Source organism: Gordonia sp. X0973 (genome assembly GCF_013348785.1).
GTDB lineage: Bacteria > Actinomycetota > Actinomycetes > Mycobacteriales > Mycobacteriaceae > Gordonia.
Map to the genome: position 1 here is coordinate 1,988,659 of NZ_CP054691.1, position 56,151 is coordinate 2,044,809.

57 protein-coding genes (1 of these 57 only partly in view) are annotated in these 56,151 nt (G+C 70.0%); 22 read left to right on the forward strand and 35 right to left on the reverse strand.

All coding sequences use genetic code 11. The features are described from left to right. Both arc and HUN08_RS09700 read right to left on the reverse strand, forming a co-directional pair. Window positions 1-379: the 5' end (the start) of a proteasome ATPase gene (gene arc / locus HUN08_RS09695; RefSeq protein ID WP_301546985.1), read on the reverse strand. The gene continues 1,307 nt to the left of window position 1, outside the view; only the first 379 of its 1,686 coding nucleotides appear in the window; its start codon is at window positions 377-379; the stop codon falls past the left edge of the window. Window positions 380-432: 53 nt separating this feature from the next. After that, complete coding sequence (locus tag HUN08_RS09700; RefSeq protein ID WP_124246514.1) at window positions 433-1,314, reverse strand: tRNA (adenine-N1)-methyltransferase; 882 nt, start codon at window positions 1,312-1,314, stop codon at window positions 433-435. Between the two features lie 70 nt (window positions 1,315-1,384). Here HUN08_RS09700 and HUN08_RS09705 point away from each other — a divergent pair, with 70 nt between their 5' ends. After that, window positions 1,385-2,278, forward strand: a complete 894-nt coding sequence (locus HUN08_RS09705; protein WP_301546657.1) for a thioesterase family protein — start codon at window positions 1,385-1,387, stop codon at window positions 2,276-2,278. A gap of 13 nt (window positions 2,279-2,291) precedes the next feature. Here HUN08_RS09705 and hisG read toward each other — a convergent pair whose 3' ends face one another. The 7 genes from hisG to metH form a co-directional block, all read right to left on the reverse strand. Then, the gene (gene hisG, locus HUN08_RS09710) at window positions 2,292-3,137 is read right to left on the reverse strand and encodes an ATP phosphoribosyltransferase (protein WP_124246516.1); all 846 of its coding nucleotides are present in this window, start codon (window positions 3,135-3,137) and stop codon (window positions 2,292-2,294) included. Window positions 3,138-3,198: 61 nt separating this feature from the next. After that, a complete protein-coding gene (locus HUN08_RS09715; RefSeq protein WP_124246517.1) occupies window positions 3,199-3,462 on the reverse strand; it encodes a phosphoribosyl-ATP diphosphatase in 264 nt (87 codons plus the stop codon). 59 nt (window positions 3,463-3,521) lie between these two features. Next, window positions 3,522-4,565: an esterase-like activity of phytase family protein gene (locus tag HUN08_RS09720; protein ID WP_124246518.1), complete on the reverse strand. Its 1,044-nt coding sequence runs from the start codon at window positions 4,563-4,565 to the stop codon at window positions 3,522-3,524. Between the two features lie 48 nt (window positions 4,566-4,613). Then, window positions 4,614-5,231, reverse strand: a complete 618-nt coding sequence (locus tag HUN08_RS09725) for a DedA family protein (protein ID WP_124246519.1) — start codon at window positions 5,229-5,231, stop codon at window positions 4,614-4,616. A 78-nt stretch (window positions 5,232-5,309) separates the two neighbouring features. After that, complete coding sequence (locus tag HUN08_RS09730) at window positions 5,310-5,987, reverse strand: HAD family phosphatase (RefSeq protein ID WP_301546658.1); 678 nt, start codon at window positions 5,985-5,987, stop codon at window positions 5,310-5,312. A 165-nt stretch (window positions 5,988-6,152) separates the two neighbouring features. Beyond that, a complete protein-coding gene (locus tag HUN08_RS09735; RefSeq protein WP_129624323.1) occupies window positions 6,153-7,352 on the reverse strand; it encodes a threonine/serine exporter family protein in 1,200 nt (399 codons plus the stop codon). 88 nt (window positions 7,353-7,440) lie between these two features. Continuing rightward, a complete protein-coding gene (gene metH, locus HUN08_RS09740; protein ID WP_174900905.1) occupies window positions 7,441-11,034 on the reverse strand; it encodes a methionine synthase in 3,594 nt (1,197 codons plus the stop codon). A 51-nt stretch (window positions 11,035-11,085) separates the two neighbouring features. Here metH and HUN08_RS09745 point away from each other — a divergent pair, with 51 nt between their 5' ends. Beyond that, window positions 11,086-11,964 (forward strand): PAC2 family protein, encoded by an 879-nt coding sequence (locus HUN08_RS09745; protein WP_124246520.1) that lies wholly within the window; start codon window positions 11,086-11,088, stop codon window positions 11,962-11,964. A gap of 7 nt (window positions 11,965-11,971) precedes the next feature. Here the strand turns inward: HUN08_RS09745 and HUN08_RS09750 are convergent, their stop codons facing one another. The 6 genes from HUN08_RS09750 to HUN08_RS09775 are packed head-to-tail and all read right to left on the reverse strand — an operon-like array spanning window position 11,972 to window position 16,594. Next, window positions 11,972-12,280 (reverse strand): hypothetical protein, encoded by a 309-nt coding sequence (locus HUN08_RS09750; protein ID WP_124246521.1) that lies wholly within the window; start codon window positions 12,278-12,280, stop codon window positions 11,972-11,974. An 11-nt stretch (window positions 12,281-12,291) separates the two neighbouring features. Further along, window positions 12,292-13,533, reverse strand: coding sequence for a cysteine--1-D-myo-inosityl 2-amino-2-deoxy-alpha-D-glucopyranoside ligase (mshC, locus tag HUN08_RS09755; RefSeq protein WP_124246522.1), 1,242 nt, complete (start codon window positions 13,531-13,533; stop codon window positions 12,292-12,294). Between the two features lie 29 nt (window positions 13,534-13,562). Beyond that, window positions 13,563-14,408, reverse strand: a complete 846-nt coding sequence (locus HUN08_RS09760) for an SCO1664 family protein (RefSeq protein WP_124246523.1) — start codon at window positions 14,406-14,408, stop codon at window positions 13,563-13,565. Window positions 14,409-14,413: 5 nt separating this feature from the next. Next, window positions 14,414-15,034, reverse strand: a complete 621-nt coding sequence (locus HUN08_RS09765; protein WP_124246524.1) for a DUF3090 domain-containing protein — start codon at window positions 15,032-15,034, stop codon at window positions 14,414-14,416. Then, window positions 15,034-15,723 (reverse strand): MSMEG_4193 family putative phosphomutase, encoded by a 690-nt coding sequence (locus HUN08_RS09770; RefSeq protein WP_124246525.1) that lies wholly within the window; start codon window positions 15,721-15,723, stop codon window positions 15,034-15,036. The genes HUN08_RS09765 and HUN08_RS09770 overlap by 1 nt, the downstream gene beginning before the upstream one ends. Window positions 15,724-15,748: 25 nt before the next feature. After that, entirely contained in the window at window positions 15,749-16,594 is an 846-nt protein-coding gene (locus HUN08_RS09775) for an undecaprenyl-diphosphate phosphatase (protein WP_124246644.1), read from the reverse strand. A gap of 105 nt (window positions 16,595-16,699) precedes the next feature. On the opposite strand from HUN08_RS09775, the gene HUN08_RS09780 reads away from it, so the two are divergent. From HUN08_RS09780 to HUN08_RS09790, 3 genes are read left to right on the forward strand one after another with little or no spacing between them, the layout of a single operon-like run. After that, window positions 16,700-16,903 (forward strand): hypothetical protein, encoded by a 204-nt coding sequence (locus tag HUN08_RS09780; RefSeq protein WP_174900906.1) that lies wholly within the window; start codon window positions 16,700-16,702, stop codon window positions 16,901-16,903. A 50-nt stretch (window positions 16,904-16,953) separates the two neighbouring features. After that, a complete protein-coding gene (locus HUN08_RS09785) occupies window positions 16,954-17,712 on the forward strand; it encodes a YncE family protein (RefSeq protein WP_174900907.1) in 759 nt (252 codons plus the stop codon). A 37-nt stretch (window positions 17,713-17,749) separates the two neighbouring features. After that, on the forward strand, window positions 17,750-18,007 hold the full coding sequence (locus tag HUN08_RS09790; protein WP_124246645.1) for a DUF5703 family protein: 258 nt from the start codon (window positions 17,750-17,752) through the stop codon (window positions 18,005-18,007). An 8-nt stretch (window positions 18,008-18,015) separates the two neighbouring features. Here the strand turns inward: HUN08_RS09790 and HUN08_RS09795 are convergent, their stop codons facing one another. Further along, window positions 18,016-18,315, reverse strand: a complete 300-nt coding sequence (locus HUN08_RS09795; RefSeq protein WP_124246527.1) for a DUF4193 domain-containing protein — start codon at window positions 18,313-18,315, stop codon at window positions 18,016-18,018. Window positions 18,316-18,655: 340 nt separating this feature from the next. Between HUN08_RS09795 and cei the strand changes: the two genes are divergently transcribed. Further along, the gene (gene cei / locus HUN08_RS09800; protein WP_124246528.1) at window positions 18,656-19,369 is read left to right on the forward strand and encodes an envelope integrity protein Cei; all 714 of its coding nucleotides are present in this window, start codon (window positions 18,656-18,658) and stop codon (window positions 19,367-19,369) included. Window positions 19,370-19,375: 6 nt separating this feature from the next. On the opposite strand, the gene HUN08_RS09805 is transcribed toward cei, so the two are convergent. Next, window positions 19,376-20,254, reverse strand: coding sequence for an inositol monophosphatase family protein (locus HUN08_RS09805; protein WP_174900908.1), 879 nt, complete (start codon window positions 20,252-20,254; stop codon window positions 19,376-19,378). A gap of 62 nt (window positions 20,255-20,316) precedes the next feature. On the opposite strand from HUN08_RS09805, the gene ppgK reads away from it, so the two are divergent. Together ppgK and HUN08_RS09815 are read left to right on the forward strand one after the other, a co-directional pair. Then, a complete protein-coding gene (gene ppgK, locus HUN08_RS09810; protein WP_124246530.1) occupies window positions 20,317-21,138 on the forward strand; it encodes a polyphosphate--glucose phosphotransferase in 822 nt (273 codons plus the stop codon). 208 nt (window positions 21,139-21,346) lie between these two features. Next, window positions 21,347-22,900, forward strand: a complete 1,554-nt coding sequence (locus HUN08_RS09815; RefSeq protein WP_124246531.1) for an RNA polymerase sigma factor — start codon at window positions 21,347-21,349, stop codon at window positions 22,898-22,900. Here the strand turns inward: HUN08_RS09815 and HUN08_RS09820 are convergent. Beyond that, the gene (locus HUN08_RS09820) at window positions 22,897-23,346 is read right to left on the reverse strand and encodes a hypothetical protein (RefSeq protein WP_124246532.1); all 450 of its coding nucleotides are present in this window, start codon (window positions 23,344-23,346) and stop codon (window positions 22,897-22,899) included. The two genes, HUN08_RS09815 and HUN08_RS09820, sit on opposite strands and share 4 nt — an antisense overlap. 188 nt (window positions 23,347-23,534) lie before the next feature. Here HUN08_RS09820 and HUN08_RS09825 point away from each other — a divergent pair, with 188 nt between their 5' ends. Continuing rightward, on the forward strand, window positions 23,535-23,738 hold the full coding sequence (locus HUN08_RS09825; protein ID WP_124246533.1) for a hypothetical protein: 204 nt from the start codon (window positions 23,535-23,537) through the stop codon (window positions 23,736-23,738). Between the two features lie 79 nt (window positions 23,739-23,817). On the opposite strand, the gene HUN08_RS09830 is transcribed toward HUN08_RS09825, so the two are convergent. Continuing rightward, window positions 23,818-25,500, reverse strand: coding sequence for a DEAD/DEAH box helicase (locus tag HUN08_RS09830; RefSeq protein WP_124246646.1), 1,683 nt, complete (start codon window positions 25,498-25,500; stop codon window positions 23,818-23,820). A 159-nt stretch (window positions 25,501-25,659) separates the two neighbouring features. Here HUN08_RS09830 and HUN08_RS09835 point away from each other — a divergent pair, with 159 nt between their 5' ends. Together HUN08_RS09835 and HUN08_RS09840 are read left to right on the forward strand one after the other, a co-directional pair. After that, the gene (locus HUN08_RS09835) at window positions 25,660-26,739 is read left to right on the forward strand and encodes a YihY/virulence factor BrkB family protein (protein WP_174900909.1); all 1,080 of its coding nucleotides are present in this window, start codon (window positions 25,660-25,662) and stop codon (window positions 26,737-26,739) included. Next, the gene (locus HUN08_RS09840) at window positions 26,732-27,328 is read left to right on the forward strand and encodes a hypothetical protein (RefSeq protein WP_124246534.1); all 597 of its coding nucleotides are present in this window, start codon (window positions 26,732-26,734) and stop codon (window positions 27,326-27,328) included. Before HUN08_RS09835 ends, HUN08_RS09840 begins: the two co-directional genes overlap by 8 nt. 3 nt (window positions 27,329-27,331) lie before the next feature. Here HUN08_RS09840 and HUN08_RS09845 read toward each other — a convergent pair whose 3' ends face one another. Further along, entirely contained in the window at window positions 27,332-27,565 is a 234-nt protein-coding gene (locus HUN08_RS09845) for a DUF3039 domain-containing protein (protein ID WP_124246535.1), read from the reverse strand. Between the two features lie 131 nt (window positions 27,566-27,696). Here HUN08_RS09845 and HUN08_RS09850 point away from each other — a divergent pair, with 131 nt between their 5' ends. After that, a complete protein-coding gene (locus HUN08_RS09850) occupies window positions 27,697-28,071 on the forward strand; it encodes a DUF3099 domain-containing protein (protein WP_124246536.1) in 375 nt (124 codons plus the stop codon). Between the two features lie 115 nt (window positions 28,072-28,186). Continuing rightward, window positions 28,187-29,155: a sigma-70 family RNA polymerase sigma factor gene (locus tag HUN08_RS09855; RefSeq protein WP_124246537.1), complete on the forward strand. Its 969-nt coding sequence runs from the start codon at window positions 28,187-28,189 to the stop codon at window positions 29,153-29,155. Between the two features lie 12 nt (window positions 29,156-29,167). On the opposite strand, the gene HUN08_RS09860 is transcribed toward HUN08_RS09855, so the two are convergent. Together HUN08_RS09860 and HUN08_RS09865 are read right to left on the reverse strand one after the other, a co-directional pair. Next, window positions 29,168-31,918, reverse strand: coding sequence for a GNAT family N-acetyltransferase (locus HUN08_RS09860; protein ID WP_174900910.1), 2,751 nt, complete (start codon window positions 31,916-31,918; stop codon window positions 29,168-29,170). Next, entirely contained in the window at window positions 31,911-33,167 is a 1,257-nt protein-coding gene (locus HUN08_RS09865) for an acetoin utilization protein AcuC (RefSeq protein WP_174900911.1), read from the reverse strand. The genes HUN08_RS09860 and HUN08_RS09865 overlap by 8 nt, the downstream gene beginning before the upstream one ends. A 90-nt stretch (window positions 33,168-33,257) precedes the next feature. Here HUN08_RS09865 and HUN08_RS09870 point away from each other — a divergent pair, with 90 nt between their 5' ends. Continuing rightward, window positions 33,258-33,941: a metal-dependent transcriptional regulator gene (locus tag HUN08_RS09870; RefSeq protein ID WP_124246538.1), complete on the forward strand. Its 684-nt coding sequence runs from the start codon at window positions 33,258-33,260 to the stop codon at window positions 33,939-33,941. Window positions 33,942-33,966: 25 nt separating this feature from the next. Here HUN08_RS09870 and HUN08_RS09875 read toward each other — a convergent pair whose 3' ends face one another. Further along, window positions 33,967-35,088: a DUF4192 domain-containing protein gene (locus HUN08_RS09875; protein ID WP_124246539.1), complete on the reverse strand. Its 1,122-nt coding sequence runs from the start codon at window positions 35,086-35,088 to the stop codon at window positions 33,967-33,969. Between the two features lie 55 nt (window positions 35,089-35,143). Then, the gene (locus HUN08_RS09880) at window positions 35,144-35,935 is read right to left on the reverse strand and encodes a hypothetical protein (protein WP_124246540.1); all 792 of its coding nucleotides are present in this window, start codon (window positions 35,933-35,935) and stop codon (window positions 35,144-35,146) included. A gap of 27 nt (window positions 35,936-35,962) precedes the next feature. On the opposite strand from HUN08_RS09880, the gene HUN08_RS09885 reads away from it, so the two are divergent. Together HUN08_RS09885 and HUN08_RS09890 are read left to right on the forward strand one after the other, a co-directional pair. Then, the gene (locus HUN08_RS09885; RefSeq protein WP_124246541.1) at window positions 35,963-36,961 is read left to right on the forward strand and encodes a PAC2 family protein; all 999 of its coding nucleotides are present in this window, start codon (window positions 35,963-35,965) and stop codon (window positions 36,959-36,961) included. Window positions 36,962-36,971: 10 nt separating this feature from the next. Then, window positions 36,972-39,083, forward strand: coding sequence for an RNA helicase (locus tag HUN08_RS09890; RefSeq protein WP_124246542.1), 2,112 nt, complete (start codon window positions 36,972-36,974; stop codon window positions 39,081-39,083). 21 nt (window positions 39,084-39,104) lie between these two features. On the opposite strand, the gene HUN08_RS09895 is transcribed toward HUN08_RS09890, so the two are convergent. Beyond that, on the reverse strand, window positions 39,105-39,557 hold the full coding sequence (locus HUN08_RS09895; RefSeq protein ID WP_124246543.1) for a hypothetical protein: 453 nt from the start codon (window positions 39,555-39,557) through the stop codon (window positions 39,105-39,107). 122 nt (window positions 39,558-39,679) lie between these two features. On the opposite strand from HUN08_RS09895, the gene HUN08_RS09900 reads away from it, so the two are divergent. Next, window positions 39,680-40,141 carry a nitroreductase family deazaflavin-dependent oxidoreductase gene (locus tag HUN08_RS09900; RefSeq protein WP_124246544.1) on the forward strand — a complete coding sequence of 154 codons (462 nt, stop codon included), beginning with the start codon at window positions 39,680-39,682 and terminating at the stop codon, window positions 40,139-40,141. On the opposite strand, the gene HUN08_RS09905 is transcribed toward HUN08_RS09900, so the two are convergent. Continuing rightward, window positions 40,125-41,084, reverse strand: a complete 960-nt coding sequence (locus HUN08_RS09905; protein ID WP_124246545.1) for a hydrogen peroxide-inducible genes activator — start codon at window positions 41,082-41,084, stop codon at window positions 40,125-40,127. The two genes, HUN08_RS09900 and HUN08_RS09905, sit on opposite strands and share 17 nt — an antisense overlap. Before the next feature lie 101 nt (window positions 41,085-41,185). Between HUN08_RS09905 and HUN08_RS09910 the strand changes: the two genes are divergently transcribed. Both HUN08_RS09910 and HUN08_RS09915 read left to right on the forward strand, forming a co-directional pair. Next, window positions 41,186-41,773 carry a peroxiredoxin gene (locus HUN08_RS09910; RefSeq protein ID WP_124246546.1) on the forward strand — a complete coding sequence of 196 codons (588 nt, stop codon included), beginning with the start codon at window positions 41,186-41,188 and terminating at the stop codon, window positions 41,771-41,773. Window positions 41,774-41,778: 5 nt separating this feature from the next. Continuing rightward, complete coding sequence (locus tag HUN08_RS09915; protein ID WP_007321413.1) at window positions 41,779-42,306, forward strand: carboxymuconolactone decarboxylase family protein; 528 nt, start codon at window positions 41,779-41,781, stop codon at window positions 42,304-42,306. 94 nt (window positions 42,307-42,400) lie between these two features. On the opposite strand, the gene HUN08_RS09920 is transcribed toward HUN08_RS09915, so the two are convergent. Next, on the reverse strand, window positions 42,401-43,636 hold the full coding sequence (locus HUN08_RS09920; protein WP_124246547.1) for an aspartate aminotransferase family protein: 1,236 nt from the start codon (window positions 43,634-43,636) through the stop codon (window positions 42,401-42,403). Window positions 43,637-43,700: 64 nt separating this feature from the next. Here HUN08_RS09920 and hrpA point away from each other — a divergent pair, with 64 nt between their 5' ends. Continuing rightward, window positions 43,701-47,438, forward strand: a complete 3,738-nt coding sequence (gene hrpA / locus HUN08_RS09925) for an ATP-dependent RNA helicase HrpA (RefSeq protein ID WP_124246548.1) — start codon at window positions 43,701-43,703, stop codon at window positions 47,436-47,438. Window positions 47,439-47,462: 24 nt separating this feature from the next. Here hrpA and nrdR read toward each other — a convergent pair whose 3' ends face one another. Continuing rightward, entirely contained in the window at window positions 47,463-47,912 is a 450-nt protein-coding gene (gene nrdR, locus HUN08_RS09930; protein WP_124246549.1) for a transcriptional regulator NrdR, read from the reverse strand. A 92-nt stretch (window positions 47,913-48,004) separates the two neighbouring features. Then, entirely contained in the window at window positions 48,005-48,466 is a 462-nt protein-coding gene (locus HUN08_RS18365; RefSeq protein ID WP_301546659.1) for a LysM peptidoglycan-binding domain-containing protein, read from the reverse strand. Between the two features lie 148 nt (window positions 48,467-48,614). On the opposite strand from HUN08_RS18365, the gene lexA reads away from it, so the two are divergent. Further along, a complete protein-coding gene (gene lexA / locus HUN08_RS09940) occupies window positions 48,615-49,301 on the forward strand; it encodes a transcriptional repressor LexA (protein ID WP_124246550.1) in 687 nt (228 codons plus the stop codon). Window positions 49,302-49,333: 32 nt separating this feature from the next. Here the strand turns inward: lexA and hflX are convergent, their stop codons facing one another. From hflX to HUN08_RS09960, 4 genes are read right to left on the reverse strand one after another with little or no spacing between them, the layout of a single operon-like run. Continuing rightward, window positions 49,334-50,794, reverse strand: a complete 1,461-nt coding sequence (hflX, locus tag HUN08_RS09945; protein WP_124246551.1) for a GTPase HflX — start codon at window positions 50,792-50,794, stop codon at window positions 49,334-49,336. A 55-nt stretch (window positions 50,795-50,849) separates the two neighbouring features. After that, window positions 50,850-51,743, reverse strand: coding sequence for a diaminopimelate epimerase (dapF, locus tag HUN08_RS09950; protein WP_124246552.1), 894 nt, complete (start codon window positions 51,741-51,743; stop codon window positions 50,850-50,852). 4 nt (window positions 51,744-51,747) lie between these two features. Then, window positions 51,748-52,704 carry a tRNA (adenosine(37)-N6)-dimethylallyltransferase MiaA gene (gene miaA / locus HUN08_RS09955; protein WP_124246553.1) on the reverse strand — a complete coding sequence of 319 codons (957 nt, stop codon included), beginning with the start codon at window positions 52,702-52,704 and terminating at the stop codon, window positions 51,748-51,750. Further along, window positions 52,701-53,435, reverse strand: coding sequence for a hypothetical protein (locus tag HUN08_RS09960; protein ID WP_124246554.1), 735 nt, complete (start codon window positions 53,433-53,435; stop codon window positions 52,701-52,703). The genes miaA and HUN08_RS09960 overlap by 4 nt, the downstream gene beginning before the upstream one ends. A 107-nt stretch (window positions 53,436-53,542) precedes the next feature. Here HUN08_RS09960 and HUN08_RS09965 point away from each other — a divergent pair, with 107 nt between their 5' ends. Further along, window positions 53,543-54,982, forward strand: a complete 1,440-nt coding sequence (locus HUN08_RS09965; RefSeq protein WP_124246555.1) for a DUF349 domain-containing protein — start codon at window positions 53,543-53,545, stop codon at window positions 54,980-54,982. A gap of 155 nt (window positions 54,983-55,137) precedes the next feature. On the opposite strand, the gene HUN08_RS09970 is transcribed toward HUN08_RS09965, so the two are convergent. Next, window positions 55,138-55,464 (reverse strand): antibiotic biosynthesis monooxygenase, encoded by a 327-nt coding sequence (locus HUN08_RS09970; protein ID WP_124246556.1) that lies wholly within the window; start codon window positions 55,462-55,464, stop codon window positions 55,138-55,140. Window positions 55,465-55,473: 9 nt separating this feature from the next. Further along, a complete protein-coding gene (locus HUN08_RS09975) occupies window positions 55,474-56,133 on the reverse strand; it encodes a hypothetical protein (RefSeq protein WP_124246557.1) in 660 nt (219 codons plus the stop codon). Window positions 56,134-56,151: the final 18 nt, after the last annotated feature.

A 56,151-nucleotide genomic window follows, 5' to 3' on the forward strand; every position in this document is an offset into this window, starting at 1 on the left:
CGCGCAGCGTCGCGATCTCGCCGGAGACGTCGAAATCACACTCTTCGACGACGGTGAGCGCCTCGTTGAGGCGCAGCGTCTGCCCGACCCGCATCTGCGCGACGTCCAGGTTCGGCGACACCGTCAGGCGCATCTTGCGTCCCGAGGTGAAAACGTCGACGGTCGCGTCGTCGGGGTAGAGCGCCTGCAACACGCCGTAGCCGCTCGGCGGCTGGCCGAGACGGTCCACCTCCTCGCGCAGCGCGACCAATTGCTGACGGGCCTCTTTGAGGGTGTCCAGAAGCTTCGCGTTGCGCGCCGAGAGGTTGTCCACCCGCTCCTGCAGCTGCTCGGCGGTGCCGGTCGGGGCCGACCCGCCGGTCCCCCGGTTACCACCCACGTATTCGTTCGTCACAACGACTCCTCTCGCCCTGACTCCACGCTACCCGGCGATCACTCGCCGACGCCTTCAACCTCGCCCGGGCCGGTCGCGGCGGCCTTCTTCGCCCCGCCGGTCGGACGGCGGTGCGGGCGCAGGGTGGTCTGACCGTCGGCGAGGCGGCGTGCGGTGATGAGGAAGGCGGTGTGGCCCTGCATGCGGTGCTCGGGGCGAACGGCCAGGCCGACGGCGCTCCACTCGCGCACCAGCGTCTCCCAGGCCCTGGGCTCGGTCCAGCACTCCTGGTCGCGCAGCGCTTCGATGATGCGCGACAGCTGGGTCACCGTCGCCACGTAGACGACGAGGACGCCGCCCGGCTTGAGCGTCCGCTTCACCGTCTCCAGCGGCTCCCACGGGGCCACCATGTCCAGGATGAGGCGGTCGGCCTGATCGGCGGGGTCGTGCTCGGCCAGGTCGCCGACGCGCAGTTCCCAGTTGTCCGGGGCACCGGCGAAAAAGGTCTCGACGTTCTTCTTCGCGTAGTCGGCGTGGTCGTCGCGGATCTCATAGGAGAGAACCGAGCCCTCCGAGCCGACCGCGCGCAGGAGGCCGCAGGTCAGCGCCCCGGAGCCGGCACCCGCCTCGATGACGCGGCAGCCCGGGTGGATGTCGCCCTCGGTGATGATCTGCGCCGAGTCCTTCGGGTAGATCACCTGCGCCCCGCGCGGCATGGACAGGACGAAATCGGTCAGCAGCGGCCGGAGCGCGAGATATTCGGTCCCGCTGGTCGCCGAGACGACGCAGCCCTCGGGTGATCCGATCAGGTCGTCGTGGGAGATGGCGCCGCGGTGGGTGTGGAAGAACTTGCCCGGTTCCAGCACCACCGTGAACTTGCGCGACTTCGAGTCGGTGAGTTGGACCCGGTCTCCGACCTCGAACGGTCCGGTGGTCGGCATGGCGGTTCTCCTTGACATCGGTCGGGCAGTGCTCGGGGCGTCGGTCGCGTCACTCGATATCGTGGGCAGGGTGAACCAGCACATCGCGGACGAGCCCTATTATCTCCCGATCGCCGCCGACGACCCGCAAGCGGGTGGCGGCTGGGAATACTTCACCCCGACTCGCTCGACGGCCTCGGTGTGGACGTCGACGATCCAGCACGGCGGGCCGCCCGCGGGCCTGCTGACCCGCGCGCTGCGCCGCGCGGCCGGTGCCGGGAGCGGACCGAATCAAGCCACGAGCGAGGTCGCCTTCTCGCGGATCACCACCGACATCCTCGGCCCGGTCGGATTCGGCACCAATCGGGTGCGGGCATCGGTCATCCGTCCGGGGCGCCAGATCAGCCTGCTGGAGGCGCAGCTGCAGACCAAGCAGGAGGACGGCGACTATCGCACCGCCGCGACGGCCCGGGCCTGGCAGCTGCACGGCGAATCCTCGTCGGCGATCGCACATCCGCCGCAGCCGCCGATGACGCCCGGGCCCGCCGAGTTGGAGATCGTCCGCGGGGTGACTCCGCAGACCACCGCCGGGGTGGACTGGGGCACCATCGGATTCATCGGCAGCACCGAGACGGCGTGGGTCGACGGCCGCAACGGGACGACCGGTGCCGTGTGGATCCGTCCGCTGGTGCCGTTGGTCGCCGGCGAGGAGACCGACGCGCTCGATTCGCTGGCGATCGTCGCGGATGTCGCGAACGGTGTCGGCACCACCTTGGACCCGCGGCAGTGGACGTGGATGAACACCGACACGACGATCCACCTGTTGCGACGCCCGGTCGGGTCGTGGATCGCCATCGACTCCGACCTCGCGATCGGGCCGGAGGGGTTCGGCGCCACCCTCGGCGACCTGTACGACGAGCAGGGCTATGTCGCCCGCACCGCGCAAACGGTACTGATCAGCCCACCGATGTTCGGTCGGGGCTGATCGGCGGCGGCGTTCAGAACCGGCAGGACCGGATATCGGTGGCGAGAATCGCCTTGGCGCCCAACTCGGCGAGCTCGTCCATGAGGTTCTGGTGGTCGCGACGCGGCACCATCGCGCGCACCGCCACCCAGTCCGGGTCGGCCATCGGGGCGACCGTCGGCGACTCCAGGCCCGGCGTGAGCTGGGAGGCCCGGTCGAGCAGCGCCTTCGGGCAGTCGTAGTCGATCATCACGTACTGCTGGCCGAACACCACGCCCTGCACACGCGCGACGAACTGCCGCGCCGGCTTGTCCAGTTCCGCCCCCGACCGCGACACCAGCACGCCCTCCGAGTCGCAGAGCGAGTCGCCGAAGGCGACCAGGTTGTGCTGCCGCAGCGTGCGACCCGATCCGACGACGTCGGCGATCGCGTCGGCGACGCCGAGCTGGATGGAGATCTCGACGGCCCCGTCGAGCCGGATGATCTCCGCCTCGATGCCGCGGCCCGCGAGATCCGCGCGCACCAGCGCCGGATACGACGTGGCGACGCGCTTGCCCGCAAGGTCGGCGACCGTCCAGGTCTGGCCCGCTGGTGCGGCATAGCGGAAGGTCGACGAGCCGAATCCCATCGCCAGCTGCTCGTCGACCTGGGCGCCGGAGTCGGCGGCCAGGTCACGGCCGGTGATGCCGAGGTCGAGGGTGCCCTGCCCGACGTAGATGGCGATGTCTTTGGGGCGCAGGAAGAAGAATTCGACGTCGTTGGCGGTGTCGAGGACGGTGAGGTCTTTGGAGTCGGAGCGCTTGCGGTATCCGGCCTCGGCGAGCACGGCGCCGGCCGATTCGGAGAGCGCCCCCTTGTTGGGGACTGCTACGCGCAGCATGAGATGGGGTCCTTTTCGTCGGAGAACGTCAGCTGGATGCGGGGGCGGGCCGTCGAAACGGCTACAGGTGTCGGTACACGTCCGTCAGTTCCAACCCGCGTTTGATCATCATCACCTGCAGCCAGTAGAGCAACTGGGAAATCTCCTCGCCCAACGACTCGTCGGACTCGTGTTCGGCGGCGAGCCACACCTCGCCGGCCTCTTCGATGATCTTCTTCCCCAACGTGTGGATGCCCGAGTCGAGTGCCGCGACCGTCCCGCTCCCGGCGGGCCTGGTCTGCGCTTTCTCGCCCAGTTCGGCGAACAACTCCTCGAAGGTCTTCACGGTTGCCCATCTTCCCACGCGGCGACGCCCCGGTTCCACTCAGCCGACCACTCGTCGATTCAGTCGGGCAACTGCGCCCACAAACCGAGTAGACGCGTGGTCTGCCGCGGCGAGTAGTTGTCGTCGGAGATCAGGTGGATGCGGTAGCCGCCGGGTGCGGACACGACGGCGATCCCCTCGTAGTTGTCCAGCAGCGGGTCGACCTGCGGTTCGCGGCTGCGCGCCCCGAGCGTCGGACAGCGGGCCAGGTCGGCGAGGAATCGACGGTGGAGCCGTCGTGGGCTGACGGTGCCACCGGCGGGTCCGACGACCGCGGTCGTCAGCACCGCGCTGTTGCCCCGCCCCGGGACGAAGGCCGCCTCGAGGACCACGATCCGGTCATCCCGGTAGGCGGCGATGTCGGCGACGCGCATCCCGGGGCCGGGCCGGTAGAGCAGTTCGCGGGAGAACACGAACCTCCCGTCGCGGCCCCGGTGGTAGTCGAGGAAGCGCAGCGTGCGCTGGTCGTCGCCCAGCAGCGGCTTCTCCATCGCGGCGATCAGCCGATCCCCCGACGGCGTCGCGGTCAACCCTTCGAGACTGCCGTTGGGCACGGCGCCGCCCGTCGGGGCGGTCGCGAACGGCGCCGGGATCGCAACGTCTTGGCGCCACTGCCCGTTTCCACCGAAGACGGTGACCCTCGGTCCGTTCTCGGAGCTGACCGCCAACGAGCCGTCTGACAGGACGGCCAGCCCCTCGTCGTCGGCCCGTCCGGGAAGCGGCAGACCGTCGCGTCCCCTGAGGCGGATGGGCGGCCCGGCGACCCGCGGTCGGGCCACCGGAAGCTCGTCGACACCGGTCAGCGGCCACACCAGCGCGGTGGACCGGACATGGTCGGGCAGGGCGAGGTAGCGGTTCCCACCCGGGTCGTGGGCCAGCGCGGACAGCCCGCCGATGCGGTCGCCGTAGGCGTCGCGCTTGTCGAGGGCGTCGGAATAGCCGACGGCCACCACCGACGGGGAACACGCGCCGGGCGGCACGGCGGCCGCCGGGGCGGCACGGTATCCGAGGCCGACGAGGATCAGCGCGACGACGACCGAGAGGTGAGACGACTTCAGAGGCATGACCCGCCCAGGTTACGGGTGCCCGGGCACTGCCGGTCCGCGCGGCGGCTATCCGTCTTTCTGCGCGGCCCGGCTCCGACGTCCGCGGGCCAGGGTGATCGCCATCGGGATGACGACGCTCAACGCCGACCCGATGAAGAGCAGTTCCAGGTTGTCGCGCAGCATCGGCACCCCGCCGAGGAAATAGCCCAGGGTCAGCAGCGACGAACACCACAGAATGGATCCGAGTACGGAATAGATCGTGAATCGCGCCCGGTCCATCCGGGACAGCCCCGCCATCAGCGGCACCAGCGTCCGCACGATGCCGATGAACCGGGCGAACACCACGGTGACCGGGCCGTACCGGTCGAAGAAGCGATTGGTCCGCCGTACCGGCTCGTCGCCGATGAATCTCATCATCCGCGTCTGCAGCGCGCGCGGCCCCAGGTGCTTGCCGATCAGATAGCCGCACTGGTCCCCGGCGATCGACGCCACCGGCAACGCGATGAGCAGCAGCCACAACGGGGCGAACGGCTGCGGCTGAGCGGCGAACAATCCGGCCGCGAACAGCAAGGAGTCACCGGGGAAGATGAAGCCGACCAGCAGCCCGGTCTCGATGAACAGCAGCACCAGCAGGCCGATCAGCCCGGCTGAGCCGACGAATCCGGTCGCGTCGAAGGGGTTCACGTTCCCGACTATTCCGTGGCCGGGCGTCGCAGTGGTGAACGGCGGGTTACCGGTGGGCCGGGGCGCTCCACCGCGCGGTCACACAAGTGCGCTCCGCCACGCGTCGGCAAGCCCGTCCACGCCGATGCCGACCAGGGAATCGCGGAAGACCCGACCAGGACCTGGCTCGACCGGTACCGCCGACGGCACGATCAGCGCGGGACAACCGGCGGCGGCTGCGGAAGCGGCCCCGGTCGGCGAATCCTCGACGACCAGACAGGCACGCGGCTCGTAGCCCAGTACGTCGGCGGCGTGCAGATACGGGAACGGGGCCGGTTTACCCATCGGCACCTCGTCGCCGCAGACCGTCGCACTGAACCGGCTGCGCCCGATGGTCTCCAGCACCGTTTCGGTGAGTTCGCGCACCGTGTTGGTGACCAGCACCATCGCGATCCCGGCGTCGGCCACCGCGTCGAGGGCGTCGCGCGCCCCCGGCTGCCACTCCAGCCCGCGCGCGAACAATTCGGCCGTGTGGTCGAGCAGCCACCTCCCGTCACCGGCGGTGTCGCGGTCGTCGAGCGGGATCTGCGCAGCGTCATGGATCCGCGCGAGCGCGTCGGGGAGGGAGTTACCCAGGGTGGAGGCGCGCAGCTGCTCGTCCATCACCACGCCGTGGCGCACGGCGAGGTCGCGCATCGCGACGTCCCAGATGGGCTCGGTGTCGACGAGGGTGCCGTCCATATCCCACAAGATCGCGGCCGGAAGATTGGTGCTCACCGTCGAATCATCGCACTGATCACCGCGTGGATGCCGCGCGGCGGGCGCACATCACACGCCCGACGACTCCGAGACCCAGCGCACGTATTGCCGCCTTCCTCCCGCACTTTCCCCTCCTCCCGACGGAGTTTCGGCGGGAGGAAGGGAAAAGTGCGGGAGGAGCGGTCACGCGGTGCGCAGGTCGGTGAGAACGTGGCCGGCGGCCATACCGAGGGCGACGGCGATGAAGGTGAACACCAGGTGCCCGATGTCGGCGGTGCCGCCGATCGAGCCGTGGGTCGTCGCCGACGTGACGCCCAGCAGGGTCAGCCCGCCGGGCGCGAGGATGCGGAAGATCTGGTTGAGGCTGACCAGGGCTGCCGGGCCGGACAGATACCGGTGGACCAGTTCCGCGACGGCGACGCCGACGAGGGCGCCGACGAACGACGGGGCATACCCGTTGGGCACCACTTCCGCGAGTCCGGCCTGCACGGCCCAGGACACGACGATCACCAGGAACAGCCAGCCGAAGGCGGCGCGCGGCGCACAGAACGCCAGGCAGGCGCCGATCGCGTAGAGGAGGACCCCGGCGAACCGGATCCCGATCGGCAGCTCCGCGTCGGCACCGGTGAGGGTCGGATGCGGCGTCGGGGCGATGGAGACGGCGACGATGATTCCGAAGGCCAGCAGGAACAGTTGCAGGATGCTCCCGATCAACCGGTTCACCCCGGTCTGCATGGCGCCCATCGAGATCTCCAGGATCGCGATGGTCAGCGCGGCCCCCTGGGTGAACAGCGCCAACAGCGGGACGATGACCTGGGCGGGTACGTGCAGATACCCCGCCGACGTCAAGACGGCGACCGGCAGGGTGGCGACGAATGCGACGAAGGTCGAGCTGAACAACGACAGCGAACCCCAGTGGGACAACGAGGTCGACACGGCGGCGGTGACGACGGACAGGGCCGCCGCGACGATCAGCTCGTGCAGCCCGGGATTCTGGTTGAGGCACAGGCCCACGATGATCAGCACGATGCCGAGGAACCGGCCCGCCGCGCCCACCGACGGGCGCATCGCGTCGATCTCGTCGAGTCGCGCGAGGCCCTGACCGGCGGTGACCTCGCCCGCCCCGGCTCGACCGACCAGGTCGAGCACCGCTTCGGTCTGGTCCAACCGGTATTCGCGGGGCTTCTTCTCGAAGACCACCGACCCGGCGGCGCGGTCGATCGTGATCGCCCCGCGCGGCAGCACGGCGCTCTGCCCGCGCACGCCGTACTTCTCACCCACCTCCGCCAGCGTCTGATCCACCGTCGGCGACGGCGCGATCGTCGCCATCAGCGATGCCCCCAACCGCGTGACGAAGCGCTGGTTCTCCTCGACGGTGCTCACCGTGCCAGCAAACCAGGCTCCGCCGCGCCGTCGAACCCCGCTTCACCTGGCCGGGGTTAGACGCCGACCCGCCCCGACGGCACCGGTCTCAGGTGTTGAAGTACTTGGCCTCGGGGTGGTGCAGGACGAAGGCGTCGGTCGACTGCTCCGGGTGCAGCTGCAACTCCTCCGACAGCGTGACGCCGATCCGCTCGGAATCGAGCAGGTCGACTATATGCGCGCGGTCCTCCAGGTTGGGGCAGGCGCCATAACCGAAGGAGTAGCGTGCGCCGCGGTACTCGAGGTCGAAGAACCCCTGCGGGTCGTCGGGGTCCTGCGCGGCCATGGAACCGTCGGCGAAGGCCAGCTCCGAGCGCACCCGCTGGTGCCAATACTCGGCGAGCGCCTCGGTCAGCTGAACGCTGATGCCGTGGACCTCCAGGTAGTCGCGGTAGGCGTTCGCGGCGAACAGTTTGTTGGCGAAGTCGGCGATCTCGGTGCCCATCGTCACCAGCTGCATCGGCAGGACATCGGTCTTCCCCGCCTCCACGGCCGCCTCCCGCGATGCGATGAAGTCGGCGATGCAGAGGAACCGCGGCCGCTGCTGGCGCGGGAAGGTCATGCTGACGCGTACCGGCGCGGCCGGGTCCGGCTCGGTCAGCACGTGCACGGTGTCCCCCTCGCTGACCGCGGGGAAGTAGCCGTAGACGACGGCGGCGTGGGCAAGGATGCCCTCGGTGGCGAGCCGGTCGATCCAGTAGCGCAGCCGCGGACGGCCCTCGGTCTCGACCAGCTCCTCGTAGCTCGGCCCCTCGCCGCCACGCGCGCCGCGCAATCCCCACTGGCCCAGGAAGAGCGCCCGCTCGTCGAGGGTCTGCAGGTATTCCGCGACGGGGATCCCCTTGACGATCCGGCTGCCCCAGAACGGCGGCACGGGGATCTCGTTGTCGGCGGCGACGTCGGAGCGCGCGGGCACCTCGACGGGGACCTCGGCGGCCTTGCGCTTGGCGGCGATCTTCTTCGACCGCTCGTGGCGGGCTTTGCGCTCGGCGGCCTTCTCCTTGGCCGCGAGTGCCTCCGCGCTGTCCGGGGCCGGTCCCTCGCCGCGTTTGACCGCCATGATGTCGTCCATCAGGCGCAGTCCCTCGAATGCGTCGCGCGCGTAGTGGACGTCGCCCTCGTAGGTCTCGGTGAGGTCGTTCTCCACGTAGGCGCGGGTCAGGGCGGCGCCGCCGAGCAGCACCGGGTACTGCGCGGCGCCCCGGGAGTTCATCTCCTCGAGGTTCTCCTTCATGACGACCGTCGACTTCACCAGCAGCCCCGACATCCCGATGACGTCGGCGTTCTTGTCGCGCGCCGCCTCCAGGATGGTGTTGATCGGCTGCTTGATGCCGAGGTTGACCACCTCGTAGCCGTTGTTGGACAGGATGATGTCGACGAGGTTCTTGCCGATGTCGTGGACGTCGCCCTTGACGGTGGCCAGGACGATGCGGCCCTTGCCCGCATCGCCGGTCGACTCCATATGCGGCTCCAGATGGGCGACCGCCGCTTTCATGACCTCCGCCGACTGCAGGACGAAGGGCAGCTGCATCTGCCCGGAGCCGAACAGCTCGCCGACGGTCTTCATGCCGTTCAGCAGCGTGTTGTTGATGATCTCCAGCGGCGGCACCTGGGTCATCGCCTCGTCGAGGTCGGGTTCCAGTCCAGCCCGCTCCCCGTCGACGATCCGCCGCTCCAGCCGCTCGAACAGCGGCAGCGCCGCCAGCTCGGCCGCCCGGCTCTCCCGCGCCGACGCCGCCGACACCCCCTCGAACAGCTCCATCAGCTTCTGCAGCGGGTCGTAGCCCTCGCGACGACGGTCGTAGACCAGGTCCAGCGCCACCTCGCGCTGCTCGTCGGGGATCCGGGCCATCGGCAGGATCTTCGACGCGTGCACGATCGCGGTGTCCAACCCCGCCTGCACGCATTCGTGCAGGAAGACCGAGTTCAGCACCTGCCGGGCCGCCGGGTTCAGCCCGAAGGAGATGTTGGAGATCCCCAGGGTGAAGTGCAGGTCCGGATGTGCCTCGTGGAGGCGGCGGATGGCCTCGATCGTCTCGATGCCGTCGCGGCGCACCTCCTCCTGGCCGGTCGAGATCGGGAAGGTCAACGCGTCGACGATGATGTCCTCTTCGGCGAGTCCCCAGTTCGTGGTGATGTCGGCGATCAACCGTTCGGCGATGCGCACCTTGTCGTCGGCGGTGCGCGCCTGCCCCTCCTCGTCGATGGTCAGGGCGACGACCGCGGCGCCGTGCTCGACGGCCAGCTCCATGATCCGCTGATACCGCGACCCGGGGCCGTCGCCGTCCTCGAAGTTGACCGAGTTGACCGCACAGCGCCCGCCGAGGGCCTCGAGGCCGGCGCGGATGACCTCGGGCTCGGTCGAGTCGATCATGATCGGCAGCGTCGACGACGTCGCGAACCGGGTGGCCAGCGCCGTCATGTCCAGCGCACCGTCGCGGCCGACGTAGTCGACGTTGAGGTCGAGCATGTGGGCGCCGTCGCGGGTCTGCTCCTTGGCGACGTCGAGGCAGTGCTGGTAGTCCTGCGCGATCATCGCCTCGCGGAATGCCTTGGACCCGTTGGAGTTGGTCCGCTCCCCGATCACCAGGAAGCTGGCGTCCTGGTGGAAGGGGACCGACGTGTAGAGCGAGGACGTGGCCGACTCGTGTTTGGGTTCGCGCGTCGCGCGCTCGACGGCCGCGACCGCCTGCGCGACCTGCCGGATGTGCTCGGGGGTGGTGCCACAGCAGCCGCCCACCATCGACAGCCCGTAGTCGGTCACGAAACCCGACAGCGCGACCGCCAATTCCTCCGGCGTCAGCGGATACTCGGCACCCTTGGGGCCCAGGACGGGCAGCCCGGCGTTCGGCATCACCGACACCGGGATGCGCGCGTGCCGCGACAGGTAGCGCAGGTGCTCGCTCATCTCGGCCGGGCCGGTGGCGCAGTTGAGGCCGATGACGTCGATGCCGAGTGGCTCGAGGGAGGTCAGCGCCGCGCCGATCTCGGAGCCCAGGAGCATGGTGCCGGTGGTCTCCACCGTGACGTGGACCAGGATCGGGATGTGGCGCCCCCGCTCCGCCATCGCGCGACGGGCGCCGATCACGGCAGCCTTGACCTGCAGGAGGTCCTGGGCGGTCTCGACGAGGATGCCGTCGGCCCCGCCGTCGAGCATCCCCACCGCGCATTGCCGGTAGGCCTCGCGCAACACGTCGAAGGTCGTGTGGCCGAGGCTGGGAAGCTTGGTGCCCGGACCGATCGATCCGATGACGAAGCGGTCGGTGCCGTAGGACGTCTTGCCCATCTCGTCGGCGACGCCGCGGGCGATCGCCGTCCCCCGGTAGGCGAGGTCGGTGATCCGGTCGGCGATGTCGTAGTCGCCGAGGTTGGACTGGTTGCAGCCGAAGGTGTTGGTCTCGACAAGGTCGGCGCCGGCCTCGAAATAGGCCCGGTGGATGTGGGCCAGCACGTCCGGACGGGTCTCGTTGAGGATCTCGTTGCAGCCCTCGAGGCCGAGGAAATCGTCCAGCGTCAGGTCGGCCGCCTGGAGCATCGTGCCCATCGCCCCGTCGCCGATCAACACCCGCCGCGCCATCGCGTCCATCAGACTGGAGTCGTAGTCCGAGGACGCGTTCGATCCGGCGATGGAGGTGTCATTCATGTCCTCCAGGGTATTCGCCCGGCCAAGTCGTTCCGCCGTAGGCTTGGTTCCATGACCGCCGACCCCCGTGTCCTCCTGTCCCGATTGCGCGATCCGGTACTCGTGGCCGCTTTCGAGGGGTGGAACGACGCGGGCGAGGCGGCGAGCGGGGCGATCGAGCATTTGGAGCTGTTCTGGAACGCCGAACAGGTCTACGAGATCGTCCCCGACGACTACTACGACTTCCAGGTGAACCGGCCGACCATGCGACTGGTCGACGGCGTCAGCCGCCGCACCGACTGGCCGACGACCACCTTCTCCACCTGCTCTCCCCCCGGCGCCGACCACGACCTGCTGCTGGTCCGCGGGGTGGAGCCGAACTTCCGCTGGCGGCGCTTCGTCGACGAGATCGGCGAACTCGCCGACGCCGCCGGAACGGTCTCGGCGGTGATGCTCGGCTCGATGATGACCGACACCCCGCACACGCGTCCGGTGCCGATCTCGGGTTCCGCCTACAGCGAGGAAGCTGCTCGGCGCTACCGCTTGGAGCACACGCAGTACCAGGGGCCGACGGGGATCACCGCCGTCCTGCAGGACAGCCTCGTCGGCCGGGGCATCCCGTCGGTGTCGCTGTGGGCGGCCGTCCCGCACTACATCTCGTCGTCGCCGAACCCGAAGGCCACCCTCGCCCTGCTGCGCCGCCTCGAGGAGGTCCTCGACCTCGAGATCCCGATGGACCAGCTGCCGGTACGCGTCAGCGCGTGGGAGCGCACGGTCGACGAGATGACCGCCGACGACGAGGACATGGCCGAGTACATCCGCCAGTTGGAGGCCAACGACGACGCGGTCTCGACGGATCCCGACGCGCTGCCGGAGATCGACGGCGAACGGCTCGCGGCCGATTTCGAGCGCTACCTGCGGCGGCGCGACCCCGGGGCGGGCGCCACCTGAGGTCGGATCAGCCGATCCGCTCGATCGACACCACCGGGGTGGTGATCCGCCACGTCCGCACGTCGGGGTCGTCCACCGCGCGCACCCAGAACTGCGCCGACGCGCCCACCTCGCAGGTCTTGACGCCCAACAGCGGGATGTCCTCGGAGTCGCGGCGCAACGCGCTGACCTCCCACGCCCCCTGCTCGTCGCCGCCGACACCGGGTGCCCGCAGCAACGTCATCTCGCCGAAGTCGAGCAGATAGGTCGAGGTGCGTGTGACCACCGTCCACACACCTTCTTCGACATCCGGTGGGATCCGGTTCACCTGTGCCACGATTCGAGACCTTAGCGCAGCTCGACGCCGAGCAGCGCGTCGACGGCCGTTGCGATTCCGGCGGCGCCGTCGCCGTCGCGGCCCAATCCCAGTTCGACGTCGGCGACCCAGCCGTCGATCGCGGCGAGCGCTTTGGCCGTGTCCAGATCGTCGGCCAGGTGCGCGCGCACCCGTTCGATCACCGGCGCGGCATCCGGACCGGCGCCGGTGGCCACCGCGGACCGCCAGCGCTCCAGCCGGGCGAGGGCCTCGTCGAGGACCGCGTCGGTCCACATCCGGTCGGCACGGTAGTGCTCGGCGGCCAGCGCCAGCCGGATCGCACCCGGGTCGACACCGGCCTCGCGCAGTTTGTGAACGAACACCAGGTTGCCCCGGCTCTTCGACATCTTCTCGCCGTCCAGCCCCATCATCCCGGTGTGGACGTAGTGGCGGGCGAAGCGGCGGGCGCCGGTGAGCGCCTCGGCATGCGCGGCGGAGAACTCGTGGTGCGGGAAGATCAGGTCGTTGCCCCCGCCCTGGATGTCGAAGCCGGTGCCCAGGCGGTTGAGGGCGATGGCCGAACACTCCACGTGCCAGCCGGGCCGGCCAGCGCCGAAGGGCGCATCCCAGGACGGCTCGCCCTCGCGGTGCGCCCGCCACAGCAGCGCGTCGAGACGGTCGCGCTTCCCCGGACGGTCGGGGTCGCCGCCGCGCTCGGCGAAGAAGCGTTCCATCGTGTCCCGGTCGTAGCCGGATTCGTAGCCGAATTGACCGGTCGCGCCGACCCGGTGGTAGACGTCGGGGAACTCCGGGTCGTCGACGACGTAGGCGGCGCCGGATTCGAGCAGTTCGCCGACCATCTCGACGACTTCGCCGACCGATTCGATCGCGCCGACGTACTCGCGGGGGGCCAACACGCGCAGATCGGTCATGTCGTCGCGGAAGAGTTCGATCTCGCGGTCGCCCAGGTCGCGCCAGTCGACACCGTCCCGCTCGGCGCGCTCGAACAGCGGATCGTCGACGTCGGTGACGTTCTGCACGTAGGCCACCTCGTGGCCGGCGTCGCGCAGCTGCCGGTTGATGAGGTCGAAGGTCACATAGGTCGCGGCGTGGCCCAGATGCGTCGCGTCATAGGGCGTGATCCCGCAGACGTACATGGTGGCCGTAGGGCCGGGGGCGACCGGCAGCACCTGCCGGGCCGACGTGTCGTAGAGGCGGAGGGCGGGCGGTTCACCGGGGAGCCCGGGCACCGCGGGTGAGGACCACGAGCGCATGCGGCCAGCTTAGGCGGGCGGGTGGCGCCTCAGAACGGCGGCCAGGGAATCGGACGGTGCGGTGGCGGGTCGGGCAGTACCGGGTCGACGACGAGTGCCCGCGCCCGCGCCGACAGCGCGGCGATCTCCTCCGCGGTGATCAATGCGCCGAGTTCGGCGACCAGCGGGTCGGCCGGGTCGTCCAGGCGCCGCGCGAGCGCATCGACGTCGACCACGAGTCCGCCCGGGACGGGATGGCCCGCCCAACCCCACAGGACGGTGCGCAACTTGTCCTCGACGTGCAGGCAGATCCCGTGGTCGATGCCGTAGACGACGCCGTCCGCGCCGGCGAGGATGTGACCGCCCTTCCGGTCGGCGTTGTTGATGAGCACGTCGAGCACCGCCATCCGCTGCAGCCGCGGATCGTCGGCGTGGACGAGGACCACTTCGTCGCCGCGGCCGTCGAATCCGGTCACGATCGGGAAGCAGTCGGCGGGCACCGCGTCGGGGCCGCACAGGTCGACCAGATCGGGGACGACCGGCGCGTCGACGGACTGCTCGGCCGCCTCGACCCACTGCTGGACCATGCCCGGACCGTGCGGACCGTCGGCGCGGAACACGGTGGGCGGCACGGTGTCCCACCCCAGTGCCGCGCAGATCAGATACGCCGCCGCCTCGCGTCCGGCGAGCGTGCCATCGGGAAAGTCCCACAGCGGCGCCTCCCCCCGCACCGGTTTGTAGACGCAGCGCAGCGGTGGCGCGTCGCCGTATTCGACGGTCGCCACCAGCGTGACGTTGCTGGCGTGGGGGATGCGGCCGAGGACCGTCAGCTCCCCGTTCGCCAAGGCGTCGATAATCTCCGCCTGGCCACGGCCCGCGCCGGCGTTGTCAGGCATCGGCCCTAGTCCGAATCATCGCCGAACTCGTCGTCGCCGTCGCCGTCGAGCTCGTAGGGCTCCAGTGAGACCGGTTCGCGCTTGTACCCGTTGGTGCGGATGCACAGGTGCCCGTCCGGGTCGAGGGGCTCGGCGCACAGCGGGCAGGCCGGCCGGCCCGCCGACACCAGCGCCTCGGCCCGTGCCGCGAAGCCGCGGGCGGCATCGGCGGTGAGGAAGACCCGCAGCGCATCCGGCCCGTCGTCGCGGTCGTCGAGGACGATGCTCTCGTCGAGTGCCTCCTCGGTGGCCGCGAGCAGTTCGACGACGACCGACTTCTCGTTGGCGTCCCAGCCCAATCCCATGGTGCCGACGCGGAACTCGGCCTCGATGGGGGTGACCAGGGGGCGCAGGTCGTCGACCTCCCCCGTCGCCGGCGGCACGTCGGCGCCGAAGCGTCGCTCGATCTCGTCGAGCAGGGCGTCGATCCGGTCGGCGAGGATCGCCACCTGCTGCTTCTCCACCAGGACCGAGACGACCCGGCTGGCGTGGACGGCCTGCACGTAGAAGGTGCGGTCGCCCGGCTCCCCGACCGTCCCGGAGACGAAGCGGTCGGGACTGCGGAACACGTGGATGGCGCGCGGCATCAGGACTCCCCCGTTCTCCCGGTCGACCCGCCGACCGCGAGGCCGGCCAACTCGTCCCCGTTCTTCGGCAGGGACAGCCGCGCGGTGTTGTTCACCGCGTGCACGACGGGCTGGCTGGGGTGGTAGCGCACCACCGACATCGACGCGGGCTCGACGACGATCCGCTGGAACCCGTCGAGGTGCAGGCCCATCGCGTCGGCGATGACCGCCTTGATGATGTCGCCGTGGGTGCAGGCCACCCACAGCCGGGTGCCGTCGCTCCCGCCGTACCGGGCGTCGAGTTCCCGCACCGCGCGCACCGCGCGGGTGGCCATCGCGGACAGGCCCTCGCCGCCGGGGAAAACCGCCGCGGAGGGTTGGCGTTGCACCGTCTTCCAGAGGGGTTCCTTCGCCAGCTCGGCCAGGGGCCGGTTGGTCCACTGCCCGTAGTCGACCTCGATCAGGTCGTCGACCTCGACCTCGGGCACCCCGGCCAAACCCGCGACCAGCGGGGCGACGGTCTGCGCGCATCGTTGCAGGGGCGAGCGGGCCACCGCGACCACGTCGGCGCAGCGCTCTCCGAGACGCTCGGGCAACTCCCGCGCCTGGCGCAGACCGGTCTCGTCGAGTCCCACCCCGGGGGTGCGCCCGGCGAGCACCGCCGCCGTGTTCGCCGTCGAGCGCCCGTGCCGCACCAGGATCACCGCCATGGATTCAGCTTACGGACATGCCAGGTCAGTGCGCAGGGGCGACGGCCGGGACGATGCCCGTCGCCAAGAGGACCAGCAGCAACAGTCCCAGGGCCACGCGGTAGACGCCGAACCAGTTCAGCGAGTGGTGGGAGACGAACCGCAGCAACCACTTGATCGCGATGTAGCCGACGACGAAGGCGATGACGACCGACGCGAGCAGTTGCGGCCCGCTCGCCGAGAGTCCTTCGCCGGACGGGTGGAACGCGTCGGGCAGGCTGAACAGCCCGGAGGCGACGACCGCCGGGATCGCCAGCAGGAAGGACAGGCGGAAGGCCGCTTCGCGGTCGAATCCGAGGAAGAGCCCGGCACTGGCCGAGGCGCCCGACCGCGAGACCCCCGGGATCAGCGCGAGGCACTGCGCCAGGCCCACGATGACGGCGTCGCGCATGGTCACCTCGTCCAGGCCCCGCCGCTGCAGGGAGTACCGCTCGGCCAGGAAGAAGACGCCGGAGAACAGGATGAGGACGGTCGCGGTGATGTAGAGGTTGTTGCGGACGTTCTCGCGGATGAGGTCTTTGCCCAGGTAGCCGATGATGCCGATGGGGATGGTCGCGATGATCACCGCCCAGCCGATCCGATAGTCCGCGCCGCGGGAGGCGGGATTGCGCAGCCCGGCGAACCACGCCACGACGATGCGCCAGATGTCGCGCCAGAAGAACACCAGGACCGCCGCCTCGGTGCCCAGCTGCGACACCGCGGTGAACGAGGCGCCCGCGTCGGCGTCCCAGCACAGCCGCGACACGATGAGCAGGTGTCCCGACGAGGAGATCGGCAGGAATTCGGTGAGGCCCTGCACCACGCTCAGCACGATCGTCTGCAACCACGTCATATCCGCCACGAGCGGCAATCCTACCCAGAACGGGCACACGGGAAGGCGCCGGGACGACGACGGCGCGCGGGTGTTCCACCCGCGCCATACGGCAAGATGGAGCGCATGTCTTTTCGCCCCACCGCGCTCGTGACCGCCGCGGCGACCGTCGCCCTCGTCCTCGGCCTCACCGGGTGCGGCTCCGGCGACGAGCACGGCCGTCCCGACGTCCCGACCGTGGCGCCGCAGACGCCGCTGCCCGCGCGGGTCCCCGCGGCGCCGGAGGGGACGGTCGTGGCCGCCCCGACCTGGGCCGCGCCCTCGCGCTGATCCCCGGCCCGGGCGGCGCGCTCGCCGCGCTCGCCCGCGACGGCAAATCGGTGGCGGTGTACGCGGGCGGCGATCTGAACGGCGCCCCGGTCCGCACCGAAACCCCGCCGATGCGGGCGATCACCGCCGACCGCGACGGATTCGTGGCGGTCGGCGAGAAGTCGGTCGTCCGGATCGGCGTGCGCCCGACGCCCGCGACGGTCGTCGCGCTGGCCCGTCCGGGCTTGGCCGTGGCCGTCGACGGGAACCGGGTCTACGTCGGCACCGAGGACGGGCACCTGCTGATCCTCGACGACCGGCTGCACCAGGTCGGCGACGTCGGTGGTCTGGTCCGGGTCGACGGGGTCGCCGTCGGGCAGCGCAACGGAGCGCCGCAGATCGTGGTGCTCGACCGGGCGCAGTCACTGGTGACCACCATCAACCCGAATTCCTCCGGTCGCGGCGCCGCCTTGCGGGCCGGTAACGGTGCGACGACCCTGGTCGCCGATCACTACGGACGGTTCACCGTCGCCAACACCGGCGACGGGCAGATCCTCGGCTTCTACGGCGAACCGCTGATCAACCGCTTCCGCTTCCCGCTGCCCGACGGGCCGTACGGGCTCGCCTACGACGATCAGCGCAACCTGCTGTGGGTGTCGCAGACCGCGGTCAACCGGGTGACCGCCTTCGATCTGTCCGCCGGCGAGCCGCGGGAGCGGACCCGATTCGCCTCGGTGCGCCAACCGGATTCGATCGCGGTGGATCCGACCTCCGGGGCGGTCTATGTGCTCTCGGCGACCGGCGACGGGCTGCAACGTGTCACCCGGTAGCCCGCGCGACGCGCCGGATCGCTTCGGCGACGACGGCGTGCGGCGGCTGCGACGGCTGCCGCCCGGTTGGGAGGTGGAGACGGGTTCGGACGAGGTGGAGGCGATCCTGCTACGGCTTCCGCCGGAGGTCACCCGGATCAGCGCGACGATGCGGTTGGCGATCCAGGCCGAGTTCGGCGGCTGGGAGTTGAAACGGACCCGGCTCTATCCGGATGGTTCGCGCAAGGTGCTGCTGCGCCGCAAGCGGAACCGGACCCGACCGCAAACCCCGGGCGCGGCGACCGAATTGGCGTGACGGCGCGATCAGGCGCAGTCGACGCAGATCCGCTCGTTGCCCTTTTCCCGGGCCAGTCGACTGCGGTGATAGACGAGGAAGCAGCGCGTACAGGTGAACTCGTCGGCCTGCTTGGGCACGACGCGCACGGATAGCTCCTCGCCGGAGAGGTCGGCACCGGGGAGTTCGAACGACTCGGCGGTCTCGGTCTCGTCGACGTCCACCGAGGCGGCCTGCGCCTCGCTGCGCCTCGCCTTCAACTCCTCGAGCGAGTCCTCGTTGAGTTCGTCGGATTCCGTGCGCCGCGGTGCGTCGTAGTCGGTAGCCATATCGCGTCCCTCTTCCCCTGTCCTTGCGCCGGCGGGATGATCGTCCCCCGGTGTGGTTGTCCAACAGCCCAACGGTCGGATTTGTTGCCCGTCCGAGCACCGAATCTTGTGATTTGTGTCACGTCGGATGCGTGTGTATTCGAAAATACGGCTGTTCGAGGCGACCGCAATCTAGCGCGGCCCCAGCCCGAAGTCAATCGCGACAGCCCGTGTCGCGTTCCCACCGCAACGACGCTCCCCGGTTACAGTGATTCGCAGAGTCGGCCCGAGGCGTTCTCGGGCCACGCGCGCCGCCCGTCCGGCGCCGGGCACCGATCGAGTCAGGAAAGGGTGGACCAGCGTGGTCGCCTCAATCACCACCGGGTATGCGAAAGACCACAACGGTCGCCCGTTCCGCCGCCGGGTGCACACGCCCGCGGTCATCGCCGTGGCGATCCTCGCCGCGCTGGGCCTCGTCGTCTGGACACTCGCGCTGACGCGCGCCGGCGGGTCCAGCGTGCCGGTCGACTGCAACCAGCCCTCGGCCGCCACGCCGGACCCGTCGGCCCCGGTCGACCCGGCCCACAAACCCGCGCCCGCCTCGGCCGCCCCCAAACTCACCGCGATGAACCGCGACCAGATGCTCGACGTCTCACCCGCGGCGCTGAGCACATTCGGCGTCCGCGTCCTCAACGCGTCGGGCCAGCGCGGCAAGGCGCAGGCGGTATCCGACGAACTCGCCAACCAGGGATTCGGGCCGACGCAGGACAACGCCTACGGCGACGACCTGCTCTACCCGAACCGCGACTTGAACTGCGTCGGCCAGATCCGTTTCGGCGAGGCGGGCAAGGCCAGCGCCGCCGCCCTCTGGTTGGCCGTTCCCTGCGCCCAGCTCGTCGTCGACGGCCGCCCGGGAACCGACGTCGACCTGGCGATCGGCCAATACTTCTCCGGCACCGAGCAGTCGCCGGATGCCCAGGCGGCCCTGGAGGCCCTGCGCTCGGCGGATCCGCGCAACGCCAAGACCGGCGTCGACCCGCAGCTGATCAAGGCGGTCCACTCCGCCAAGTGCTGAGCGGACTCAGGCGGCGGGGTCGATCGGCAACGGCGCCAGGGCCCCGGCCTCGTCGAGCAGACCCATCAGCGCGTCGGCGAGCCGCGGCGCGATCGCGACGGTGATGTCGCCCGCGTCCGCGCGCGAGGCGGGTGACGGAGTGCGGACCACCGCGCCGGCCTCGGCGGCGATCAGACCGCCCGCGGCCCAATCCCACGGCGACAGGCCGTGCTCGAAGTGGGCGTCGACCGCCCCCTCGGCGACCAGGCACAGATCGAGGGCGGCGGCGCCGATCCGGCGGATGTCGCGCACCTCCGGCAACAGCTCCTGCAGCAGTCGGGCCTGCTCGCGCCGCCGTCGGGCCGAGTAGGCGAATCCGGTGGCGACCAGCGCGAGGGCGGGCTCGCTCGCCGCGCTGGGCCGGCAGCGGCTGGTCCCCGACGCGTCGGTGCGGTACGCACCGCCGCCGGCCCACGCGTGGTAGGTCACCTGCCGGGCGACGTCGACGACCGCCCCGGCGACCGATCGGCCGTCGAGTTGCGCGGCGACCGAGACCGCGTAGGCGGGGATCCCGTAGAGGAAGTTGACGGTGCCGTCGATCGGGTCGACGACCCACCGGATGCCGTCGGGCACCTCGGTGGCGCCGCCGCCCTCTTCGCCGAGGATCGTGTCGGCGGGGCGCAGCCGCGCGAGTTCGGCGCGGATCACCTCCTCCGATTCGGTGTCGGCCACCGTCACCGGATCGGTCGGCGCCGACTTGGTTCGGACCACGTCTTCGGCCGGGGCGTTCGCCGCCGGGCCGAACAGCTCGGCGCGGCGCGAGCGCACGTGGTCCGCGGCGCGCTCGGCCACGGCGACGGCGACCTCCGCGAGTTCGGAGTAGGCGTTTCCAGGAGTGGTCGTCACGGTGCCATTGTCCCCGATAGCCTTTGGCCCAAGAAGCACGCACCCGTCCGAGAGGTCGACCGATGTCCAGCGATTCGCCAAGCCCGGGACCCGCCAGCGCCGAGCAACTCGCCGTCGATTCCGCCGATCCGCGCTACGGGTTCGGCGTCGACGTCGGCGGATCCGGCGTGAAGGGCGGCATCGTCGACCTGCAAACCGGCGAACTCGTCGGCGACCGGTTCAAGATCAAGACGCCGCAACCCGCGACGCCGACGGCCGTGGCCGCGACGGTGGCCGAGATCGTCGCGCACTTCTCCTGGGCGGGACCGGTCGGCATCACCTTGCCCGCCGTCGTCTCCGGCGGAGTCGTGCGCACCGCGGCCAATATCGACCACGAGTGGATCGGCACCGATCCGTACGACCTGTTCGGGCACCATCTCGTCACGCGCAGCCTCACCGTGCTCAACGACGCCGACGCGGCCGGCCTCGCCGAGGCCAAATTCGGCCTGGGGGCCGACGAGGTCGACGGCGTGGTCATCATGCTCACCCTCGGCACGGGCATCGGGTCGGCGATCCTGTTCAACGGCGGACAACTCCTGCCCAATACCGAACTCGGCCACCTGCAGGTCGGCAAGACGATCGCCGAGGAGCAGGCCTCGGCCCGCGCGAAGGAGGAGCACGACTGGTCCTACGAGAAGTGGGCGGGCAAGCTGTCCCGCGTCCTGCACGAATACGAGAAGCTGTTCTCCCCCACGCTGTTCATCCTCGGCGGCGGTATCAGCCGCAAGGCCAACAAGTGGATTCCCCTGCTGAGCACGACGACCCCGGCGGTGCCGGCGCGCCTGCTGAACACCGCGGGCATCGTCGGCGCGGCGATGGCGGCGCGCGACGGCCTGCGACCGTGATCGCCGAAGATCGACAACGCTCTGACCTGTCGGTTACCACCCAAACCTGAGTATTTCGTTACAATGGAACGCGTTGCGCCGGACAGCCACTGACCGGACGTACTCCCAGACCCACCATGCGCGCCGCTCCGCCGGCGGGCGGCTTCCCGAGATCGGGAGCGCCCCGGCAGCGCGACGCGACCCCTTTGTGACTCTCGAAAGGTTGTCCGTGGCTGCCACCAAGACCACCGCGCGCAAGACCACCCCGGAGAAAAAGTCCCCGGAGAAGAAGACCGCGGCCGGCAAGGCGGCGAGCACGGCCAAGAAGCTGACGGCCCGCGCGGCCGCCGCTGCCAAGAAGACGACGACACGCGGCTCGGCCGCCGAGAAGGATGAGGCCGCCGAGGTGACCGCCACGACCACGACCGCAGCGAAGAAGACCGCGGCAAAGAAGGCACCGGCCAAGAAGGCCGCGGCACCGGCCAAGAAGACCGCCGCGAAGAAGGCACCCGCCAAGAAGGCGGCACCGGCGAAGAAAGCCGCCGCGAAGAAGACCGCCGGGGCCAAGGCCGCCGGCGCGAAGGGTGCCACGAAGGCCGAAGAATCGACCACGGGCGACGACGAGGCCGAGTTGGAGGCCGGGGCGACGATCGACGACATCGATGACAGCGAGGTCGATCTGAACGATCCCGAACTCGACATCACCGACGACGATGACGAGGAGGCCGAGGCGCCGGCCGACGGCAAGGACGCCAAGGCGGGCGCCAAGGATTCCAAGGACGCCAAGGAGTCCGGTGACTTCGTCTGGGACGAGGAGGAGTCCGAGGCGCTGCGCCAGGCGCGCAAGGATGCCGAGCTCACCGCGTCGGCCGACTCGGTGCGCGCCTACCTCAAGCAGATCGGCAAGGTCGCGCTGCTGAACGCCGAGGAGGAGGTGGCGCTGGCCAAGCGGATCGAGGCCGGCCTCTACGCCGCCGAGCTGATGACGCGTCTGCACGCCTCGGGCGAGAAGGTGCCGATGGCCCAGCGGCGCGCGCTGCGCGAGGTCGCCTATGACGGCACCAAGGCCAAGAACCATCTCCTGGAGGCGAACCTGCGCCTCGTCGTCTCGCTGGCCAAGCGCTACACCGGCCGCGGCATGGCCTTCCTCGACCTGATCCAGGAGGGCAACCTCGGCCTGATCCGCGCGGTCGAGAAGTTCGACTACACCAAGGGCTACAAATTCTCGACCTACGCCACCTGGTGGATCCGACAGGCGATCACCCGTGCGATGGCCGATCAGGCCCGGACCATCCGTATCCCGGTCCACATGGTGGAGGTCATCAACAAGCTCGGACGCATCCAGCGCGAGCTGCTGCAGGACCTCGGCCGCGAGCCCACTCCGGAGGAGTTGGCCAAGGAGATGGACATCACGCCGGAGAAGGTGCTGGAGATCCAGCAGTATGCGCGTGAGCCGATCTCGCTTGACCAGACGATCGGCGACGAGGGCGACAGCCAGCTCGGCGACTTCATCGAAGACTCCGAGGCCATCGTCGCGGTCGACGCGGTCAGCTTCACGCTGCTGCAGGACCAGCTGCAGTCGGTCCTCGAGACCCTGTCCGAGCGCGAGGCCGGCGTCGTCCGGCTCCGCTTCGGCCTCACCGACGGTCAGCCCCGCACCCTCGACGAGATCGGGCAGGTCTACGGGGTCACCCGTGAGCGCATCCGCCAGATCGAGTCGAAGACGATGAGCAAACTGCGCCACCCGTCGCGCTCCCAGGTGCTCCGCGACTACCTGGACTAACGCTCTGAGGGAATCGGCGGGGAGTCGTCGGCCAGCAGGCGCCGGACCCCGGCGCGGGCGAGCATCAGGACGAGGATCAGGCCGGTGACCGACCAGAAGTTGCCGAGGCTGACCCGGTCGCCGAAGACCAGCGCGACCAGTTCGAGGACCACGAACTTGCTGGCCGCCAGCAGAAACCACAGCAGCAACGCGCCGCCGACCTTGCCGGCCGGGCCGGTCGCAGCCTTCAGCCGGAACTTGACCCGGCCCTTGACGGCGATCACGACCTCGAGGACAGCCTTGAGAAGGATGGCGGTGAGCAGGGAGAGCGTGAAGGTCTCGGCGATCACAGCGGGCAGGTACTGCGCAGCCAGGTTCAGCACGATGACGTAGACGAAGACGTCGACGATGTCGGCAGCGGCGACCCAGCGGGTGAGCCGGAATCGAGGCTGTGCCGATAGGGACATGGCATCACCGTAATGGAAGTCTCCTGAGCACTGCGGCCGAGACGGCCTGGATTTCCGGCCAGTGGGATCCGACACACCGGAGGTCGGGAACAATCCGGATGCGCCAAACGTCTGACAGAGTGTGAATAGGCGGAATTCCTCGCCTACGCTTCACGAGGGACGATCTGCTTGCCCGGGACGGAGGAACCATGACCACCACCGCTACGAGTGCCACAACCGCTTCGCTGACCGCCGCCGATCGGTGCGACCGCTGCAGCGCCGCCGCCAAAGTCATCGCGGTGCTCCCGTCCGGCAGCGAACTCTTCTTCTGCCGTCACCACTTCGCCGAGCACGAGGCGGGGCTCGTCAAGGTCGGCGCCACGATCAGCGAGCCGACCGCAGAGCTGGTCTGACACTCGACACGATTACTCCAAGACGGCGCCGCCGGTCCCCGTGACCGGCGGCGCCGTCTTTTCGTTCGCCCTCAGTCGGTCAGCGCCACTCGCGCAGCGCTTGGATGCGCTCGGTCAGCTGCTCGGCCGTCGCCATCGCCGTCGGCGGTCCGCCGAGGCGCTCGCGCAGCTCGCGGTGCACCATGCCGTGGGCTTTGCCGGTCCGGTGGTGGTGCAGCGCGACGAGGGAGTTGAGTTCTTTGCGCAACGACTGCAGCGCCGCCGCGGCTCCCCGGCCCTCCGGCGCCCCATCCCGGGGGTTGGTGGCGGGTGCCGCGGCACGCTTGGTCAGCTGCTCGGCCTGGCGGCGCGACAACAGCTCGCGGACCTGGTCGGCGTCGAGCAGCCCGGGTAGCCCCAGGTAGTCGGATTCCTCCTCGCTGCCCGCATAGGTGGCGGTGCCGAAGGAGGAGCCGTCGAAGATCACCTGGTCCAGTTCGGCGTCGGCGTGCAACGACTGGAAGGCCGGCTCGTCCTCCCCGTCCTCGTCCTCGGTCTTGTTCGCCTCGATCAGCGCAGCGTCATCGAGACCGGAGTCGCGGTGCGGCTTGCCCAACACGTGGTCGCGCTCCGCCTCGAGCTGGCTGGCCAGGTCCAGCAGCACCGGGACCGACGGGAGGAAGACGCTCGCCGTCTCCCCCGGTCGCCGCGAACGCACGAATCTCCCGATGGCCTGTGCGAAGTACAGCGGCGTCGCGGCACTCGTCGCATAGACGCCGACGGACAGGCGCGGCACGTCGACTCCCTCGGAGACCATGCGGACCGCCACCATCCACATGTCCTCGGAGTCGGAGAACGCCGCGATGCGCTTCGACGACCCAGGGTCGTCAGACAACACGAGCGTCACCGGGGTGCCGCTGATCTCGCTCAGCAACTCGGCGTACTCGCGCGCGACCGTCTGATCGGTGGCGATCACCAGCCCGCCTGCGTCGTGCACGCCGGAGGCGCGCAACTGGATGAGGCGGGTGTGCGCGGCCCGCAGGACCGCCGGGATCCAGTCGCCGTGCGAGTCGAGCGCGGTGCGCCAGGCGCGGGCCGTCTGCTCCGCCGACAGCGGCTCACCCAACCGTGCGGTGTACTCCTCCCCCGCGCTCGTCCGCCAACTGGCCTGGCCGGAATAGGCCATGAACACGACGGGCCGGACCACGCCGTCGGCGAGCGCATCGGCGTAGCCGTAGGTGTGGTCGGCCTTCGACCGGGCGCCCCCGCCCGGTTCGGGTTCGTAGGTGACGAACGGGATCGGCGAGTCGTCGGACCGGAACGGCGTGCCGGTCAGCGCCAACCGTCGGGCCGCGTCGTCGAAGGCCTCGCGGATGGCGTCGCCCCAAGACTTCGCGTCACCCGCGTGGTGTACCTCGTCGAGGATCACCAGCGTCCGCCGGTTCTCGGTGCGCACCCGGTGGCGCGCCGGGTGCGCGGCGACCTGCGCGTAGGTGAGCACGACGCCGTCGAAATCCGAGCTCGTCGCACCGGTCGTGTTGGAGAAGTTCGAGTCCAGCGCTATGCCCACCCGCTGCGCGGCCTGCGCCCACTGGTGCTTGAGGTGTTCGGTCGGCGCGACGACGGTGACCGCCTCGACGGTCCGGTCGGCGAGCAATTCGGCCGCGATCCGCAGGCCGAAGGTGGTCTTACCCGCTCCCGGGGTGGCCACCGCGAGGAAATCCCGCGGTTTGGCGGTCAGGTATTTCGTGAGTGCGCGGCGCTGCCAGGCGCGCAACGGCATGGCCGACACAGCTTCGGAAGTCACTCGCGAATACACTCCTTCAGGACTCGTCGGCGCCGGCGCGCAACCCGGTTGATTCTACCGGGCGGCACCGCGCCGACCGCGGCGCGGCGCGGCGTCGCCGACACATCGGCCGGATCGGGAAAGGTGGACACCGCCATGACCGATTCCGACGATCCGACCGCCGCGGCGAACCCCGACGACGCCACCGCCGGCCGGCCCCGCGACGGGGTGCTCCGGCGTATCCCGACGCTGCTCTGGCGGACCATCGTCGCCTCGTGGAACGACGGGATCATCGGATGGTCGGCCCAGGCGGCGTTCTGGCAGGCATTGTCGTTCGCCCCGCTGCTGCTCGGGCTGCTCGGCAGCATCGGCTATTTCGTGGGCTGGTTCAGCCCCGACATGTCGACGATCATCCACGACCGGATCCTCGGGTTCGCCGAACGAACCTTCACCGACGACGTCGTCAACGATCTGGTGGGGCCGACCCTGGACAAGATGCTCAGCCGGGGCCGTGCCGGGGTGCTGTCGGTGAGCTTCATCATCTCGCTGTGGGCCGGGTCGTCGGCGATGTCCTGCTACATCGCCGCCATCACGACCGCGCATCGGCAGCAGGACGTGCGCAACCCGGTCTGGCAACGAATCTTCGCACTCATCGTCTACATCTTCTTCCTGGCGATCGCGGTGGTGGTGCTGCCGCTGGTGGCGATCGGACCGAGTCTGCTGCAACGCATCCTCCCGCGGTCGTGGAGCCCGGCGGTCGCCACGACGATCAACCTGGCCTACTTCCCGCTCGTCGGTCTCGTCCTGATCGTCGTGCTGACGACGCTGTACCACCTGGCGCTCCGCCATCCGCTCCCGTGGCACCGGCTGCTGCCCGGCGCGCTGCTGGCCGGCACGGTGTTCTGGATCGCCACATTCGTGCTGCGCGCCTATCTGACGGCGCTGACCCGCAGCGGATACACCTACGGCGCGCTGGCCACCCCCATCGCCTTCCTGCTGTTCGCCTTCTTCCTCGGCTTCGCGATCGTGCTCGGCGCCGAGTTCAACGCCACCGTCGAGTCGATGTGGCCGGCCTCCCCCTCCCGCACGGTCGCGATGCGCTCCTGGCTCGACGAGCAGCGGGCCGAACTCACCGAGGAGATCACCGACGGGATCAAGGCGATCCCGGCCAAGCTGGCGACGGGCCCGATCCGGCGGCGGCGCAACGGCCGCGACGAAAAGGATGGCGATGACTGAGCCCCCGGCAATCGGTGTGCCCACAGTCCGCGACACACCTCCGGGTATACGCGAATGGGTGTGCTTCCCCGGTGCCTGGGCATTGGTCGGCTTCGGCATCACCTGTCTGGTCGTCGGCTCGTCCCGGGTGATGGCGGTCGGCGGCTACTGCGCGCAGGGCGGCCCCTACGAGGTGGCGGTCGCCTGCCCGACGGGGAGTACCGGCCCGGTCTTCGCGGCACTGCCCGCGGTCGCCCTCGCGGTGCTGGTCGGAATCTTCGGCGCACGCGGATTCGGCGTGCCCGTCCACGGGTACTTCTGGAGCGCACTGTTCGGCGCGCAGGGCATCGCCTTCTTCGTCGCGGCCGCCGCACATGCGGGACCGACGACGGGGTGGATCATCTGCGGGGTCGTCTTCGTGCTGGTGGCGCTACTGCCCGCGCCACTGCTGGCCATCGGTTGGCCGCGCGCGTTCTTCGGGCGTCGACGACTCGACGGGCGAGCAGTCGACCACTACGGGTTGCCGTTGCCCGATGCCGTGGTGATCGGCTCGGCCTGGGCGGTGTCGACCGCGGCCGGGGCGACCCTCGCGCTGTGGTGGATCGGCTGAGGATCAGCCCTTCTTCATCTTCTCGTAGATCTTCTTGCACTTGTCGCACACCGGAGAGCCAGGCTTGGGCGCCGCGGTCACCGGGAAGACCTCGCCGCACAGCGCCACCACGTGGCTCCCCATGACGGCGCTCTCGGCGATCTTGTCCTTCTTGACGTAGTGGAAGACCTTGGGGATGTCGGTCCCCTCGTCGGTCCGCTCGTCGATCTCCGGCCGCTCAATAGTCTCGGTTGCCATGTCACCATTGTGACCGCTCCGGCCAGATGAGCCAACCCGCGCCGAGCCTGCCCCGGCGACCGACGGCGCGCGGTCGGATCCGGACCCGACCCGGGGGTGCGATCGGTGCGGCGGAGTGGGACAGTGGAGGTATGCGCGCACACGCCGCCGAGGAGGCCTTTCTCATCACCCGGGCCGAGAACAGCCCGGAGGAGCAGCACCGCGCGCGGGTCCGCCGCTACCTGATCCTGATGGCGTTCCGCGTGCCCGCGCTGATCGTCGCCTGCATCGTGTACGGCACCACGCACAGCGGCCTGTTGGCCCTGGCCGTGGTCGCGCTCTCCATCCCGCTGCCCTGGGTCGCCGTCCTCATCGCCAACGACCGCCCCGCGCGCAAGCGCGGCGAGGTCGCCGAATACCACTACGGCCACCACGACGACGTCCCGCCGTCGATCACCGCGCCGGGCACCGTCATCGACTCCGACGTGGCCGATCCGCCGCCTCCGCGGGAGCTGCCCGACCGCTAGCCGACCCGGTTCGGATGCTCAGCGACTTCTCAGGACATCGCTGCCCGCCGCGGGAACTATTCCGGCGGGCCCCTGCGTTGATGTGAGTGAACGCACTCGAATCCCAGGAGGCCACATGTCGACCACGTCCACAGTTCGCCCGATTCCCACGGAGTCCGATCTCGACGCGCAATCGCCGTCGGCCGACCTGGTCCGTGTCTATCTGAACGGCATCGGCCGCACCGCCCTGCTCAACGCCGAGCAGGAGGTGGAGTTGGCCAAGCAGATCGAGGCCGGCCTCTACGCCAAGCATCTGCTGGAGACCCGCAAGCGGCTGAGCCCGACGCGCAAGCGCGACCTGGGACAGATCGTCCGCGAGGGCGAACAGGCCCGCGCCCACCTGCTGGAGGCGAACCTGCGCCTGGTGGTCTCCTTGGCCAAGCGCTACACCGGACGCGGGATGCCGCTACTCGACCTCATCCAGGAGGGCAATCTCGGGTTGATCCGCGCGATGGAGAAGTTCGACTACGCCAAGGGCTTCAAGTTCTCCACCTACGCGACGTGGTGGATCCGGCAGGCGATCACCCGCGGCATGGCCGATCAGAGCCGCACCATCCGGCTGCCCGTGCACCTGGTCGAGCAGGTCAACAAGCTGGCGCGCATCAAGCGCGAGCTGCACCAGCAGCTCGGCCGCGAGGCCACCGACGACGAGCTTTCGGCCGAGTCGGGCATCCCGACGGAAAAGATCGCCGATCTCCTCGACCACAGCCGCGACCCGGTGAGTCTCGACATGCCCGTCGGCTCCGACGAGGAGGCGCCGCTGGGCGACTTCATCGAGGACTCCGAGGCCACCTCGGCCGAGAACGTCGTCATCGCCGGACTGCTGCACTCCGACATCCGCTCCGTGCTCGCCACCCTCGACGCCCGGGAGCAGCAGGTCATCCGGCTCCGCTACGGGCTCGACGACGGGCAGCCGCGCACGCTGGACCAGATCGGCCGCGCCTTCGGGCTCTCCCGCGAGCGGGTGCGCCAGATCGAGCGCGAGGTGATGGTGAAGCTGCGCGCCGGCGACCGCGCGGAGCGGCTGCGCGCCTACGCGGGCTGACCTGCGGGTCGGTTACCGATCGGGCGCCCCGTCGCCCAACCGTCTCGGTCCGGTGTCCATCCGTTTGGGCACCGGGCCGACGGTTATCTGGGCGTTGAGCACGCTGGCCCCCTCCGGGGCGGCGAGGATCTGGTCGAATACCACCTCGCGCACCTCCGGGATGTCCTCGACGAGGAAGGACACCCGCATCAGCAGATCCGCCAGGGCGTCGGTGTCCACCGGTTGTTGGTCCTGGTAGCCGGTCAGGAGGGCGGCCGAACGCGGCGCCAACACGAGTTCCCGCGCATCCAGGTCGTTGAGGGGCAGCGCGCGGTAGGCCGCGTCGTCGAGCAACTCGAAGGTGTGGCCCGCCATCCCGAAGGAGATCACCGCGCCGAACAGCGGATCGGTGAAGGCCCGAATCATCGTCGCCACCCCCTTGGGAGCCATCTTCTGCACATGCAGCACGGTGTCCCCGGTCAGCTCGGACAACTCCCCGAACGCGGTGACGACGGCCGTCGCATCCGGCAGGTCCAGCCGTGCCCCCTCCCGGTCCGGCCGCCCCCGCCACGAAGGCGAACTCGCCTTCACCGCGACCGGGAAGCCCTGTTCCCGCGCCGCCGACGAGGCTTCGTGGATGCTGCGGACCTCGGCGAACGGGACCACCTCGATCCCGTATTCGGCGAGGAGTTCGGTGGTCACCGACGGGCTCAGCTCGACCACTCCGTCGTCGTTGTCGGCGAGGATCTCGCGGACCCGGGTGCGCACCGCCTCGGGATCGGTGCCCCGCGGCCGCGTCGTCGGCGAATCCGAGCGGTCGCGCCACTCCCGGTAGTGCCATGCCCGGGCCAGCGCGGTCGCCGCGCGTTCCGGGCTGCGATAGCTCGGGATCGAACCGCGCGCGGGTGAACCGTCCGGCCCGTGTACCGACAGTTCGGGCAACACCCCCTCGTCGCCGAGGAAGGTCGACACCACCGGCTTCTCCAGTCCCGCGGCGACCGTGAGCAGGGCCGCGGCATAGTCGCCTGCCGCGACCGCGACCGGTGGCACGAACACGGCGATGACGGCGTCGCAGGAGTCGGCCCCGGCCGCCGCGGCGACCGCCGAGGCGAATTCCTCCGCCGAGGCCGCCGGCCCCACGTCGACACTCGCCACCACCTGCAGACCGAGGCGCGCGCCCACGTTCCCGGCGAGCGACCCCAGGGCCGACGAATTGCCGACGATGGCGGTCCGCGGCCCGGCGGGCAGCGGTTGGTAGGCCAACAGCGAGGCGACGTCGAACATCTCCGAGATCGTGTCGACCCGGATGACACCGGCCTGCTCGAGGAGCATCCGCGCGATGCGGTCCTCGTCGTCGGAGACCGGCGTCTTCACCGCGACGATCGGCTTCTCGCGCGAGACCCGCCGTGCGATGCGGGAGAATTTGCGCGGGTTGCCGAAGCTCTCCAGGTACAGGAGCACCACTTCGGTGGCGTCGTCGGTGTCCCAGTACTGCAGCACGTCGTTGCCGGAGACGTCGGCGCGGTTGCCGGCCGAGACGAAGGTCGACAGGCCGAGTTGGCGGCGGGCCGCCGTGTCGAGGATGGCGATGCCTAGGGTGCCGGATTGGCAGAAGAAGCCGACCCGCCCGGCCTGCGGGATCCGCGGGGCCAGCGTCGCGTTGAGGGAGACCCCCGGATCGTTGTTGGCGACGCCGAGCGCGTTCGGGCCGACCAGCCGCATCCCGTGCTCGCGCACCTGGCCGACCAGCCGCCGCTGCGTCTCCATCCCGGCCTCGCCGGACTCGGCGAAGCCGCCCGACACGACGACCAGCGTCTTCACGCCCTTGGCCAGGCAGTCGTCGAGGACCTCGTCGACGACGACGGCCGCCCGCACGGCGACGACGGCCAGATCGACCGGGTCGGGGATGTCGCGGACCGTCGGGTAGGCGCGGATGCCCAGCACCGAGCGGGCACCTCCCCCGTCGGCGCGATCGGCCGATCCGGGGCCGTTGACCGGATACACCGGGCCGGTGAACCCGGCGGAGATGATGTTCGCGAGCAGTACGTTGCCGACCTTGCGCCGGTCCGTGGACGCCCCGATCACCGCGACCGACGTCGGGCGGAGCAGGTTCGCGACGCTGCGGGCCTCCGAGGCGCGTTCCCGCGCGTTGCGCACCGACAGCAGCGCCTCGGTGGGGTCGATGAGGAATTCGACGTGGACGTTGGACCCGTCGAAACTGCGGCTGAGCTGGTAGCCGGCGTCACGGAAGACGGTCGTCATATTGGTGTTCTCGGCCAGCACCTCGGCCTCGAAGCGGGTGAAACCGTTCTCCGCGGCGGCACCGGCGAGATGCTCGAGCAGGATCGGTCCGAGGCCGCGGCCCTGGTGCTCGTCGGACACGGTGAACGCGACTTCCGCGGATTCCGGCTTCCCGGCGGCGGCCAACCCCTCGTAGACGCCGATCGCGATGATCTTCCCGCCGAGCAGCGCCACCAGCGCGACCCGGTCGTGGTAGTCGACCGTCGTCATGCGGACGACCTCGCGCGGCGGCAGCGTGGGCGTCGGCCCGAAGTAGCGCATGTAGCGGGTGCGCTCGGACAGCTGCGAGTGGAACTCGACGACGTCGTCGGCATCGTCGGGGACGATCGGCCGCAGGTGCACCACACCGCCGTCGGAGGCGAGGACGTCGGCCGCCCACTCCCGCGGATACTCCCAGCGCGGGCGGCTGCCGGGCTCGGCCTGCCCCTGTCCGGCCTGATCCGCCCCGGCCGGTTCCGGTGCGGTGCGATCCTGTTCAGTCACGGGGATCCTCCGGGTCCAGGCCGTGCAACGGGTAGACCGCACGGCGGGTCGCCAGAATGGTGCGATCGGTCTGACGGAAGGCGCGCTCGTCGATGCCGGGTGGCGGATCGACACCGGAGTCGCCGTCCCACGGCGTGTACCCGACGTCGCCGCCGTCGCCCATCTCCCCGACCGGTTCGGCGGCGTAGGTCTGGTCGATCGCGGCCTTGACCTCGCGCGCTCCCGACATCCAGTCGTCGGAGATCCGCGTCGCCGGGTCGACGTCGCGCCCCAGGGCCGCGGCGATGAGATGGGTCCAGGTGCGCGGGACCACGTTGATGATGCCGTAGCCGCCGCCGCCGACGGCCAGCCAGCGTCCGTCGGCATATCGGTCGGCCAGGTCGCGCATCGCCAGGATCGCCGCGCGCTGGCCGTCGACGGTGAGTCCGAGATCGGTGAGCGGGTCCGCGTCGTGGCTGTCCGCGCCGCATTGGCTGACGATGATCTGCGGTTTGAACGCCCCGATCAGCGACGGTACGACGGCGTGGAAGGCGCGCAACCACAGCGAGTCGACGATCCCGGGCATGAGCGCGACGTTCACCGCACTGCCCAGGGCCCCCGGTCCGCCGATCTCGGTCGGCCAGCCGGTGCCGGGCCAGAGGGTCGCCGGATGTTGGTGGAGCGAGACCGTGAGGACCCGCGGGTCGTCGGCGAAGGCCCGCTCGACCCCGTCGCCGTGATGGGCGTCGACGTCGATGTAGGCGATGCGGTCGAAGCCGTGGTGCAGCAGCCAGTCGATCGCGATCGCGCAGTCGTTGTAGACGCAGAATCCGGCCGCGCGCGCCGCCATGGCGTGGTGCATCCCGCCGCCGATGTTGACCGCGCGGCGCACCGATCCGTCGGCGATGGCCCGAGCCGCGGCCACCGATCCGCCGACGAGCATCCGGGCCGCCTCGTGCATGCCGGGGAAGACGGGGTTGTCCATGTCGCCCAGGCCGTAGATCTGTTCGTACAGCGCCGCGTCGGGACTGCCCGCATCGGCGCCCATCTCCCGCACGGCCTGGATGTAGTTACGCGTGTGCACTACGCGCAGCTGGTCGTCGTCGATGTCCAGCGGCGGGATCGGGTCGATCCCGTCCAGCACGCCCAGCGAGGTGGCCAGGCTCATCGTCAGCGCCAGCCGGACCGGATTCATCGGGTGTTCGGAGGCCCAGCGGTATGCCTCGAAGCCCTCGCTCCAAATCACCGCTCCCGCTGTCGTATCCGGCACGGGTCCAGGTTATCGGTGTTGCGCGTCACAGCGACGACGAGATGACCAATCGGGGTACTGTGACTGGGACGAAAGGCGCAAAGGATTCACGTGAACGATCTAGTCGACACCACCGAAATGTACCTGCGCACGATCTACGACCTCGAAGAAGAGGGGACCGTGCCACTGCGCGCGCGTATCGCGGAGCGTTTGGAGCAAAGCGGACCCACCGTTTCGCAGACGGTGGCGCGGATGGAGCGCGACGGCCTCGTGCGGGTCGCCGGCGACCGCCACCTGGAGCTGACCGACAAGGGGCGCGACCTGGCCGTGGCGGTCATGCGCAAGCACCGCCTGGCCGAACGGCTCCTCGTCGACGTCATCGGGCTGCCGTGGGACGAGGTCCACGACGAGGCCTGCCGCTGGGAGCACGTGATGAGCGAGAACGTGGAGCGCCGGATCCTCGCCGTCCTCGACAATCCGACGACCTCGCCGTACGGGAACCCGATTCCCGGACTCGACCTGCTCGGCGCCCCCGCCCAGCCGGTCGACGACAACGCGGTGCGGATGGCCGAGCTGACCGGCACCGAGCCGCAGGCGGTCGTGATCCGGCGTCTGTCCGAGCACGCCCAGTCCGACCAGCACCTGATCGTGACCCTGCGCGAGGTGGGCATCGTCCCGAACGCCCGCGTCACGGTCGCCGGCAAGGACCGCGGCTTCGTCGTCACCACCCCGGGGCACGAGGGCCTGGAATTGTCCGAGGAGATGGCCCACTCGATCTTCGTCGAACGCGCCTGAACGCCCGGTCGGCCGCGGCACCCGTTCAGGTGTCGTGGTTCGGGGTCATCGCCGGCAACTCGACCCCCAGGGTCGCGCCGACGACATAGGACTCGACGAGGAGTTCCCAGATCATCGACGGGTGGACACCCCCGGCCAGGGCCGAGTCCAGCAGCCGGGCCAGGTTCCACCCGGGGTCTGCCGCCAGCGCGACGTCGAGCGCGATGCCCGCGCTGGTGCCCTCGCCGCCCAGGTAGTACAGGTGGGCGAGCATCGTGGCGGCACTGGCCCGTTGTCGGCCGTCGGTCCGCCGCGTCAGCTCCCGCCACACCGTTTCGGCGACGTATCGGTGCTCCCCCGCGCCGAGGGTCATCAGCGCGTCGCGCACGTCGAGGCGGATCAGCGCCCTGCCGAGCAGACTGACCGTCGCACAGGTCATTTCGGGCGGTTCCGGTCCGGTCAGCAGGTCCAGCGCCGAGCGCAGCAGTGCCGCGCCACTGCCCCTCGATGCGCTGACGCGCGGCCGACGCGGGCGTCCGCCGCAGGCGAGGTCGGTGCAGTGCTGGTCGGTCCCGGCCAGTGAGTCCGCCAGCTCTCCGCGGCTGTCCATGACGACGCGCCCGCTGGTCAGCGAGCGCTCGAGGGCCACCGGCGACGACTTCGGGTCGCCGAGCAGCCCGCATCCGTAGCCGGGGTCGGCGACGCCGATCAGATGCGGCACGGCGGGGTCGCAACCGCGCGGACCCGGGCCGTCCAACTCCCACCACATCGTGCGCCACGGCTGGCCCTGCGCGAACTCGGCCAGGACGAACCCGGCGCTCACGCCGCCCGGCACGCCGACGGCGACCAGAGCGGCGTTCATCTCGGCCACGAGACGGCGGTAGACCGGTGAATCCAGGGCGTGGCGGTCGTCGGCCACGACGACCGCGGTGGCCACCGCGCCGGTGCGCAGACAGACCGCCGCGACGTCGGCGATCGATTCCCGCATCCGCGCGGTCGGCTCGCCGCTCTCCAATTCCACGTCGTGGCGGGCGGTGACCGCGATCGAGGCGTCGGCGTCGAAGGCGACGACCACCATCGAGTGCTCGGGCCGGAAGCCGAACAGTCCGGGGATCGCGGTGAGCAGGCTGGCGGTGTCGAGGTAGGCGGTGGGCAGGCTTTGCGTCATGTGAATTGAGACGCAGAGCGCCGCCGTCCGGTTCCGCGGCGGGCCCGCCCGAGGGTCAGTGCAGCGCGGTGTCGGCGACTGCGTGAAACAGCTTGACCAGTGCTTCGTCCGGCTCGACCACCGGTTCGCCGTGCTGGGCGACGCGTTGCGCCGCGTACACACGAATGCTGCCACGCTGCGCGATCAACAGGGTGGTCGTCGCCGCCGCCCACTCGGGCCCGCCGTACCCATCTGTCCTGGAGTATCCGAGGGTCTCCGCACCGGCAACCGTCGGGAGGTTCGTCAGGGTGCGCTGCGCCACCTCGATGGTCGACGACTTCTCACCCGAGTCGTGCCGGTATCGACCGCACCGGCGCACGGTGGCGGCAAGGTCATCGAGGGAAGCAGCGGTCTGTGTGATCACCGTCGTGTAGGCGGTCATCGGGGATCCCGGTTTGGTGTCTGGGCCGTATCCCGTCTGCGCCGAGGTTCGTTGCGGCGACAGCGGAATCTGCTGAAGCTCGCAGTTGGCCGGCTCGAAGACCGCCCCGTCCGGGTATCCGGAGACGTCAGGGAGGATGAACGACAACTGCTTACCCGGGACGACGATCGGTTCGGAGCCCGAATCGGCGGGAAACGCCGACGGATCCACCGTCCGGGCGATGGGCGAATCGTGAGGCGTTCCGTCTACCGAGCAACTCGCGACCGCCGCCACCACGATGGCCGCCGACAGCAATCCGCGGGTCTTTTCTCCCGTCACACAGATCACACCTTTCACATCTGTCACTGTGCCAGGCCGCGTCGGGGAATGCCAGTGGCCCGAATCGCGTTGTTCCGCATAGCGAGTTCCCAGCGAGGTCTGGGACAATCGATGTATCCCTCAGAAGGAGGATGAATGGACTTCCGGCCCGATGAGCCCGGCAACCCCGCCGAGCACAGCTCGTTGTACGAGCTGGAGTTCCCCGCGCCCCAGGTCGCCAAGAGCACCGGCGCGGGGCCCGTGCTGGTGCACGCACTCGACGGATTCGCCGACGCGGGCAACGCCGTCGCCCTGGCCGCCCGCCACCTGCGCGAGAGCCTCGACTCCGAACTGGTCGCCACCTTTCACACCGACGAGCTGATCGACTACCGGTCGCGCCGTCCGGTGATGGATTTCTCCGGCCAGGCCTTCACCGGTGTCGAGATGCCGACGCTGACCGTCCACGCCGTCCGGGACAACGCCGGTGAGCCGTTCCTGCTGCTCTCCGGCTCGGAACCCGACCTGCGCTGGGAGCGCTTCACCGAAGCGGTCCGCGGTCTGTCGGACGAGTTCGGCGTGAGCGACGTCGTCGGCCTCAACGCCATCCCGATGGCCGTTCCGCACACCCGCCCCGCGACGGTCACCGCGCACGGCAGCGACGTCGAGTTCCTCGGCGACCTGCCGCGCTGGGGATCGCCCATGAAACTGCCCGGCAGCGCGTCGATGCTGCTGGAACTGCGGTTGGGCGAGGCCGGCTACCGCACGTCGGGCATCTCGGTCCACGTGCCGCACTACCTGGCCCAGTCGACCTACCCGGCGGCCGCGTCGCGCCTGCTGAGCACCCTCGGCTCGCTGACCGGCCTCGACCTGCCGACGAAGGCCCTCGACAGCGCCGCGGACACCTTGCGGGTCCAGATCGACGACGAGCTGTCCAACAACGGCGAGGTCGCCTCGGTGGTGTCCGCGCTGGAGTCCCAGTACGACGCCTACACCGAGGCCGCCGAGCAGCAGGCCTCCCTGTTGGCCGCCGACGAGCCGCTGCCCAGCGCCGACGAGATCGGCGACGAGTTCCAGCGCTACCTCGCCGAGCAGGCGCGCCTGGACCAGGACGGACGCGACGACGAGGGCGGGACACCGCACCCCGACGCATCGTGAACGGGAACCGTTGAGCAACGCGATCGGCGCTGACTCCGCACTGCGGGTCAGCGCCGATCCTTCTGCGGCCTTCGACGAGTTCTCCGCCTGGGCGGCGCGCGGCGGATTGACGCCCTACCCCCACCAGGAGGAGGCGCTGCTCGAGGCCGCGTCCGGGAGCCACGTCATCCTGGCCACCCCGACCGGGTCGGGCAAATCCCTCGTCGCCACCGGTGCGATCGCCTTCGCCCGCGCCCGCGGCGAGCGCGCCGTCTACACGGCGCCGATCAAGGCCCTGGTCAGCGAGAAGTTCTTCGCCCTCTGCGAGGTATTCGGGGCCGACCAGGTAGGGCTGGCGACGGGGGACGCGACCGTCAACCCGGGTGCGCCGATCGTCTGCGCCACCGCCGAGGTCGTCGCCAACATCGCCCTGCGCGACGGCCCCGGCTCCGACATCGGTCTGCTGGTGGCCGACGAATTCCACTATTACGGCGACCCGGACCGGGGCTGGGCCTGGCAGGTCCCGCTGGTCGAACTCCCGCACACGCAGTTCCTGTTGATGTCGGCGACGCTCGGCGCGGTGGAGGTCTTCGTCGAGGATCTGCACCGCCGCACCGGGCGCGACGTCGCGGCGGTCACCGATGCGATACGACCGGTCCCCCTCGAGTTCTCCTACACCCTCACCCCGATCCACGAGACCATCGAGACCCTGGTCGCCGACGGTCGCGCACCGGTCTACGTCGTCCACTTCACCCAGGCGGCCGCGGTCGAGCGGGCCCAGGCGCTGTTGAGCGCCAAGATCGCCGACAAGGCCCGGAAGGAGGCGATCGCCGAGGCGATCGGCGACTTCCACTTCGGCACCGGGTTCGGCAAGACGCTCTCCAAACTCCTGCGCTCGGGCATCGGCGTCCACCACGCCGGGATGCTGCCCCGCTACCGGCGCCTCGTCGAGCGACTCGCCCAGCAGGGCCTGCTGCAGGTCGTCGCCGGCACCGACACACTCGGCGTCGGCATCAACGTCCCCATCCGGACGGTGTTGTTCGCCTCGCTGAGCAAATACGACGGCCGGCGGGTGCGCCGGTTGCGGGCGCGCGAATTCCACCAGATCGCCGGGCGGGCGGGACGCGCTGGATTCGACACCGTCGGCTACGTGGTCGCGCAGGCACCCGAGCACGACGTGGAGAACGCCCGGTTGGTCGCCAAGGCCGGCGACGACCCGAAGAAGCTGCGCAAGGTCGTGCGGCGCAAGCCCCCGGAGGGCTTCGTCTCGTGGGGTGAGAAGACCTTCGAGGCGCTGACCACCGCCCCCGACGAACCCCTGCGCTCACACATGCGGATGACCACGGCGATGTTGATGGAGGTCCTCGCCCGCCCGGGCGACTGCTTCGCCGCGCTGCGCCACCTGCTGGAGGACAACCACGAGCCGCGGGCGCGGCAACTCGCCCTCATCGGGCACACCATCGCGCTGTACCGCGATCTGCTCGACACCGGGATCGTCACCCGTCTCCCGCACCCGGACGCGACGGGCAAGGGCATCGCGCTGGCCGTCGACGTGCCGGCGAACTTCGCGCTCACCAACCCGCTGTCGGCATTCGCCCTGGCGGCGTTCGAGCTGCTCGACGCGGAGTCGTCGAACTACGTGCACGACGTCGTCTCGGTCATCGAAGCCACCCTCGACGACCCTCGCCCGGTCCTCATGGCCCAGCGCAAGGCCGCGCGCGACACGGCGATGGCCGAGTTCAAGGCCTCGGGAATGGAATACGAGGAGCGGATGGCGCGCCTGGAGGAGATCACCTGGCCGCAACCGCTGCGCGAGGAGATCGAGCACGCCTTCGGCGTCTACCGCCGCGGGCACCCCTGGGTGGCGTCGACTCCCCCGTCGCCGAAATCGGTGCTGCGGGAGATGCTCGAGGCGGATATGACCTTCAACGAGTTGATCGCCAAACACGGCCTGGCCCGCAGCGAGGGCGTCGTGCTGCGCTATCTGTCCGACGCGTATCGGTCGCTGCGCAGCGGTCTACCCCAAGCGCTGCTCGACCACCCGGGCATCGCGGAGGTCACCGAGAACCTAGGCGCGATGATCCGCGACACCGATTCCAGCCTGCTCGACGAATGGTCCGAACTCGCCGCGACCGACGACTGACGCCGGCTTAGACCGCGGTACTCACACGCACTGGAAGTTCTTGGTGCTCCAGTACAGCGCGTTGGGGGCGTCGGGCTTACGGGTGGCGAAATCCTCGGTGCGGATGTAGTTCGGTCCGTCGGCGAGCGTCATCGCGCCCTTGCCGTTGCGGGTCAGCGTGACCAGGACGATGCATCCGGCACCGCGACCCGGCTTGAAGGCCTTGACCATCTCGGTGTTGTAGGCGGCCGGGTCCCACCAGGAGAAGCGGGTCCACCAGCCTTCGTTGTGGAACTTCGCGGTCTGGGCGCGGTTGAGGAGGAAGCCCTGCCATTCGACACCGGTGGTGCTCCGGCCCGAGATCGGGACCGGGAAAGTCGCGGTGTACTTCGGTGCCGCGTCCGCGCTTCCCGCTCCGACGACGGCTGCCGCCGCTGCGGCCGCGGTGACGGTGGCCAGTGCTGCTCTACCCAGGTGGTGCATTCTCGTCCTCACATTCGGTGGCGTACGACACACCACTGTAGGCAATCGGTCTGGTCCCGATCCGAGCGGTCCGCCGATTCCCAGCCAAATACCAGGCGGGAATAGATGCCCGCGCGGTGTGGTTGACGCCACACATGAGCGATACGACACCCCAGGAGTACGCACCCAGCCCCGCCGCTTGGGTCCGCGAGCAGGTCGAACAGTACGAGGGGTCGGGCGGCACCGCAGGCACGACGCTGCGCGACACCGACATGCCCGTCGTCATCTTGACGATGCGCGGCGCGAAGACCGGCAAGATCCGCAAAGTCCCGCTGATGCGCGTCGAACACGACGGGGACTACCTCGCCGTCGCCTCGAAGGGCGGCGCGCCGAGCAACCCCCAATGGTTCAACAACATCGTCGACACGGCGGCCAACCCCACGATCACGGTCCGCGACGGCGCGACCGTCGGCGAATACCGGGCGCGACCGATCACCGACGATGCGCAGCGCGCCCAGTGGTGGGAGCGGGCGGTGGCCGCCTACCCGCCGTACGCGGACTACGCGAAGAAGACCTCCCGCACCATCCCGCTGTTCCTCCTCACCCCGGTCGGCTGACCGCGACCGGTGCGACGCCGAGGGTCGGCGTCGCACCCAGGATCATCGTCGTCAGCAGGTCGCCGAACCGGCGATAGGCCTCTTCGCGGCCGGCCGACTCGCGAAACGCCAATCCGATCCGCCGACCCGGACGCGGTGCAGCGAAGGTCGCCGTCGCCAGCCTCCCGCCCGCGGTCTCCGCGTCGACGGCGGTCGTCGGGATCAGGGTGACCCCGAGTCCGCCCTCCACGCATTGGACCGCGGTCGACAGCGAGGCCGCGCGGGTCTGGCCGAGGTCGGGGCGGATCCCGGCCAGCTGGCACACCTCGAGCGCCTGGTCCCGAAGGCAGTGCCCTTCGTCGAGCAGTAGAAGCGGCAGGTCTGCCATGTCGGCCGGATCCACGGCTGTGCGCCCCGCCAGCCGGTGCCCGACCGGGAGTGCGAGGACGAAGTCTTCGTCGTACAGGGCGATCTCGGCGATGCCCGGTGCGTCGAGCGGCAGGGCGAGCAGGGCGAGGTCCAGGGTGCCCTCGCGCAGTTGGGCCAATAGACGGGCGGTCTGGTCCTCGACGACCTGCAGGCGAAGATCGGGCAGCTCGGCGCCCGTTCCGGCCAGGATCGCCGGCAGCACATAGGGTGCCACCGTCGGGATCAGCCCGAGTCGGAGCCCGCCGCGCAGCGGGTCCTCGGAACCGCGTGCGGCGAGCAGCATCTCGTCGACCGCGCGCACCACCGCGGTCGCATGCGGCAGGAGGGCCTCGCCCTCGGACGTCAAGAAGACACGCCGCGTCGTCCGCTCCACCAGCCGCACGCCGAGGCCGGCCTCCAATGCTGCGAGGGCCTGCGACAAGGCCGGCTGACTGATGCCCAATTCCGTTGCGGCAGCGCTGAAATGCAGTTTTCTGGCAATGGTGGCGAAGGCGCGCAACCCGGCGATCGACGGCTGATAACTTTGATCGGTCATACCTATCAATATAGTGCTAATCATCACGTAGAACTTCTAGGTCGTCTCCGCAAGAATTGAGGGCAACACCCCTGTTAACCAACGACCCGGAGGATTCTCTGATGGCTCTCTTGACGATCGGCGACCAGTTCCCCGCCTACAACCTGACCGCGGTGATCGGCGGCGACCTCTCGGCCGTCGACGCCCAGCAGCCCGACGACTACTTCACCCAGGTCTCCAGCGACGACTTCGCCGGCAAGTGGCGCATCGTCTTCTTCTGGCCCAAGGACTTCACCTTCGTCTGCCCCACCGAGATCGCCGCCTTCGGCAAGCTCAACGACGAGTTCGCCGACCGCGACGCCCAGGTGCTCGGGGCCTCGGTGGACAACGAGTTCGTCCACTTCCAGTGGCGCGCACAGCACGAGGACCTCAAGACCCTGCCGTTCCCGATGATGTCGGACATCAAGCGTGAGCTGGCGCAGGCCACCGGCGTGCTCAACGCCGACGGCGTGGCCGACCGCGCCACCTTCATCGTCGACCCGAACAACGAGATCCAGTTCGTCTCCGTGACCGCCGGGTCGGTCGGGCGCAACGTCGACGAGGTGCTGCGCGTCCTCGACGCCCTGCAGTCCGACGAGCTGTGCGCGTGCAACTGGCGCAAGGGCGACCCGACGATCGCCGCCGGCGACCTGATGAGCGCGAGCGTCTGAGCCCGATGAGCATCGACAACCTCAAAGAGGCCCTGCCCGAATACGCCAAGGATCTCAAGCTCAACCTCGGCACCATCAGCCGCACCACCGCTCTGGGCGAGCAGCAGCTGTGGGGCACCCTGCTGGCCACCGCTGCCGCCACCCGCAACACGACGGTGATCGCCGAGATCGGCGACGAGGCCGCCGACATCCTGTCTGCCGAGGCGTACAACGCGGCGCTCGGCGCCGCGTCGATCATGGGCATGAACAACGTCTTCTACCGCGGTCGCGGCTTCCTCGACGGCCGCTACGACGACCTGCGGCCGGGCCTGCGGATGAACATCATCGGCAACCCGGGCGTCGACAAGGTCGATTTCGAACTGTGGTCGTTGGCCGTCTCGGCGATCAACGGCTGTGAGCACTGCGTGGGCGCCCACGAGGCGACCGTGCGGGAAGGCGGACTGGACCGCGAGGCGGTGCTCGAGGCGCTCAAGGTCGCCTCGATCGTCGCCGGCGTCGCCCAGGCACTCACCACCAAGAGTGCCCTGAGCTAGGACCGCCACGGAAAACGCCCCGGCCGCATCGCGCGGACCGGGGCGTTTCTGGTCTCCGGGTCGTCGACCGAGCCCGAACCCGTGCTGGCCGAGTTCAGAGCTGTTCGAGCGCCCCGCCGAATCGTCGGGCCATGTCGTCGACCTGCTCGGCGGTCATGACGAACGACGGCGAGACCTGCAGCGCACCCTGACCCGCGGCGCGGGTGACCACACCGGCGCGGCGCAGTTCCTTGACCGCGGCGGGCGCCAGCGACGGGTCGGCCAATTGGACCGCGGTGACCGCGCCCAGGCCGGTGCGGACCTCGGACACGACGTCGAGCTGCGCCAACGGCGTGAACGCCGCGGCGAGTTCGCCCTCGAGCGCACTCGCCCGGTCGAGCAGGTTCTCCCGTTCCAGGATGTCCAGGTTGGCCAGTGCGGCGGCCGCGGAGCCGGCGTGGCCGCCGTAGGTGTAGCCGTGGCGCCACCAGACCCCGCCGGCGAAGAATGGATCGGCCAGCCGCGGCGCGATGAAGACCGCGCCCATCGGCAGGTAGCCCGATGTCAACCCCTTGGCCGTGGTGATCATGTCCGGCTCCAGGTCGAACCGCGACGAGGCGAACCAGGCGCCGCCGCCGATGCGGCCGAAGCCGGTGACCACCTCGTCGGCGACGAAGAGGATGTCGTGGTCGCGGCAGATTCCGCGCACCTCGTCGAGGTAGCCGTCCGGCGGCAGGTAGACGCCGCCCGCGCCGATGATCGGCTCGCAGAAGAACGCGGCGATCTTCTCGGCCCCCACGCGCTCGATCAGCCCGAGCAGACTCTTCGCGTCGTCCCAGTTGACGGTCTCGACACCCGGCATCAGCTCGCCGTAGCCCTCGCCGTTGGCGGGGATGCCGGCCAACGACGTGCCCGCGACGTGCATGCCGTGGTAGGCCTTCGACCGGCCGACCATGATCGTCTTCTCCGGCTGTCCGACCTCGTGCCAATACCGGCGGGCCAGCTTCGCCGCGGTTTCGACCGCGTCGCTGCCGCCCGAGGTGAAGAAGATCTTGCTGCCCGGCACCGGGGCCATCGCCGAGAGCCGCTCGGCGAGTTCGACCGACACGTCCGCGGCGTGATCGCCGAAGCCGGAGTAGTGCGCCAGGCGCGAGAGCTGCTTGGCCACCGCGTCGGCGACCTCGGTGCGGCCGTGTCCGATATTGGTGAACCAGAGGCCCGCGGTGGCGTCGATGTACCGGTTGTCCTGGTCGTCGAATACGTAGGCGCCCTCACCGCGGGTGAGGATGAACGGACCGGACTTCTCCACGGCGCCCATGTCGGCGAATCCGTGCCACAGCGAATAGCTCATGGATCCATCATGAAGGACGCCGTTTCGGTGACTGCAACCGGCCGCACGTAGGCTGGGAAGAATCATGTCGCCATCCTCTCCGCGTCGTTCCCCCGAGGCTGACGCGCAGCTGATAGCGGCCCGGCGCGCCCGCGTCCCGGTGATCACCTTCCCCGACGAATTGCCCGTCAGCGCCTGCCGCTCGGAGATCGCCGACGCCCTGCGCGAGCACCAGGTGATCGTCGTCGCTGGCGAGACCGGTTCGGGCAAGACGACCCAGCTCCCGAAGATCTGCCTGGCCGCCGGCCGCGGCGTCGAGGGCACCATCGGGCACACCCAGCCGCGTCGCATCGCCGCAACCTCGGTGGCCGAGCGGATCGCCGACGAGACCGGCACCGAACTCGGCGACGCGGTGGGCTACTGCGTCCGGTTCTCCGACCGCGTCTCGGAGACGACCCTGGTCAAGGTGATGACCGATGGCATCCTGCTGCGCGAGATCGCCACCGACCCGATGCTGCGCGCCTATGACACGCTGATCATCGACGAGGCACATGAGCGCAGCCTCAACATCGACTTCATCCTGGGCTACCTCGCGCGCCTGCTCCCCCGTCGCCCCGATCTCAAGCTGATCATCACCTCGGCCACGATCGAGCCGGAGAAGTTCGCCAGACATTTCACGACGGCGTCTGACGCGGTCCCGATCATCGAGGTGTCCGGCCGCACCTTCCCCGTCGAGATCCGCTACCGCCCGCCCGAACCGGAAACGGAGACGGCCGCCCAGATCGATTCGGCGATCTCCGAACTGTGGTCCGGGGCCACCGGCGACATCCTCGTCTTCCTGCCCACCGAGCGCGACATCCGCGACACCGCCAAGGCGCTGGGCCACCGCGAATCGGCGGGGGCCGAAATCGTGCCGCTCTACGCGCGGCTCTCCATCGCCGAGCAGCGCCGCGTGTTCACCCCGTCGAACGGCCGCCGCATCGTGCTCGCGACGAACGTCGCCGAGACCTCGCTCACCGTCCCGGGTATCCGCTACGTCGTCGACACCGGTACCGCCCGCATCTCGCGGTACTCCCCGCGCACCAAGGTCACCCGCCTGCCGATCGAACCGGTCTCCCAGGCGAGCGCCCGGCAGCGCGCCGGCCGCTGCGGCCGCGTCGCCGCGGGTATCTGCATCCGGCTCTACGACGAGGCGGATTTCGACGCCCGACCACCGTTCACCGATCCGGAGATCCTGCGCGCGAACCTGGCCGGGGTGATCCTCTCGATGGTCTCGTTGCGGCTCGGCGACATCTCCGAGTTCGGTTTCGTCTCCCCGCCGTCGCCCCGGGCGATCGCCGACGGGCTGGCCGAACTCGGCGAACTGGGTGCCATCGGCACGCGGACCGATCGGGCGCCGAAGCTGACCGCGGTGGGACGCGCGCTCGCCCGGCTGCCCATCGATCCGCGTCCGGCGCGGATGCTCGTGGCCGCCCGCGACTTCGGCTGCCTCGCCGAGGTCCTCGTCGTCGCCGCCGCCCTGTCGATCCCCGACGTGCGGCTGCGGCCGGCGGACAAGCGGGAGGCCGCCGACGAGGCGCACCGCCGTTTCGACGAGCCCGGCTCGGACTTCCTCGCGCTGCTCAATCTGTGGGACTACCTGGAGGAGCAGCGAAAAGAGTTGTCCGGCAACCAGTTCCGCCGACACTGTGAACGCGAATTCCTCCACTGGACGCGGATCCGCGAATGGCGCGACCTGCACCGGCAGCTGCAGCGGACGGTCAAGGACCTCGGCTGGTCGGTCACCCGCACCGAAGAGCGGGACGCCGATGCCATCCACCAGGCCATCCTCTCGGGCCTGCTCTCCAACATCGCCGCCCGCAAACCCGACTCCAAGGAGTACCTGGGCGCGCGGAACACCTCGCTGATGGTGTTCCCCTCCTCCCCGTTGGCGCGCAAGCCCCCGGCCTTCCTCATGGCCGCCGAGATCATCGAGACGTCGCGCACCTATGCCAGCACGGTCGCCCGGATCGATCCGGCCTGGGCCGAGCGCCTGGCCGGCGACCTGTGCAAGCGCGCGTACAGCGAGCCGCACTGGTCGTCGCGACGCGGTGCCACGATGGCTTATGAGCGCGTCACCCTCTTCGGCGTGGTGCTGGTCGCATCGCGCCAGGTCACCTACACCAAGACCGACCCGCAGCTGTGCCGCGAGATGTTCCTGCGGCACGCCCTCGTCGACGGTGATTGGCGCACCAAACACGCCTTCTTCGAGCGGAACCGGGAACTGCTCGACGACGCCGTCGAAGTCGAACACCGGGCCCGCCGACGCGACCTGGTCATCAGCGCCGATCAGCTCTACGCCTTCTACGACGAGCGGGTTCCCGAGCAGGTCGTCTCCGCGCAGCATTTCGACACGTGGTGGAAGCAGGAGTCCCGTACCCACCCGGATCTGCTCGACCTGCGCGCCGAGGACGTCGTCGCCGCGACCGACGTGTCCGACGCCGACTACCCGGGGACGTGGGCCCAGGGCGACCTGCGCCTTACGCTGCGCTACAAGTTCGCGCCGGGCGATCCCGAAGACGGGGTCACCGTCGAGATTCCGCGCGACCTCGTCAAGCACGTACGGCCCGCCGGATTCGACTGGTCGGTACCGGGGATGCGCGAGGATCTGACGACGGCGCTGATCAGGTCGCTGCCCAAACAGCTGCGCAAGACGGTGTCGCCGGCCCCCGACTTCGCGCGGGCCGTGCTGGCCCGCCTCACCCCGCGCGCCGAACCGCTGCTCGCCGGTCTGGCGCGCGAACTCTCGGCGATGGCCCGCACCACGATCACCGTCGACGATTTCGACGTCGACCGCGTCGACGACCATCTCCGGATGAATTTCGCCGTCGTCGACGAATCGGGGTCGACGATCGCGGCGAGCCGGTCGCTGGCGCAACTCCAACGTCCCGACCGATCCGACCGGAAGCGAACGACCGCCCGCGTACTCGCCTCGGAGTGGACGGCCGACACCTTCGGCGATCTCCCCGAATCGATCACCGGGCAGATCGCGGGCCAGAAGGTGACCCGCTATCCCGGACTGGTGGTCGTCGACCCGTCGACCGTCGGATCGGCCCAATTCGCGTCGCCGGCGCAGCGTTCCGCCGCCCTGCACGCCGCCGTCCTGGTCCTGCTCGAAGCCGCACTGCCGTCCTTGGGCAAGAAGATCACCGCTGGCCTGACCCCCGCGCTTCGACTAGCACTGAGTCAGAGCCCGTACCCGTCGCTGGAGGCGTTGCTGCGCGACTGCACCCGCTGCGCGATCCGCGGCGTCGTCACCCCCGCCGAGACCGCCGGCTTGCGGACCCCGGCCGACTTCGCCGCGCTGCGCGAACGATTCGCCCCCGCGATCGCCGAGCAGGCCCCGGACAACTTCTTCGCCGCCCTCGACGCCCTCTCCCGACTGCCCGGGCTATCCGCCGCGATGGATCGCCACGCCGGGACGATGGCGGCCCAGGACGTTGCCGATCAGGTCGCGCAACTCGTCTTCGACGGATTCGTCGGCGAGACACCGGTGGACCGGTTGGCCTCGCTGCCGCGCTACCTCGACGCCGCGCTCATGCGGCTCGACGCCGTGACGGCCAACCCCGCCCGCGACCGGGATGCGACCGCGGCCGTCGACCGGGTCGTGGAGCGGTGGAATCTGCGCCTGGCGCAGCTGCCGGAGGCCCGCCGGGAGCCGTTCAACGAGTATGCGCACTGGATGATCGAGGAGTTGCGGGTCGGGCTCTACGCCCAGCGACTCGGTACCGCGGGCACCGTGTCGGAGAAACGGGTGATCAAGGCGTTCGACGCCTTCGTCTGAGCCGCCTCGCCGGCGGTGGATCGGTCAGCCGCGGTCGGACTGCAGGGAGTCGATCTCCCGTTGGAAGTCTTCGAGCGACTCGAACGAGCGGTATACCGAGGCGAACCGCAGATAGGCGACCTCGTCGAGATCGCGCAGCGGCCCGAGGATGGCCAGCCCGACCTCGTTGCTCGGCACCTCGGCCGAACCCGAGGATCGCACCGCGTCCTCGACCTGCTGCGCCAACTGGGCCAGCGCATCCTCGTCGACCTGCCTGCCCTGACATGCCCGCCGGACGCCCCGCATCACCTTCTCGCGGCTGAACGGCTCGGTCACGCCGTTGCGCTTGACCACGGCCAACACCGCATTCTCCACCGTGGTGAACCGGCGTCCGCATTCCGGACACGACCGACGACGGCGGATCGCCTGACCCTCGTCGGCGAGACGGGAATCGACGACCTTGGTGTCCTCATGCTTGCAGAACGGACAATGCATGAGCCCAACAATACCGACGGCCCGGGCAGTGCTCCGACTACCCGACGCACTGCGGCAGCCGATGCTGCCGCGCGACTGGGCGCCGCCCACGCTTATCGGTAGACCGGGGCCACGAGCGCCTGGCCGGCCGTCAACTGCGACGACGGCAACCCGTTCAACGCGCGCAGCTGATTGATCACCGCCTGGCGCGGCATATCCGGGGCGACGCGCGCGGCGACCGAGTTCAATGTCTCGCCTCCGCGCACGTGGACCACCGACGTGGCAACCGGATCGGGAGCAGTGCTCGCCTCGTAGTTGCCGCCGACGATGGCGAAGAGCCAGACCAGCCCGGCGAGCGCAGCGCCGACGAGGATCGCCGCGGCGCTCCCCCGGCGACGGGCGATCACCCGCTGCTGCCGGCTCTGGACCGGGGCCACCGGCGCAGCGCACCGGGTGCCGCGGTCCGGCCGGGGATGGTGGGAACGGCCGTCGACCGGGCGGCGCCGGGTCTGGGCGGGACGGAGCGGGCGCGGAGCCGGGCGGACTGCCGGGCGGTGCATCACTGGTGCGCTCATGTCGGTTCTCCTCGTTCGTGTGTTCGATGAACTCTTGTTCGAAGTTTTACCACGAGGGTCTGACAAAGTCTCGCGACACGTCGAACAAATGTTTGAAGGTCGCGGCTTTCTTCGCTAGCGTTGTGGCAACGAGCAGAGGAGAAACATCATGGCCAAGAAGAAGTCGGCGGAGTCCGGCCTCACCGACAGCCCCGCCGCGATCGAGGCGACCCTGACCCAGCGTCAGCGCGACGTGTTGGAGGTGATCCGCAAGTCCGTCCGCGAGCGCGGATACCCGCCGAGCATCCGCGAGATCGGTGACGCGGTCGGCCTCGTGTCGACCTCGTCGGTGGCCTACCAGCTGAAGACCCTGGAGAACAAAGGCCTGCTCAAGCGCGATCCGCACCGCCCCCGCGCGGTCAACGTCGCGGCGGACAAGAAGGGGCCGCCGCCCGGTGGCGCCGCGGCCGAGGGAATGCCCACGCCGACCTATGTCCCCGTCCTCGGCCAGATCGCCGCGGGTGGCCCGATCCTCGCCGAGGAGGCCATCGAAGACGTCTTCCCCCTCCCGCGAGAACTCGTCGGCGACGGCAACCACTTCCTGCTCCGCGTGGTCGGCGAATCCATGATCGACGCGGCGATCTGCGACGGCGACTGGGTGGTAGTGCGACAGCAGAACGTCGCCGACAACGGCGACATCGTCGCCGCCATGATCGACGGGGAGGCCACCGTCAAGACCTTCAAGCGCGACGGCGCGCACGTGTGGCTGATGCCGCACAACCCGCTGTTCGACCCGATTCCCGGTGACCGCGCGGTCATCCTGGGCAAGGTCGTGACCGTGATGCGCCGGATCTGATCCGGCCCCTGCTCTGATCCGATGCGGCGCCGTCAGGCGTCGACGCGGGTGAACTCGACGAGTTCACCCGCGAGCGCGGCGGGAACCCGCACGCGCATCTTGGTGCCCGTCGCATGGTGCTCGGTCGAGTGGATCTCGCCGTCGGCATGGATCCGCGAGACGAGATCGCCGCGCGAGAAGGGGAGGTCGACGAACATCTCGACGTCCCCGCGCCCGATCTCGGCGCGGATGGCGTCGAACAGCTCCGGGAGCCCGGCGCCGGTACGCGCCGAGACGAACAATGCGCCCGGCAGCGCCGCGGCCAATTCGGCGTGTTTGAGGTCGTCCATCGCGTCCAGCTTGTTCACGACGAGCAACTCGGGCGGCAGCGTGCCGTCCCGCGCCTCGTCCGATACCTCGCGCAGCACGGTCCGCACAGCGTTGACCTGGTCCAACGGGAAGGCTTCCGAGCCGTCGACCACGTGCACGAGCAGATCGGCGTCGGCCACCTCCTCCAGTGTCGACCGGAACGCCTCCACCAGTTGCGTCGGCAGGTGCCGGACGAAACCGACGGTGTCGGTGAACACCACCTCGCGGCCGTCGTCCAGCCGTGCGCGGCGCGTCGTCGGGTCCAGGGTGGCGAACAAGGCATCCTGCACCAGCACGCCCGAACCCGTCATCGCGTTGACGAGACTCGACTTGCCCGCGTTGGTGTAGCCGACGACGGTGATCGTCGGCACCCCGCTGCGGTGCCGGTCCAGACGCTTCACCGTCCGGGCGGTCTTCATCGCGCGGATCTCCCGGCGCAGCTTGGCCATCCGCTCCCGGATCCGACGGCGATCGGTCTCGATCTTGGTCTCACCCGGACCGCGCAGGCCCACGCCGCCGTTGCTGCCCGCCCGACCACCGGCCTGCCGTGACATCGACTCGCCCCAGCCGCGCAGCCGGGGCAGCATGTACTCCATCTGCGCGAGGCTGACCTGCGCCTTGCCCTCCCGACTGGTCGCGTGCTGGGCGAAGATGTCGAGGATCAGCGCGGTGCGGTCGATGACCTTCACCTTGACGACCTTCTCCAGCGCGTTGAGCTGGGCGGGCGTCAACTCGCCGTCGGCGATGACGGTGTCCGCGCCGGTCGCGACGACGATCTCGCGCAGCTCACCCGCCTTGCCCGACCCGATGTAGGTGGCCGCGTCCGGGCTGGACCGGCGCTGGATCAGCGCATCCAGCACCTGCGACCCGGCGGTCTCGGCCAACGCGGCGAGTTCGGCCATGTTGGCGTTGGCCTGGGCGATGGTGCCCGACGTCCAGACGCCGACGAGCACGACCCGTTCCAGGCGCAGCTGCCGGTACTCGACCTCGGTGACGTCGGTGAGTTCGGTGGACAAGCCGGCGACGCGCTGCAGCGACGCCCGATCGTCGAGTTGGAGTTGACCCGTCGTCGGCGCATCGTCCGTGCGAAGCGCGCCGGGCGGAGTAGAAACCGCGGGGTCCGGGGACAGTTCTGATTCAGTCATACCCGTCCATCATGACACCGCGCGGACGTCGTGCGCGAGCCGATTACCTGCACCCTCAGTCGAGGGCGCCCGTGAACAGCTCGCCGCGCGCGACGAGGCGCGACGGACCGCGCAGGGTGCTGGTCGTCCCGCCGTCGTCGATGCCCACGTCGACCCGGCCGCCGGGAACGGTGATCCGCAGCTTCCCGGAGTCCCGCCCCAGGGAGGCGAGTAGTGCGCTGCCCGCCGCGACCAGGCCCGTTCCGCAGCTGCGCGTCTCCCCCACGCCGCGTTCGACGACCCGCATCGATGCGACGAGGGTGTCGCCGTCGGCCACCGGTTCGGTACACAGCTCGACGTTGACCCCCTCGGGGAACACACCGGTGTCGAATCCGACCGGACCGGACAGGTCGAGGGCACTCAACTCGCCGTGCGACAAACCCGGAACGACGCAGGCCAGATGGGGATTGCCCACGTCGACGGCGATCCCGGTGAAGGTCCTACCACCGATCGTCGCCGAGGAGGTCACCCCCCGGAGCACCCGGCCCATCCCGACGCTGACCTCAGCGCTCGTCGGCGAAACCGAGTGGATGCGGACCGGACGCGCACCGGCCCGCGATCCGACGACGAACTCGTCGGCATCGGTCAACCCGGCGACCCGACAGTAGTGGGCGAACACCCGGACGCCGTTGCCGCACATCTGCGCCACCGAGCCGTCCGCATTGCGGTAGTCCATGAACAGGTCGTCGGCGGCGATCCCCTCGCCGAGGGCGGTGAGCACACCGGCGTCGAGGAGGCTGCCGGCCCGTGCCACGCGCAGCAGACCATCGGCCCCGATACCCCGTTGCCGGTCGCACAGCACGGCCACCGTCTCCGGTTCCAGCGCCAACAGGGCCGCGGCGTCGTCGACGATGATGAAGTCGTTCTGCGTGCCGTGGCCTTTCCAGAAGGCGTGCGGGAGAGCGGTCACCGGATCAGTCTACCGATCCGCCCGGCTGGTCGATCCGGGCCGCACGGCAGTATTCGGACACCGTGTCGGCCAGCGCCTCGTCGCCGCCGTCGAACCAGCGGATCCGCGGATCGCGGCGAAACCACGACCGCTGGCGCCGCACATATCGTCGCGTGCCGACGAAGGTGAGCTCGCGCGCGTGCTCGACGTCGTATTCACCGTCCAGCGAGGCGACGACCTGCGCGTATCCGATCGCCCGGATCGCCGTCTGCCCCTCGCGCAGCCCACGTTCGAGGAGTCCGGCCACCTCGTCGACGAATCCGTTGGCGAACATCGCCGCCGTCCGCGCCTCGATGCGCTCGTCGAGCAGTTCGGTCGGGCGGTCGACGCCGATCAGCAGCGCGTCCCACCGCGGATCGCCGATCGTGGGCTGCGAGGCCGCGAACGGCTCGCCGGTCAGTTCCACCACCTCCAGCGCCCGCACGATGCGGCGGCCGTCGGAATCGAGGATCGTGGCGGCGGCGTCGGGATCCACCGCACCCAGCCGCCGGTGCATCTCGACGGTTCCGACCCGCGCCAACTGCTCCTCGAACCGCGCGCGGACGGTCGGGTCCGTCGGCGGGAGCGACCACTCGTCCACCAGCGCCTGGTAGTACATCATCGACCCGCCGACGACGATCGGCGTGCGGCCCCGCGCCCGGATCGACTCGACGTCGTCGATCGCGGCGGCCTGATAGCGCGCCACCGTCGCCGTCTCGTCGACATCGAGGACGTCGAGTTGGTGGTGGGCGATGCCGCGGCGCTCATCAGGGGCGAGTTTGGCGGTGCCGATGTCCATCCCGCGGTATTGCTGCATCGCGTCGGCGTTGACGATCTCGCCGTCGAACCGCTGCGCGAGGTGCAGCGCCAAATCCGACTTGCCGCTGGCCGTCGGCCCGACGACGACGATCGGCCGCGGACCGCCGCCAGCGGTCCCGCTCACTCGAACCGCCAGGTCGCCACGGTGTAGCCGACGCCGAGCGGTGCGCCCGCGTAGTCCAGCCGCACCGTCGCCGGGCCGGGCGCGCACGCCGCCGCGACCTCCCACGCCGCCCGGCCGCCGACTCCCCACCGGGCGCACCGGTCCCAGTCCAGGGCGCGCAGTCGTCGTGGATCGCCACCGGCCAACGCCGCGTCGATCTCGGCCTGCAGCGCGACGGCATCGGGTTCGACGCCGCCGCCGGGGGCCCGGTCGGTCAGGTGGATCGCCCCGTCGCCGATCACCAGCAGTGCGACCGGCTCGGCCACCGTCGCCCACTCGTCCGTGAGGCTCGCGGCGACGGCCGCGCACCCGGACGGGGTGGCGTCGCGGGCCACGACCGTCGGCACGATGGAGACGCGCTGCGCGTCGGCGGCGAGTTCGCGCGCCCAGCCGGCCAGCAGCATCGACGTGTCGAGACCGTGTCCGTCTGTCCCGTCGCCGTCACCGCCGCTCAGGCGAACGGTGCGGTCCACCCCGAAGCCGCCGAACGAGCCGGAGACCCCGGTCGCGCGGCCGGTCGGCCGATCCCCGTCGGCGGGTCCGATCGCCCACCAGGACGCGGCGTCGCCACCCAGCTGGCGGACGGCCGCACGGGCCGCGGCGCGCACCGGTTCGAGCTCATGCGCCCCCGGACCCGACACCTCGGGCACCAGCGCGGGGGCGCACGGAAGGAACACGGCGGAAATCAACACAACCCACGACGCTAGCCGACCTGCTTGAATAGACTCCACCGGCCCGTCCTCGGGACGGAACGGAAGACCAGGCAGCCGTGACGCGCGGCACGAAGGTGAGGACCACCATGACGACTCCCGAATCCGACACGACGACGTCTGGATCGCAGGCGACTCCAGAACCCGACTCGACGACCGCCGCGGAGCCGACCGCCACGCCCGCACCAGTCGCACCGGCATCTGCCACGTCGGCGTCTGCCGCGCCGAAACCTCGCCCCAGGCCGGGACCGCGCCCGGGCGTCAAGCCGGTCGTCACCAGTGCCCCGATCACCCATCAGCCGACGCATGCCGGCGACCCGCACGAGTTCGGCCGGGTGGACGAGAAGGGCGTCGTCTGGCTCAAGACGGCCGACGGGGAACGCGAGATCGGGCAGTGGCAGGCGGGCAGCCCCGAAGAGGGTCTGGCCCACTACTCGCGGCGATTCGAGGATCTGGCCACCGAGGTGGAGATCCTCGAGGAGCGCTTGGCCGCCCGCTCGGGTGATCCGCGCAAGACGCGGGCCGCCGCCCAGCACCTGCTCGACGCACTGCCGACCGCCCACGTCATCGGGGATGTCGCCGCGCTGCAGGCCCGATTGGGTGCCATCGCCGCCACCGCCGAGGACGTCGCCGAAGAGGTGAAGGCGCAACGGGCACAGGACCGGGAGGCCGCCGTCGCGCGCAAGGAGGCGCTGGCCGCCGAGGCCGAGGGTCTGGCCGCCGATTCCACGCAGTGGAAGGAGGCCGGCGATCGCATCCGGGCGATCCTGGACGAGTGGCGTGGCATCAAGGGGATCGACCGCAAGACCGACGACGCGCTGTGGAAGCGGTACGCCCGCGCCCGCGACAAGTTCAACCGGCGCCGCGGAGCCCACTTCGCCGAACTCGACCGCGACCGCGCGTCGGCCAAGGACCGCAAAGAGGAGCTCATCGCCCAGGCCGAGGAACTGTCGACTTCGACGGACTGGGGTCCGACGGCCGGGCGTTTCCGCGACCTGATGACCGAGTGGAAGGCGGCCGGGCGGGCGCCGCGCGAGGTCGACGACGCACTCTGGCAGCGGTTCAAGGCCGCCCAGGACGTCTTCTTCGGTGCGCGCAACGCCGAGGCGTCGCAGCGCGACGAGGAGTTCTCGGCGAACGGCGAGGCCAAGGCCAAGCTGCTCGACGAAGCCGAGCGGACCATCGATCCGAAGGCCGACTTGGCCGCGGCCCGGCGCGCCTACCGCCTGCTGCAGGAGCGGTGGGACGAGATCGGCAAGGTGCCGCGCGATCAGATGGGCCGCCTCGACGGCCGGATGCGCGCGCTGGAGCGGAAGATCCGCGACGCCGAGAACGAGAGCTGGCGACGCGAGGATCCCGAGGTGGCGGCACGCGCCGCCCAGTTCGCCGAGAAGGTCGCCGCCCTCGAGGAACAGGCCAGGAAGGCCGACGAGCGCGGCAAGACCTCCGACGCGAAGAAGTTCCGGGAGCAGGCCAAGCAGTGGCAGGAGTGGGCCGACGCGGCCAAGACCGCCGTATCCGACCGTTAGCCCCGCCGAGCGAGCACCCCAACCCCGCCGAGCGCCGGGTCGAGTGACCGCGACGAAGGAGCGGTTGTATCGAGACCTGGGCACCCCAACCACGCCGACTGGGCACCCCAACCTTGCCGACTGGGCACCCCAGGGCCACTGGCGGGTAGCTGCGCTCAGTCGGCGGTGCCGTACTCCCGGGTCACCGTCGCGACCCTGACGCGATAGGCGGCATACCATTTGTCGCGACCGAGGCGCTGCGCCCCAAGGTGTTCCGCGACGGCTTTCCAGGCCCGTGCGGCACCCTCGTCCGACCAGTACGACACGGTGATGCCGAATCCTTCGGTGTCACGCGCCGACTCGACGCCGAGATAGCCGGGCTGCCGCGCGGCGAGCAGGTCCATGTCCTCGGCCATCGCGGCGTAGCCGTCGGCGTCCTCCTGCGTGCGGATCGAGGTGAAGACGACCGCGACATACGGCGGCGGCGGAGTCCGCGCGATCATGGAGCGGCCCTAGTCGTCTTCCGACGCGCTCTCGTGCCGAATCGGGTCGGTGAGGCGTCGCATCCGCTCTTCCTCGCGGGCGGCGGCCTCGCGTCGCTGGTTCTCGAGCACCAGCTGGTGGGCATTGCGCGACCACACGACCCGGGCCCAGTGGAAGGCCAGCACGACCACGGCGATCAATCCGATGACCAGCCCGATCGCGACCCCGTCCGGGGGCGGCAAGGGCTTGCCGTCCGGGCCGGTGAGCGCGTTCAGGCCCGGCGTATTGCGCGACCACCAGGCCAGCACCCCGGCCGGAACCGAGACCATCGACCCGCACAGCGCGATCCACGCCAGCACCCAGCGGCGGGTGATCAGGGCGAGCGCCGAGGCGATGATGCCGAAGATCAGCACCAGGTAGACGAAGACGCGCGAGGTGATGGTGATCTTGGCGGCCTGGGCCTTCGCGTCGAAGCTGAGCACGTCGAATCCGTTGACGCCGTGCAGGCTGAAGAAGCTCGGTGCGACATGCGGCAGGGCCAGCGAGACGGCGGCCACCATCACGGCGACCGCGACGACGAGTGCCCGCAGCCCGGGATCGATCTCGCCGGCGACCTTCCGCTCCGCCTTGCGCAGATCGCTCTCGAACTGCTTGAAGTCGTCGATCGGATCCTTCGGATCGTCGCTCACGTCACGTCCTGTCCTCGG

Excerpts from the sequence above, each read along its gene's own strand:
- HUN08_RS09915 (WP_007321413.1), top strand. The coding sequence starts at position 41,779 with ATGAGCATCGACAACCTCAAAGAGGCCCTGCCCGAATACGCCAAGGAT.
- HUN08_RS09760 (WP_124246523.1), bottom strand. The coding sequence starts at position 14,408 with ATGCCTGACAACGCCGGCGCGGGCCGTGGCCAGGCGGAGATTATCGAC.
- HUN08_RS09835 (WP_174900909.1), top strand. The coding sequence starts at position 25,660 with ATGACCGATTCCGACGATCCGACCGCCGCGGCGAACCCCGACGACGCC.
- hflX (WP_124246551.1), bottom strand. The coding sequence starts at position 50,794 with ATGACTGAATCAGAACTGTCCCCGGACCCCGCGGTTTCTACTCCGCCC.
- HUN08_RS09850 (WP_124246536.1), top strand. The coding sequence starts at position 27,697 with ATGCGCGCACACGCCGCCGAGGAGGCCTTTCTCATCACCCGGGCCGAG.
- lexA (WP_124246550.1), top strand. The coding sequence starts at position 48,615 with ATGGCCAAGAAGAAGTCGGCGGAGTCCGGCCTCACCGACAGCCCCGCC.
- HUN08_RS09845 (WP_124246535.1), bottom strand. The coding sequence starts at position 27,565 with ATGGCAACCGAGACTATTGAGCGGCCGGAGATCGACGAGCGGACCGAC.
- HUN08_RS18365 (WP_301546659.1), bottom strand. The coding sequence starts at position 48,466 with ATGAGCGCACCAGTGATGCACCGCCCGGCAGTCCGCCCGGCTCCGCGC.
- HUN08_RS09765 (WP_124246524.1), bottom strand. The coding sequence starts at position 15,034 with ATGCCGCGCGCCATCCACGTGTTCCGCAGTCCCGACCGCTTCGTCTCC.
- HUN08_RS09875 (WP_124246539.1), bottom strand. The coding sequence starts at position 35,088 with ATGACGCAAAGCCTGCCCACCGCCTACCTCGACACCGCCAGCCTGCTC.
- HUN08_RS09770 (WP_124246525.1), bottom strand. The coding sequence starts at position 15,723 with ATGGCGGTGATCCTGGTGCGGCACGGGCGCTCGACGGCGAACACGGCG.
- HUN08_RS09720 (WP_124246518.1), bottom strand. The coding sequence starts at position 4,565 with ATGCCTCTGAAGTCGTCTCACCTCTCGGTCGTCGTCGCGCTGATCCTC.
- HUN08_RS09825 (WP_124246533.1), top strand. The coding sequence starts at position 23,535 with ATGACCACCACCGCTACGAGTGCCACAACCGCTTCGCTGACCGCCGCC.
- mshC (WP_124246522.1), bottom strand. The coding sequence starts at position 13,533 with ATGCGCTCGTGGTCCTCACCCGCGGTGCCCGGGCTCCCCGGTGAACCG.
- HUN08_RS09855 (WP_124246537.1), top strand. The coding sequence starts at position 28,187 with ATGTCGACCACGTCCACAGTTCGCCCGATTCCCACGGAGTCCGATCTC.
- HUN08_RS09795 (WP_124246527.1), bottom strand. The coding sequence starts at position 18,315 with ATGGCTACCGACTACGACGCACCGCGGCGCACGGAATCCGACGAACTC.
- hrpA (WP_124246548.1), top strand. The coding sequence starts at position 43,701 with ATGTCGCCATCCTCTCCGCGTCGTTCCCCCGAGGCTGACGCGCAGCTG.
- HUN08_RS09820 (WP_124246532.1), bottom strand. The coding sequence starts at position 23,346 with ATGTCCCTATCGGCACAGCCTCGATTCCGGCTCACCCGCTGGGTCGCC.
- metH (WP_174900905.1), bottom strand. The coding sequence starts at position 11,034 with ATGAATGACACCTCCATCGCCGGATCGAACGCGTCCTCGGACTACGAC.
- hisG (WP_124246516.1), bottom strand. The coding sequence starts at position 3,137 with ATGCTGCGCGTAGCAGTCCCCAACAAGGGGGCGCTCTCCGAATCGGCC.
- HUN08_RS09830 (WP_124246646.1), bottom strand. The coding sequence starts at position 25,500 with ATGCCGTTGCGCGCCTGGCAGCGCCGCGCACTCACGAAATACCTGACC.
- ppgK (WP_124246530.1), top strand. The coding sequence starts at position 20,317 with ATGTCCAGCGATTCGCCAAGCCCGGGACCCGCCAGCGCCGAGCAACTC.
- HUN08_RS09780 (WP_174900906.1), top strand. The coding sequence starts at position 16,700 with ATGTCTTTTCGCCCCACCGCGCTCGTGACCGCCGCGGCGACCGTCGCC.
- HUN08_RS09970 (WP_124246556.1), bottom strand. The coding sequence starts at position 55,464 with ATGATCGCGCGGACTCCGCCGCCGCCGTATGTCGCGGTCGTCTTCACC.
- HUN08_RS09700 (WP_124246514.1), bottom strand. The coding sequence starts at position 1,314 with ATGCCGACCACCGGACCGTTCGAGGTCGGAGACCGGGTCCAACTCACC.
- HUN08_RS09885 (WP_124246541.1), top strand. The coding sequence starts at position 35,963 with ATGGACTTCCGGCCCGATGAGCCCGGCAACCCCGCCGAGCACAGCTCG.
- HUN08_RS09900 (WP_124246544.1), top strand. The coding sequence starts at position 39,680 with ATGAGCGATACGACACCCCAGGAGTACGCACCCAGCCCCGCCGCTTGG.
- HUN08_RS09905 (WP_124246545.1), bottom strand. The coding sequence starts at position 41,084 with ATGACCGATCAAAGTTATCAGCCGTCGATCGCCGGGTTGCGCGCCTTC.
- nrdR (WP_124246549.1), bottom strand. The coding sequence starts at position 47,912 with ATGCATTGTCCGTTCTGCAAGCATGAGGACACCAAGGTCGTCGATTCC.
- HUN08_RS09775 (WP_124246644.1), bottom strand. The coding sequence starts at position 16,594 with ATGACGTGGTTGCAGACGATCGTGCTGAGCGTGGTGCAGGGCCTCACC.
- HUN08_RS09910 (WP_124246546.1), top strand. The coding sequence starts at position 41,186 with ATGGCTCTCTTGACGATCGGCGACCAGTTCCCCGCCTACAACCTGACC.
- HUN08_RS09840 (WP_124246534.1), top strand. The coding sequence starts at position 26,732 with ATGACTGAGCCCCCGGCAATCGGTGTGCCCACAGTCCGCGACACACCT.
- HUN08_RS09745 (WP_124246520.1), top strand. The coding sequence starts at position 11,086 with ATGACCGCCGACCCCCGTGTCCTCCTGTCCCGATTGCGCGATCCGGTA.
- HUN08_RS09965 (WP_124246555.1), top strand. The coding sequence starts at position 53,543 with ATGACGACTCCCGAATCCGACACGACGACGTCTGGATCGCAGGCGACT.
- HUN08_RS09920 (WP_124246547.1), bottom strand. The coding sequence starts at position 43,636 with ATGAGCTATTCGCTGTGGCACGGATTCGCCGACATGGGCGCCGTGGAG.